Genomic DNA, 57,671 nt, shown 5'->3' on the forward strand with positions numbered 1-57,671 from the left:
CAGCGTGAGGTGTGTATAAGAGACAGACATCGGCCACGAGCCCCGACCCCCACGTCCCATGGACCTAGGACCTCCGGTCAACCCCCACCAAGACGGACCAGTACGTCACGAACTGCCGCCAGCATCCGGTGGTCGGGGCCGTGCAGACGTTCCAGGTCGGAGGCAAGGTCCTCCAGAACAGTGACAGCGGCGGTGGTACGTCCTGCCCCGTGCAGGAGGAGGCCCTGCTGGCGGCGCAGCTCCAGGACCCTGTCGTCGTCCTTGCCGAACAGGCGTGCCTCGTCCCCGATGAGGTCCTTGATCTGGGCGAGCGCCCGGTCGATCTCACCGGCGAGCGCACGGCTGTTGGCTTCCTTGAGACGGAGCCCCAGGACGGTCTCGCTGTCCTGGCCGTCGCGTCCGGCCGCGTCCTGCGCGAGTGCGTGGTAGGCGGAGGCCGATGCGGGATAGTCACCGGCCTTGAACAGGACGTCCGCGAGGTCCATCCGGAGCGCGACCGCCTCCGGGTGGGCGTCTCCGAGGACGCTCTCGGCACGGGCGGATGTCCGGCTCAGCGTGCGCACCGCTTCGTCGAAGCGGGACTCGCGCATAAGGCGTTCGGCGCGACGGCGGGCCCGGGCCACGTCGCCGAGACTGAAGGAGTCGGAGGGTGGCGGCGGAGCCTCGGGAGGCGGGGACGCTACCGGGGCGTCGTAGGCGGCGAGGGGCCGACCGGCGATGTCGGCGTACATGCGCAGGGCGCTGCGGCCCGCGCGGACGGCTCCCGGGAGCTCCCGCAGGCCGGCGGTGTGCGGATGCAGGGCGTCGAAGACCTCGTCGGCGGATGCGGGACGGGACTCGGGGGCTTTCGCCAGAAGCCGCTGTACGAGGGCTTCCAGGTCGGCCGGGACATCGGGGCGGAGCCGTCCCAGCGGTTCGGGCTTCTCGTAGATGTGGGCGTGCATGAGGGAGACGTGGTCGGGGCCTTGGAATGGGCTCCGGCCGCTGAGCATCTGGTAGAGCACGCAGCCGAGGGCGTACAGGTCACTGGCGGGGCTGTACTGCCCGCGGAACTGCTCGGGCGCCATGTAGGCGAGCGTGCCGAGCAACTGGTCCGTGCTGGTGAGCCGGGAGCGCTCATCGGCGTCCAGTGCGACGGCGAGACCGAAGTCCAGGACCTTGACGGCGCCGTCCTTGTCGACCATCAGGTTGCTGGGTTTCAGATCCCGGTGGATGAAGGATTTGGCGTGCGCGTAGCTGAGGACGGCGCAGACCTGCGCGGCGATCGCCGCGGCCCAGCCGACCGGGAGCGGATCGTGCTCGGCGACCAGGTCGTCGACGTTGACGCCGTCGACGAGCTCCATGACGAGGTAGAGGCGCCCGTCGAACGGGCCGCCCGCGACCTTGTCGGCGTCGTGGAGGACCGGCACACCCGGGTGGCCCATGCGCGCGGTCAGCTGCGACTCCCGGACGAACCGCCTGACCAGCTCGGGCTCGTCCCCGAACCGGACGAACTTGACCGCGACGCGGCGGCGCAGCCGGGTGTCCGTGGCGCCCCAGACCTCGCCCATCCCGCCCTTGCCGATGTGGACGGGGTCCAACGCGTAGCGGCCGGCGATGGTCGTCACGCTGACATTTAACCGTCCGGGCGGAGGCCGCCACCACCCAGTCCCTCGATCCCGAGGGCGGCCGTGTCCTCCCCGGCATCGGCGAGTTCCCCCAACGCCCGGGACAGTTCCGCGAGACGACGGTAAGCGGCGCCGTAGGAGTGCTGTGCCTCGATCGGGAGGTTCGGGATGGGAGTCCGGCGGATGTCGCTGCGAGAGGAGGCGGACGCGGCGCGGACCAGCGCGGCGGCGTCCAGTGCGCAGGCCAGGAAGTGCGGGGCGTACCGGCTCCGGTCTGCGCGGAACACCTGCACCTGCGGCCCGGCGGCGACGCCTTCGGCGTCGATCACCTGCGGGCGGGACCGCCGGTCGGCCTGGGTGACGGCAACATCACCGGGGCGGAGCATCAGCAAGCCGGGGGCGCGGACCGTCCGGGCGGAGGGGCCGCGCCCCAGGGCGATGTCCTTGCTGGTCAGGACGGGGACGTCACCGGTGCCGAGTTCCATGTCGAGGGGCGGGTTCAGTATGTCGATCGCTCCGTTCTGGATGAGTTCGGCGACCGTCACCTTGCCGTGGTCCGCCGCTTCGGCCAGCGGCCCCAACTCGTCGGCAAGGGCGTTGACGGCGGCCAGCCGGTCGCGGAACCGGGCGCGGGCCTTCTCGAACCCGGCCCTGATGTCGGCGCCGGCGCGCAGGTGGCGGGCCGGGGTGAGGTCGACCGTGTCGTCCAGCAGGTCGATCAGCGGGACGGTGCGGCCGGCGTCCGGGTGTGCGTCTCCGCGGAGGTAGCGCGCCGTTTCGGCGACCACCGCCTCGGCCTGAAGGTGAGCGGCGTCCAGCATCAGCACGTGCTTGGGCGGCGGGTCGCCATCCGCTGGCCGGCGCAGCAGCCACAGATGCGGCGCGGCAGCCGACCCGCCCGCCGCACCGGCGGGCATTGCCAGCACCGCGCGGAGCGAGCCGGTCCGCAGGAGGGCGGCGCGGATGCGGCGGCCCGGGCGGCGGTCGGCGGCGGCCGCCGGTATCAGGACCGCCGCCTCCCCGCCGGGTCGCAGATGCCACAGGACGTGCTGCACCCACGCCAGTTCCGGTTCGCCGCGCGGTGGGAGCCCGTGCATCCAGCGGGCGTCGTCGGCCAGGTCGTCATAGCCCCATGCCCGGTCGCCGAAAGGCGGGTCGCACAGCGCGGCGTCGAACCGGTCGCCGGTGAAGCCGTCGGCGGTGAGGCTATCGCCCTGGACGATCCGCACGTCGCCACCGCCGTTCAGCCGGAGGCGGGTTCGGGCGATGTCGGTGCCGTACGGCTCCCGGTCCTGCCCGGCGAGTGCGGACGCGCCGCGCTCCCGGGCCGCCATGAGAAGGTTTCCGATCCCGCACGCCGGGTCGTACACCCTCCCGCGGTCCGTCCGGACGAGGCGTGCCATGAGCGATGCCGTGTCCGGCGGTGTGGGGACGACGCGCCGCGCATGCGCCTCGACGAGACGACGCACGAGGTACTCGAACGTCTCTGCGCCGCGGTATTCGCGGAGCTCCCGTGCCGCTGAGGCGAGGTGTTCGGGCAAGGCGGCGGCGCCGCCTTCCCGCATGAAGACGCCGCTGCCGAGCTCACCGACGACCTCACCCAGCCGGAGGTCGTCGGTCGTGGCGCGCAGCAGCTGCCACAGTCGTTCCTCAGGGGTCAGCGTCAGGGGCCTGCCCTGGTCGGCCAGCCATTTCTCCACGTCCGGCAGTGCGAACAACGGGCTGTTGGCAGTGCCGCCGGCGGGCTGCGGAAAGTCGTCGTGGCGACGCCGCCAGTTCGACACGGCCGCCCGCCCGAGCCCCGTGAGCCGCGCTATGTCGGCCGCACTGACGAGTGCCGCACCCTCTTCCGGGCCGGTATCGGGGCGGGTCACAGGCGTTCCAGGTGGCCCACCGAGCGGAGGGCGTCGAAGTGCTCGGCCGCGCGTTCGGGGGCGGTACCGCCGTGGACGAGAAGCCCGGCCTCGATGTTGTCCCGCACGCCGGACTGGGTGAGGTTCGCACTCGACACGAGGAGTTCCCTGCGGTCCGCCACGGCGATCTTCGCGTGCATGAGGCCCTTGTCGTCGGGACGGCGGTTCACTGGCCAGTGCCACAGTTCCACGCCGAGCCCGCGGAACGCGGCGGCGGGCTCCTCGCCGGAGATCGCGCTCCCCGCGCCCTGCAGCGTCTCCACGACGACCCTGACCACCACCTTGCGGGCGGTGGCGGCGGCGAGCACGTCCCGCAGGGGCCGGTGGGGCTTCGCGGAGTACGTCATCAAGAGCAGCTCGTGCCGGGCGCGCCCGATGAGCTGGGACAGCACCTGGGCAGTGGACCGCACCGGCACCGCGTGGCTGGTCGGCCCGCTCCAGACCGACTCCACCCGCGCCGACGCCTCCTCCTTCGCTGCCGCGACACCGCGCAGGTACGCCGCGACCGCCCCGTAGGTGAGATCTTCCTGCTGAGAGGCGGCCATGAGCGCGTCCGCCTGGTCCTCGAAGCCGGGCACGCACGCCCGGACGGCGTAGGACGACGGATGCCAGTCGAACTTCCTGGCCAGGGCGCGGAGACCGTCCGGGTCGATCCGCATGGCGGCCTCGCGGGCGTCCCGCTCGAACCGGTCGAGGGGCGTCAGGTCCGCGTCGTCGTCATCGTCGACCCCGGTCATGCGCGCACCGCCGTGGCGCCGTTGATCGGCCCGCGAGGCCGGGTCCGCTGCCCCGCCCCCGGCCGCGCCTTCACGGCAGCTCCGGGCAGAGAGCGAGGTCGCCGTCGTCGACGGGCACGACGAAGCGCCGGTCGAGGAACTTGTTGCCGCGTTCGCAGGTCGTCTCCGACACGAACAGGCAGACGTGGCAGGCGGCGCCGTGCAGGAAGTCGGCGGGCACCTGCGGGAGGCGCTCGGCGCACAGCGGGTCGGACGAGCAGTGCCGCGCGTCGGCGAGGGCACGCCGTGTCAGCCGGACAAGCTGTTCGGGTTCGGCGAGGGAGACGAGACCGCCGAGCGTGCCCTCCGCGTCGGGGACGGCGGTGTAGATGAGGATGCCGCTGCGGTGCGGATCGTCGTCGGTGCCGGAGTAGATGCGTTCCGACAGGCTCGCCGAGCTGTAGCCGCATTCGAGGGAGATCGTGCGGATCAGCAGGTGGGACAGGGTGTGCAGCGCGATGAAGCGGGCTCCGGGCCAGTGCGCCATCTCGTCGAAGTCCGACATGGAGGCGATGCGGTCGGAGTAGCGGTTCCTGCGGTGCCGCGCATACGCCTCGCGGTGCAGGCGCAGCGCCTCCGATTTCGCGACGCGCTCCTCCCAGTCCTGGAGCAGTCCTTCCGGTACCCGGAGGAAGATCCCTTCCCCGCGGACCTCGCTCGCCGGCACCCAGGACGGCCTGGAGCGGGAGAGCCCGACGAGCTTGACGAGGTCGGGATCCTCGGGGTCGGGGGCGTCGAGGCGGGTGAAGCCGATCAGCGCCCGGACCTCCCGGAGCCGCTCGGCCTGGACGACGTCGTCGTAGATTTCGGTCAGCTCGTCCGGCACCGCCTGGAAGGCGCGGCGGAGGGTGAAGTCGGAGGTCGGGTCGGGCAGCTTGGCGGCGGAGAACACCTCCCATTCGGCGGTGCGCAGGTCGGGGTTCCGGCCGCTGGAGGCGTCGGCGTCGCTGGCTCCCGCGAGCTTGGCGCGGTGCCTGCCGACGGCTTCGGCGATCTCGTCGTCGCTCCATTCGTCGAGTTCCTTGAAGGCGGGCGCGTTCTCCCGCGCCCACGCGTACATCGCCGTAGGAAGCCCCTCGATGGCTCCCCAGTGCTGCTCGACCTTTGCGTCCAGCGCGCTCGCGCCCGACTGCGGAACCGCCAGCGCCGCCAGGGTCTTGGCGAACCACTGGTTGGACGCACCGACGACCAGCAGTTTCGGTGGCACATCGCACTTCCCGTCGAACACGGCAAGGTGGGGGTGGCGGCCTCGACAGCCGGGAAGGTTCTCCTCCCCCCGTTTGCCCTGCGCGTCACGGATATTGCGGCGCTCCCCGCAGTTGACGCACTTGATCTCGACGTTGGCACCGAGGTTGCCGCCCCTGTCGTCCATGCGCAGCCGGGGATGGCTAGCCTTCGCGCAGGTCCCGCCGCGGTGCACGAAGTGGCTGTAGGGGAACTCGTCCAGGTGTCCGTTCGTGCAGGTCAGCACGAATCTCGCCGCGACCGCCAGCGGTTTGCGCTTCTTGCACTTGTCGTGGAAGAAACGGGCCTCGTGCGGCTTGCGGGGCTTGGAGTTCTCGAACCCGAAGATGCCCGAGTCGAGGCCGCCCAGCTCGTTGCACGCGGTGCAGCGGAACCAGCTCGGAAACGGCGCCACAGGCACGCCGACCCTGGATGCGGGACCGACCGGGTCCTTGTCGAGGCCCTCCATCCAGGGGGCGGGCATGAGCTTCTGGACGCTCTTGCCAATGCTCTGCTGGACGGCGGCGAGCAGCCGCGGCTCGGCGATCGGCAGCGCCTCGGGGAGTCCCTGATGGCTCCAGTCGTCCACGCCTTTGACCAGGACCGAGAAGTTCGGCAGGTCGACCAGGGCTCCGACGCCGCCGGTGAACATCAGGTGGCTCGGGCGGACGCTGCCCACGCGGCGGCGGTAGTACGCCTGCTCTGTCATCGTGCCTCCCTGGCGGTCGGGGCGGTGGCGGAGGCGCCCGCGTTGTCGAGCGTGGACTGGCCGAGTTCGTCGCCTTCGGGTGCGTCGTCGTCCGCCTCCGCGGGCGCGCCGAACGACCACTCGGGCTCGTTGTAGGTGGGGTGGAAGATGCCTTCGTTGCCCGGGAAGAGCAGGTTGATCTCGTTCTCGGTCTCCCGCATGGACATGCCGACGGTCATCGTCTCCCACCGGCCGTTCCCGGCCCGCTGGAGGAGCCCCTTGATCGTCTGCTTGTTCCAGGTGCCGTCGTCGTAGCCGAGTCTCGCCGAGCCGCTGTCCTTCGCCCTCTCCCATGCGTCCAGGACGACCTGGATGCGTTCGTCGAGGTACTGGCGTCCGCGGGTGCCCGCGACGGCTTCGGCGCGGGCGAGCATCCGGTCGACGATGCCCTGGACGCGCGGATCGGACCGGTCGACTTCGATCGCGTCGGGGTTGTTCGAGAAGTCGCCGGCCGCGTGCCGCACCGCGGCGACGAGCGCGCCCGCGGTGCCGCGGTCGAGGGACCTGCGCGTGTAGGGCGTGACGGACAGCGCCTCCACCTGCCGGTAGAAGGTGGAGTGGTAGTGCTCGAAGTCCTCGTAGTGGGCGAGGTCGCGGGGACGGGACCAGTTGTAGAGGGTGAGGACGAGACCGGGCCGCTCGGCGTCACGGCCGACGCGCGACGATGCCTGGATGTACTCCGCGGTGTTCTTCGGCTGGCCGACCATCACCATCAGGCCGAAACGGGACACGTCCACGCCCACCTGGAGCATCGACGTCGCGAGCACCACGTCCACCGGCTGGAGATCGGCCTTCCGGCGTTCGTAGAAGCGGTCGGCCAGCGGATGCGGACGCGCGGCCTTGCCCTTGTTCTTCGACTCCCGCTGCTCCTTCAGGTGCCGGGCCATTTCGGCGGCCGCCTCGACGCGGCGGTGCGAGGTGTCGAGGTCCGGCTCGAAGCCGTGCTCAAGCCGTTTGAGCACGTCGCTGATGTCGCCGGACGAGATGCGGGACGTCAGTTCCTGGATGGTGAGCATCCCTCCGCGCTGGACGATGCGGTCCGACAGGCCCTTGGCCGTGCCGTGGCGGCGCACGCGAGTCGTGACGTCGTCGTCCAGGTAGCGGCGCATGCCGGCGAGTTCGCGGGTGGCGTTGAAGTAGCCGACCATCGTCATGTACGGGTCGGCGGGCTCGCCGTACTTGTCGAAGAGCGTCTGCCCGGCCAGCAGCAGGATCTCGGACAGCCGGATCTCCGCGGACTTGATGCGGACGCCGTGCGCGCAGATGCCCATGTACCGGCGCCCGGGCGTCTCGGGGGTGACGGGCTCCTGGCGGGAGAAGAACGTGTCGGCGACATCGATGACCTGCGGCGGGAACACCGCCAGGTCCCTGCCGAACACCCCGCAGACCTGCTCGCGGGCCCGCTTGGTGGTCGCGGTCGAAGCGACGATCTTGGGCCCGGTGCGCTGCCCCCGGTAGAGCCAGGACGACAACTCGGCCACGGCCGCCTCGAACAGCCCGACCGTCGTACCGAGCGCGCCGGAGATGAGGTGCAGCTCGTCCTGGATGACGAGGTCGGGCGGACGCAGGCGGACGACCGGTCTCGCGGTGACGGCCGGAAGGCGGCCCTTCTCGTTGTGCTTGTTCCTGCAGCCCGTCTTCTCGTCCAGGTCGTCGTGGCGGAAGCCGTGCCTGTCGCAGCGGCTGCGCGCGCGTCCGAAGAGGATGCCGGCGAAGCCTCTCCAGGGGAGCTGGGCGAGCTTGTCGACCGTGGCGATGACGAGGCTCGGCGCGTACCGGTAGATCTCCTCGTCGACCGTCAGGATCGGCAGTCCATCGTCCCTGCTGACCTTGCGGGAGAACGGGCACGCGTCGCCTTCACCGCGCGGGCAGTAGAGCAGGATGCGACGCCGCTCCTCGTCGATGTGCAGGTCGCGTTCGGCCTTCAGCTCCTCGCCGCACCACGGGCAGGCGAGGGTCTGCAGGACGTTGGCGCGGTGACCGCTCCCCTGGTCACGCGCCTCGATGACCTGGTTCTTGGCGTCCTCGAACCAGTTGGGCGACACGCCCGCGCCGACCCACAGGCCGATGCGGAATCGCTCGTCCCCCCAGGTGGTGGGATCCTCTCGGCGGATGATCTCGGCGGCGCACACCAGCGCGGCGGCACGCTGGAACTGCTGGGCGGTGAGCAGCCTGAGCGTGTAGCGCATGAGGACCGCGACGCCCGCCATCCCGTCGCGGGCCTCCTCGGCGGTGCCGAACGTGCCCTGCAGCCTGCGGATCGCGAACGTGTAGGCGGTCAGGCCGAGGTACGCCTCCGTCTTGCCGCCGCCGGTCGGGAAGAACAGCAGGTCGGCGAGGGCGGTGTGGTCGGCGGACCGCTCGGGGTGCGCCGGGTCGGTCAGCGACGGCAGGTTGAGCAGGACGAACGCGAGCTGGAAGGGCCGCCAGCTGGCGGCCTTCGGGCCTTGGCCGTTGATGCTCTGCAGCGCCTCGTCGTAGGTGAGGCCTTCTTCCCGCTTCGGCGTGATCGCGGTGTGGCGGCGCTGCAGGGCCATGGCCTTGTTGGCGAAGTGGAACGCGTCCAGGGCCTCGCGGTGCCGGGGGCTGTTCTCGTCGGAGAGCAGCCGCACCCCGGCGGCGATGCGGTTCGCCGCTCTTCGGGCCTCGTGGACGGCCTTGCGGGCGGCGCCCTTCAGCGCCTCCGGGAGCGCCGGGATCTCCGTCTCCCGTGCCTTTAGCCAGGCGTTGTAGCCGTCGACCAGCGGTCGCAGGCCCTGCTGGAGCTGCGCGGGGGTCGCCTCGGCCAGGGCGTCCATCGACAACTCGACATGCTCCAGCGCGGTGCCGGGCCCGGTCGGGGCGATCGTCGCGGGCACCTCGTGGACGGGCAGCCACGTCGTGGTCAGCCGGTGCGCTACCCGCGCGTCGGGCGCCACGTCCGCGTGGACGGCGACGTTGCGTCCGGCGGCGTAGCGGCGCTCGCTCCGGTAGAGCAGCCGGAGATGCGTCTCCTCGGCGTCGTCTCCGACCGCCGCGAGATCATCGGCGGGATCGTCCACCGGGAGGAAGACGGCCTTCGCTCCGTCGAGCGCCGTCACGATCAGCTCCGGCTGGAACAGCCAGGCGGTGTCCTTGTTACTGGTCGGCTCGATCTGCTGGTTGACGAGGGCGATCTCCACGACGCGCATGCCGTCCCGCGGCCGGACGTTCACGCTCAGCAGCACACCGGGCGCCTCGTCATGCTCCCCCGTCAGCGGGATCTTGTAGGACTCCTCCGCGTCGAGCCGCACCTCCTTCTCGCGCGTGACCGGCTTGCGGGCCCAGATCCGGTGCTTCTTGCCGTCCTCGCCTTCCTGCTCGTGCTGGTCGTAGCTGCCCCAGGACGCCGTGACGACGACGGCGTCCACATCGGCGGGGACGCAGAACGACAGGCCCATCGAGGAGGCCCAGATCTTGCCGAGCGTCTGCGGGCTGACGACCTCGGGCATCGTCCCTTCGGTCGCGTCTCCGGCGACCCCGGCCTCGGTGTCGGGCATCTCGCCGGCGCTCTCGATCGCGGACGCCGGCGAGTGCTTCGGCCCCAGCATCCCGACGAGGTACCGCTCGCGCGGGCCCATCGCCTTGGGCTTGAACTCCTCCGTCGGGCCGTCCCAGGGGCCTAGCAGGTCACGCCGGACGAGTTCCTCCAACTCGTCCCGCACCTCGAACGACCCGCCGTCGGAGAACGTCTGCGGAACGTCCAGCGGCGGCCTGGCCACGGCGTCCTTCCCCTTCAGCAGCGTGAGTTGCACGTCCCCCGGCTGCGGGAACAGCCCGCCGTCATCCTCATCCACTCCGCGCCTCCGACCGCTCAAATGCCGTGTACACGCTACACAAGCACACCCCGCCGACACTCTCGCCGCGTCCGGCCCCCAGAGGCATCCGCGCGACCGATGTCGGCCACCCCGAGGCTCTCTGCGAGAGAATCACCGAAAAGCCGATTCTTTGAGAATTCCCGGGCCGTGATCTGCGTCTCTGCCGGGAACGTGACACACCTGCGAGTCCTCGTATTTATGGACAGAACTCCGAAAGCAGACGGGTCTGCACCCGCCCGTTTCGGCAGGCACGGCAAGCACAACGCGAACACGTTCGGGTTACGGTCTGTGCGATACATCCGAAACCTTGCTATTTATGACCGAAATGAAGTTGCGTGTTCCCTGCCCGCGACCTTCCCGGTACGCGATAACCCTGGAAGATCCGCGATTACCGTCCCATAATGAGGCCTGAATAAGGGACACGGGCGACCGCAACAGATCGGCAAGGTACAGCGACATGGATCCCGCGCTGGCAGGGCTCGCCGGGGCGGTTGCGGCGGCCCTCGTGGATGCCATGACGACCGACTTCTGGGCCACCGCGAGGACCCGGCTCGCACGGATCGTCGGGCGCGGCGCGCATACCGCCGAGGCGGACCTGACCCGGGAACTCGAGGAGTCCGCGGGCAGGGTCAGCCGGAGTTCCCCGCCGGAACAGGCGGCCATGGCGGCCGAGCAGGCGAGATGGGCGGCGCTGCTGACGGCATTCCTCGCCGAGCACCTGGATGCCTCGGCCGAACTCCAGGACTTCGTCCTGCACATCCGAGAGGCATTGCCGGACGCGGACACGGTCCACGTCGTGCAGAACATCACCGCCGGGCGGAACACCTTCATCGCGGGCCGTGACCAGCACATCTCCCTGACCTTGGACGACGATGGGTGAAGAGCTGGAACGTCCGGCTCCCAGCCAGCAGGTGTGGGCTAGACGCGACGCGTTCGTCGCGGCCCGGGACATCTACGTCACCGCGGTGCTGGGAAGCACATCGCAGTCGCCCCTTGCCGCAGCAACGGCCTTCAAGCGCGAACGACCCTTATTCGTTCAATACACGAATCCGGAAATCCTGGCGTGTCACGGCATAGACGTCGGCGAAAGGCACGCGGCGCTCACGCTGGCCCGGGCATTGGACGCCACACGGCTGGCCCTGCTCCTGACCGAACGTCACCTCCTCATCCCCGCGTCCTACATCTTCGAGATCCCCTGGTATCCGATTTTCCTTGGCTGCGTGGAGCCGCTGGTACGGGCGGGCGCCCTACGCTATGTGGCCCCGGTCTCCGACCTCGCCGACTACCGGGAGATGAAAGTCCACGAGTACCGCCGGGACCGGCACAACCCCTACCGTCACGCCGGATTGCGGGGAATCTGCGCCGATCCCGATTTCCGCTGGGCTCCTCGCCATGGCGGCGGAACGGCGGCCGGAATCGGCGAATTGTGGCGGGCGGCTCTGCAGCCCGGCGGCGAGCTGCACCGCATCGCGCGTGGAACCGCACGCAGATGGCCCCGGCCGGGGGGACGCGCCGAACGGCTCCTCGCGCGGACCCCCGAACGGCTGGAGGGCCAAGCGTTCATCGCGCGGTTCGTAGAACGGACCCTGCCCGTGCCTCTATCACCCGCCGAAAGCACCTCCCTCGCCTTCTTCCTTTCCCGCGCCTACCTGCGCAGCTATCTCCTCGACCTAGATGCCGCCGTCCTTGCGGACCTCCCCGCAGGCGAACTGACCTGCGGGCTGAGCCGCAGGTCACCGGACATGGACGGCAGGCTCCTCTCGGCACGGCGGCTCGACATGGTGTTGCACTGGCTCGGTATCGCGGATTTCGTCCACCGCATCGCCGAGTGGGACGAACTGCTGCGGCTGCGCTCCCTGCCCGCGTTCGGACTCGTCATCGACCGGGCTTACGACGAAACCTCCTTCGACGCGCTGCGGATCGCCGTTCTTGCGGTACGCGGATCACGCGGATCACGCGGATTCAGGCTCGCCGGCACCTATGCCGAGGCGAAGTCGAACGTGCAGGCCGTGGCCGGCACCATGGCCGATTTCACGTTCAATGGCAGGACGACATGGAGAGACGATCGATGACCATATCCATATACTGCTCCGGCTCCATCATGAAGGGCGCGGCGGACGAGAAGAAACTCTGCTGGTCCGACATCGAGCGGCTGGAGGTCGCGAAAGGCGCCGCACCTCACGAGGTCGTGTTCCTGAACCCGGACGACCCCATCACCGACCCGTCCAACACGCTCGGGCAGTTCGGCCGCGACATGTACCAGGTGATGGTCGCGACGACGGTCGTCGTGGACGCCCGGGAGCGGCGCGGTATCGGCATCGGGGTGGAGATGTCCGCCGCAGCCCTCCTCGGCACACCGATCATCGTCGTCGCCCCGCGCAACTCCAAGTACCGGACAGACGAGCTCGAATACCGCGGCGTCCTCGTCCGCGACTACGTGCACCCGCACGTGGCCGCGCTGGCCTCCGCAGTCGTCGACGACTTCGTCCGCGCCGGGGAACTGCTCCCAGAGCTGGCATCGCAGAAGGCTCGCGATGTTCACCACATGCCCCACTGGCTCGACGAAGCCATCACGGAGTACCGCGACAACGTCCTGCCCGGTGACCCGCCCATGCTGGCCGCCCTGGAGCGCCTACATGAGCCTTCGTCGGCCAGAGGACGCTGACCGTTGATCACCGAGCTGGAACGGAGCAGCGCGGAACTCGTCAGGGACGACCTACGGCTCTATCTCGTCCACAACGACGCCCTTGAGGACCTGCTCTTCGATCGCAACCTCATGGGCACCGGGTTCCGCGCGGCCTGCCTCCGTTCCAGCCGGTGGTTCATCGCCCATCTGGCCGACGAGTACCGGCCCGAGGAGGCGGCCGAACTGGTGATACTGAGCAAGGGCCTCACCTACCAGCTCGCGGAGGCCGTCTCCGCGGAGACGGGCCATAACCTGCCCACCAACCTGATCGCCACGTCGCGAACGGCGGTCGCCCACGACACCGCCCGCATCGAGGTGCCGTACTGCTGCTTCGAGGCGCCGGCAGAAACCCTGCTCATCGGCGACACCGTCGCGTCCGGCGAGACGATCATCACCGCGCTGCGCCGCTTCCTGGACGTCCACCCGCTCCGACGCGTCTTCGTCATCTCCTACGCGGGGACCCTCGTGGGCGCCACAAGAATCGCCGAGTTCTGCAGTAACCGGGACATCGAGGCGACGTTCCTGTACGGCCTCGCAGCTTTCGGCCTGGGAGACAACGGCTTCGACCTGTCGTTCCTCCATCCCGACACGGTCACGCGGACCCGCTACGCCGAGCGGGCCCGCGAGCAGTTCTCGGGACGGCCGGTGTCGGCGGTCGGCTGGGACTTTGGCTCCCAGTCCATGGCCCCGCGCAAGTACCGGCATCTGACCTGGGTGGAGTCGGAGGTCTGGGATCTCACCGGCGAGGACTGCTTCAAAGTCGCCGAAGCTCCGGGCGACTGGTCAGAACTCGCACACGAACGCGCCGCCTACGAGAACGCCCTGCACCAGCGCCGCATCCGGACGGACACCTGAGCGCCACGCCCCGCCTCACCGGCAGGCGCCAAGACGTGACTTCTCCGCCCTTCACAACCCGTTGACTCTTCGCTGCCTTTCGGACTGGTCCTGCTGGATGCGGCGCACGATCCGCCTCTTCACCTGGCGCCGTTCACGGCTGTTGCTCGTTGGAACCTTCGCGAGCTCATTGGCCAGGAACCGATTCCACTCCACCTCCGCGACCTCTTTCCGAGAGTCGCGATCGCTCTCCCCGCCACCGGCTCCGTTGACCCTCACGGCCCGCTTGCGCCGACCGTCGACCCAGTACTCACTCGACCCCATACCGACCTCACCAGGGCGAACGTCACTTGGCAGGCACCCTAAGCGTTGTGAACTCGATCATCAAGAGTTCTTTTGCCTTTCCGAGTTGTCACTAGGTGCCGTGCGACGCCTAGAAGAGGTCGCCTTGCTCCGCAGGCTGACTCCGGCGGGCCTTGCTCAACTTCTTGTCGTGCAGCCCTGCAGCGACCTCGGCCGCGTAGCGCTCATGGTTGAGTTCAAGAAGGCGATCCACCAGTTCTCGCTGAACAGCCCGGGGCACGGTGTAGCGCATCTCTCGCCCGGTGCCGTGGTGCCCGTGGTCGAGTTGCGGGATCAGGTCGTCCCACCCGTACGCCCGACACACCGCCTCATCGATCATCTCGTGGATCTGCCGAAGCTCCACGATGTCCATATCCATGCACTTCGGGTCGTGCACCATGTTGTACGTCTTGGTGAGCCCGGCCTGCCTTGCCAGCATGAGACCCCGCCGGAACCGGTCCAGCCGGTCCCCCAGCACCCGCATCTCGGACGTCATCTCCGGCAACGGCAACGTCTCGAACACATCCGACGGCGTGTACCGAAGATCCGCCTTCATCGAGGACGCTCGCGACACCGCCCACAAGTAGTGCGGCGCACTGCTCAGCAACGCCAGCATCGCCGTATCGTCCGACGCGAACACACCAAGCGCATGAGAGAACACCTGACCTGTCGGCACCATTACCGGCATGACTGTTTTGCTAACCAACGTCAACACAATTGCTTTATCCAGCCTATTGAGGATAGTATAGAATTCGCTCCTCGGACGCTGGAAGCACCACCATTTATCACGCGCACGCTTCTCTTTGTGTGCCACCCTCTTCGGCTTCACCAGCCGCCGGACATGAGCATATGGAGCACCGTACGCTGCAGCTTGCCCCTCCCCCCACTCTCTAAAATACACAACCCATCGACTTGCAGACAAATCGCATCTATGGTTCAAATCCTCACCGTTCAAGTAGGGAAACAATACGTCGATATTCTTGGAATCCTCCTCGATCAACACCTCGGCCTGCCGTCGCTCCATTGTGAATCCAATGCCATCCAACTTGGACCCCTGAGATATCAGGCCGACATTGGAAGCCAGTCGACAAGCTGGAGTCGCAACTCGATAACACGGAACCAGAGAAGACGTTATTCCATTGACTCGTATTCCATCTGAATATCGGCCCGCAGCGCCGTCAAGCTCTCGCTTGCTTGCCCATATTACACAATACTCCAGAGCCGCACTCTTGGAAGGCCACGACTCAGACTTGATCGAAGCGCGAATGATTGTCCCACTGGCAATGATCTGATCGAGTCCCACCTCCCGGGTATCCCCTTGAGCCAGTGAGTTGGTTGCAATCAGACCCAATTGGCCACCATCGTTGCATAGAGAGTGGCCACGCAAGGCAAAGTAGGCCACGAGGTCACAACGACCGCCAGCCCGTAGACCGCTCGCAACATCAGCCACCAACCGCTCTCGATAAGCCACCCCCAATACACCTGTGATCTTCGTACCGCCAAGGTATGGTGGATTTCCTATGACAGCGTCGAAGCCACCTTTTTCAAAAACCTCCGGGAAAACGAGGGGCCAGTGGACCGGGCGACGGTCGAAGGCTCCGTCCAGTTGGTCCGTGCGAAGCCAGTGTTCGAGTTGATCGCGGACGGCGAGAAGAGCGGTCCCGTCGCCGGACATGGCTTTGTGCGCGGCCTCCACGGCCAGGTTGGAGGCGGTGTCGAGGCCGGTCGCGCCCCTGGCCGCATGCGCCAGGGCGGCGCCGGTGGTGAGGTCGGCGAGGAGGCGGGCGAGTTCAGTGTCATGTTCGACCTCACTGAGAACCTTCCGCTTGTCCTCAAGCTTTTCAAGGTCGGTGCCCTTGATCTCGACCAGTCGGCGGCGCTTCGCGGCGACGCGGCCGACGAGTTCACGAATTCCCGTGGTCAGATCGAAGAGGGCGCTTTCGTCCTGGTGCAGACTCCGGCCGCGTGCCGCGTCCATGTGCAGGACTTCGAGCTGGTCGAGGGATGTGATGCCCAGCAGGGAATCGCCGACGACGAGCCGGTCGTCCAGGAAGGCGAACGGACGGTCCGGGCAAACGAGCCAGAGGGAGAATTTGGCGATGTCCACCGCCATATCGTTGATGTCCGCACCGTAGAGGCAGTGTTCGATGATCTGGCGGCGGGCCTCGACGACGACCGGGTCGGCATCGGCGTCGAAAGTGGGGACCGCGTCCACGGTTTCGTGGTCGCGGACGCGTTGGTCACCTTCCCGCATCCATGCACTGACCAGATGATTGGCGAGGTAACGGCAGGCCGCCACCAGGAACGCGCCGGATCCCATCGCAATGTCGGCGACTCTCAACGAGAGGATCTCGTTCGAGGAGATTGCCTTCCATTCCCGGTCATTTGCGGTCTGCAACGGCCCCGGAGAGTGGACGAGCGGTTCTAGAGCGCCTTCAACGACCTCCTTGGCGAGCGAACTCGGTGTGTAGTGAGCACCCGTCCTCCGACGCAGGGACGACTCGGTCACGTACAAGGCATCCGTCAGGAAGACCATCGGCAGATCGCGTAGGTCCCGCCGAATAATGCCGAAGAAGGGCAGGAGCCGTTCGGTCAGTTCATAATCACCCCAGGTAACCGCCAGTAGCTTGCGCTGCGCCTCCCTATTTTCAGCCTGCGGGAGAGGGGAAAGTCGCTTTTCGAGCGCCCTCGCGGACCCGATACGAGAGTCTTTGTATTCATCGGCAAGTCTCGCCGCCAGGGACGGGACGTCCGGGCATGACCTTGCGAGATCTTCGAGAGTGGTGAGGGCCACCTCTTCCTCGTGGCCCGGTTTTCCAGTTAGCCCGACATACGTTTCGTCGGCGTAATAGGCGTCGTGAGATAGGAGGCCCTCGTACACGTAGCCGATTTCTTCCACGGCCAGTGTCCGGAAGGAAAGCCTGCGCCGCTCGCGCATCTTCCCCGTGCCGATCTGCACGTACTGCACCGACTGCAGGATATGCAGGACAGTGCGGTCGTCAATGGTCTCCGGAAGCCACGGGTAGCGGTCCGCATCGAAGATCGAGCCGTCATGAGCCGGTATCGGCATGTCCGGGTGGTCGATGCCGTGGTAGACCGCGCGGAACAGCGCAAGAAGCCGGGACCAGCCGGCGTGGGTGTGCTCCAGGTCCTCCTCGCTACCGTCCCGGGCACGTTCTTCGAGCTCGTCGCACAGGTGCCCCGCCGAGTAGGACGCCCTGTAGAGCGGCCTGTCCGCTGGAAGAAGCCCGCACTCCTCGGCGCAGAGAAGAAAGATGATGCGCATCATCACGGCGACGGCGCCGCGGTACACATCACGGGCAGGGATGTCACCGATCCCGATACCGCCCCGGGCGATGTCCGAGGTGTGGGCGCGGCCGATGGCCGCGACGAGCAATTCCACGGCCCGGCGCACCTGAACGCCAAGGGCTTCGGTAATCTCCTCCTGGCTGTCCTTGCTCGCCTCTAGGAGATCAGGCAGCGTCTCGCCGTCCGGGACGGCGAAGAACCGCGTCCGGTTGAGAATGGAGACGAATGCGCGGACGACATCGCGCTCCGCCGCCTCCTGCCAGTTGACCGCGTCGAAGACGGCCGTTGTGGTGACGCCGCCGCGCGGAGCCCAGATCAGAGCCCACCAGCGCCCGTCAGTGGCGAGCCCGAGCGGTACGTCGTGGTGGCGGCAGAGCTGCGCGAGCCGATCCGCCGGTGTCGCCGGCCAGTCCGATCCCATGACGCGCTGGTTCGGATGCCCGTCGCATATGAGGCCGAGTATGCGCACGGATTTCGCGTCCGTCCGCGGCTTGGCACCTGGCTCGCGCAGCGCGAAGGACGGCGCCACCGTCGTGTCATACGTGGGGACGCCCATGGCGAGGTCGGCGACTTCGTCCTCGAACTGGACGAGTTCGCCCCAACCGAGAAGCTCGGTCAGGACGTAGTCGATCCACGGCCGTCCGGGAAGGGTCTTGTGCTCCAACCGGAGACGTTCACGATCAGCTTTGCCCAATGCGTCGAGTGCGGGCCAGGTCCGGCGAAGGACCGGAAGGCTGAGGAACGGTCCGGTGACATTAATGAGACCGAGCCAGCCCGTGTGGTCGAAGTCTTCCTGACGTCTGGCGTACCGCGCCATTCATCGGCCCTCCCACCTCGGCCCCTCTACCATTTCTAGGACCGTGGCCGGTTCGGTTTCCTCCCCTCCGGAAACGAGGCGGACCTACGCTTTTTGCATGAGAGCGGCCGCTGCAGGGATGGTTCCGCCGATCGAGTCGACGCTCGCACGGCAGGCTCCGGTCGTGTCGATCAAGCTGTTCCGCCGTGCTGCTGCGGTCGCCGAGCCACTCGAAGGTACTGTCCGGTACGGCACGTACTCCGCAAGCATCGGGTCCTCGGGATGGGACCGGATGATCAAGCGTGTCGTCACGTCTTCCGGTCGTGGGCGCCTCAAAGCACGGGCTCTGCGGGCAGCCGGCCACCGGCTGCCACGAATAGTCCCGCTCTGGAAATGGGCAGAACGTTCAGGCGCACCGACCCGGGGCGCGGGAGACCGCCGTTGGACTGCGCCGAGGGAAGGTTATGCCACTGCGTCGCTGGGGAGCGGCGACTCAAACCACTGGCGAACTGGCCGTTTCCGGTCGTGTCACTCAGCCTGGTAAAGCGGCATGCGGGCCTTGGCTGTTCGGATAATCGACATATGGCCGTGCAACCGCCTGCCCCCGAAGAAGGGGACGTCCGAATTAACGATGACGTGCTGGAGTACTACGTCGACGGCGCTTGGGTCCCCCAGGAGGAGCTGCCGGACGTCGAGTCGCCTCCCGTCATGCGCGGTGAGGCGGGTCCGCAGATCTCGTGAGCACTCCTGTGCAGGACGAGACGGCCGACGCGACGATCGCCGATCTGAGGGCGTCGGTCACGGACATGCGGAGTACCGCCCGCTGGATCACCGGGGCTGCCGCCGCGGTCGGCGCGGTGGTGCTGGCAGGTGGTCCCCTGACCGTCGTGGACAAGCTGGACGACACGGGTGACGTGGTCGCGGCGATCTCCGGCCTGCTCTTGGCGTTGGCCGGGGTGGCGTGGACGGTCTGGCGGACCAGCGACGTGCTCACGCCCCGGGTCACGACCATTGAGGACCTGGGCCACCGGGATCTTTCCGGGCTCCGTGCGATGATCGATCGTTATCCCGCCGCCTTCTACGGTCCGTTCTCGCCCGATCCGGCCGAGTTGCGGCGGGAGCGTGTACTGCGCTTCCTCGTCAAGGCGAGGATCGCGAAGGCGCTGGCTCGGGAGAGCGACCCCAAGCGACGCCAGATTCTGGAGCAGGCCGCCGTGACAGCGGACGCCAACGCGCGGCTGGCACAGCGGACCCAGGAGCGGCTGCTGGCATGGATACATGCGTGGCAGGTCAGGCAGTCACTGCGACGGGCGAGGCGTGACACGGCTCTCGCCTCCCTGGTCGTTCTGGTCGGAGCCGCTCTGTACCTCACGGCCCCGCTGGACAAGAAGGACTCCCCTTCCATGCTGCGCGTCTGCTTGGTCACGCCTACCTCCCCGGGGACCGCCACGGCCGGGAAGGACGCCTGTGCCCGGTGATCTCCGCCTGACCGTCGGTGAGCGCGCCGTGTCGCTGCATGTGGGCGATGCTCCAACCACCCGGGGACCGGGGGTGAACGAGGTGCTCACGCTCCGGGAGATGCATCGAGCCGTCGAGAGGCTGCATGAGGATGTGCGGGCCGGCCGTGACCGGAAGGCCGCGCTGCGGGAGGTCGATCCGCTGCTGCGGCGCCTGGGCAGGGCTATGGCGGGCATCCTCGGGCCGGACGTGGGGCGCAGGCTCGTGTCCGCGGCCGCCGACGCGCGTCGGTCCGGCCGGCGGCTGCGGCTCGGGCTCGACATAGGGCCGGGCCTCCTCGGCACTCTCCCCTGGGAGGCCACGCTCCTGCCTGGTGAGGACATCCCCCTCGGTATCCATGACGTCCTTCTTCCGTTTCGGGTTTCGGGCGCCACGGAGGCCGCGTTCGAGGTGACGGGTGGCGAAGGCTCACCCTTGCGTGTCGTTGCGCTGCTCGCGAGCCCGCAGTCCGTCGTCGCCGGGTCCGTCCGGGAGCCGCTGCTCGATCTGGAGACCGAGGAGCTGCGGCTGGTCCGGGCGGCTTCGACCGCGGCCGGATCGCTGGATCTGCGGGTGCTGAGTTCCGGCACCCCGGAGGCGCTGTCGGAAGCGCTGGCCGCCGCGCCCGCCGACGTCGTCCACCTCGCTTGCCACGCCGAACCGGGCCTGCTGGTCCTTGAGGATCCGTCGGGTGCGCGGCTGCCGGTGGGGGCGGGTGAACTGGCGGCGGCGTGGGCCGGACGTCCCCCGGCGCTGGTGGTCCTGGCCGGCTGCTCCACCGGTGCGCTCGTCCGATCGTCGCGAGACGACGAGGGCGGGAGCCGATACCTGAGCGGTCTCGCCCAGACCTTGGCGGACCAGGGGGTCCAGACCGTCGTGGCCATGACCGCACCGGTCCGCGACGACTACGCGGGTGACCTGATGGCGGGTGTCTTCTCCGCGTTGACGGCGCACGGCGACGTGCTAGAGGCCCTGCACGAGGCTCGGTCCGCCCTGGATCAGACCAGACGGCACAGTGCGGACGGGCTTCCGGAATGGCACGTCCCCGTCCTGTTCGCGGGCTCGCCGGTCGTCCGGGCCGCAGATGCCGCCGGGGCGTCTGTGGCGGCGATCCCCCGGCCCAAAGTGCCGCTGGCCCTTCCTTCCGGCCGGTTCGTCGGGCGCCGTGCGCTGCTCCGCGCGGCGTTACGCAGCCTGGACACGCACGCGGGCCTGGTGGTGCACGGTACCGGTGGCGGTGGCAAGTCGGCTTTCCTCGGCGAGGTGCTGCGTCTGCGGAAGGACACCGGCGCGATCGTCGCATTTTCCGGCCCGGTCGATCCCGACAGAATCATGGACGAGGTCGCGGACGCGCTCCCCGGTACGGCCGGGGAGGCGCTCACCGGCACGGACCGCGATTGGCGAGACCGTCTGGACGCCCTGGTCAGGGCCGCCTCCGGGCACGGCGACAGCGCCCAGACGGCGGTGACCCTCGTGCTGGACGACTTCGAGGCGAACTTGCGGTACGACGCCCAGGGCACCACGGCCTTCACGAATCAGGAGCTGGGCGATTTTCTGACCCGCTGGGTGCAGGGGGTGGAGCGAGCCACGCTGCTCGCCACGTCCCGCCACCCGCTGCCATCTGGTCATCCGGGCGGCGACCGCCTGGCGCATCTGCCGCTTCCGCCGTTGACCGCGTCCGAGGCGGGGCTGCTGAGGCTGCGGCTGCCGGCGGTGCGGCGGCTGCCGCACCCCCATTGGCTGCGGCTGCACGAGTTGATCGGCGGTCATCCGCGCACGTACGGATATCTCGACGCGCTTCTCGGCACGGCGCGGGGACCGGCGGAGGACGTCGCCCGGCGGTTCGAGCGGCTGGTGGACGGCGGGCTCCCGGCCGCGCGGGCCCGAGCGGGCGGCATCCTGCGTACCGCCGCGAGCGATGCGGTGCGGTTGACGGTCCGGGACACGCTGCTCACCGAGCTGCTGGCCCTTCTCGATGAGCCGGTCCGCGGTCTGCTGGGCACGGCCGCAGTATTCCGGCTTCCCGTCCCCGTAGGGGCGCTCGTCTCGGACGATGCCGACACGGCCGGTGTCCAAGAGCCGCTGTCGCGGCTCGAACGGCTGGGGCTCATCTCGCCGGTGCAGGGGGATGCGGGTGACCTGTACTGGGTGGTGCACCGCTGGACGGCTGCGGAACTGGCGAGACTGCAGCCGCTGGAAGCCGAGAAAGGACACGTCCGAGCCGCCCGGCACTGGAGTGCGCGGTTCGCCCGGACCGACCTCCCCCGAAATCAGCGGATCATCGCAGCGCAGGAGGCGATCCACCATTTCGTCGAGGCCGGCCTGCCAGGGGACGCCTCGGCGGAGGCCAACCGTCTGTGCGGAATTCTGCACTCGGCCGGGCACTGGTCTGCCGAATGGACGCTGTGCGAGCGGATGTTGGCGTGGGTCCCGCAAGACGGTGAGCAGGCGGCACAGATCCACCGGCAAATCGGCTTGATCGCCCGAGATCGGGGGGACGCGGCGGAGGCGGTCGCGCACATGGAGAGAGCCCTCGAGGTGAGCACCGCGGCAGGCGATCGGCTGGGAGTCGCGTTCGCGGCGCATCAGCTCGGGTCGGTGCACCATAACCTCGGCAGGTTCGGCGACGCGGAGGCCGGGTACCGCCAGGCCGGCGAGATCTTCGCGGAACTCGGACGAGAGCGGGACTCCGCCGCCTCCGCCTTCCAGATCTCCCTGCTGGAGGAGGACCGGGGCCGTCTCGTCGCGGCGCAGGAGGGTCTGCGTGCGGCCATGGAGACGTTCGAGCGTGTAGACGACCTTGAGGCTCTCACCTCCTGCCACCGGCGAATGGCGGGCCTTGCTGAACGCGCCGGTGACCTGGAGGCTGCGATGGGACATTGCCGTGAAGCCCTCGCCCTGTGCGACGACACGGGCGACCGGCTCGCCGCCACCTCCGTGAGGAACCAGCTGGGGACTCTGTGGATCCTCGCCGGGGACTACGAGGCCGCCCACGGGGAGTTCGATGCGGCGCTCCGAGAAGCGGTGGACCGCGGGATGACCGAGGAGATCGCCCGTTCTCGCCAGCATCTCGGCGTCTGCGCCCGGCACACGGGCGCGCTGGACATCGCGGAAGAACACGTGCAGGCCGCCTTGGAGATCAACACTGAGCTCGGACGGATCACGGCGCAAGCGGCCTGCCGCGGGCTGCTCGCCAAGATCGCCAAAGAACGCGGCGATCCGCTGCTCGGCCTCCGGCACGCGCGCTGCGCGCTGATGCTGTTCTCACGCACGGACGAGACCCGGGATAGAGCGCAGACATATCTGGCGATCGGTGATTGCTTGCGTACCCTCGGACGGTACGCCGCTGCCAGGTCGTTCTACCGCAAGGGCATCGTCGAGGCCGAGAATGCCCACGACGTTCCCGTCGTATCCCAGATTCGGGATGCACTCGACACGCTTCCCCCTGGGTAACGTCCGGCACCGTGGCCTCCATGGCCCCGAAACCGACTCGCGGCGCACACTCGTCAGCCGAGGGAAGCCTGCTGGAATTCCCGTGCGAACGCCGCCTCGGAAACCGATCCCTCCCTGCCGATGTTGACGGCGCAGCCGAGGCTCGACAACGTCTTGACGCTATCAAGCACGTCCACTCGGAAATGACTGATCCAGTCGCGGTTGTCCTGCCCCTCGTACAACTGACTTGGTACCAGGATCGCCAGGCTTCCCGAAGGGGACGTGACGAGTCCCCAATACATAACGTACATGGGGAAGCGGCTAGTGATCAGGCCATCGTTCTCGCGGACATCATAATCCTGGAACAGCCTCGGCGCCGCTTGAACGATGGCCTGCATCGTCGTCCCCACGTCATTCGGGCTTCGTACCGTGATGAAGAGTCCGGCCCCATCGGCGAGCTTATGGAGAACTTCGATCACCGTGCCACGCCCCTGCGGGCCGAGGGTGAGATTATGCATGTCACCATCTCCCTTGAATTGAGATCTTCGTGAAGTGTCGCACCCTCACTTGTTCCAGTTTCTGAATGCTCTGATAACGTCCTTGTTCCGCAGATGCTGGTGATCTTCTCGCCACCCGTCCAAGAGTGCTCCCGCGAGATGGCTCGGGCTGAGACTGGGACGGGCTTCAGGGCGGGCAACGATCGCCCAGGTCGCAGCGGCGGCATGCCCCTGATCATGGAGTATCGAACTGAGAACGTCCGCAAGCGCCCTGTAGTCCTTACCGCGATTGGCGGAGGTGCCCCACACGGTGAGGGCAATAGTGCCGCGCATTCCCATGAAGAAGTTCAAGAAGGTCATCGGGGTCTGTTTACGACCGATTGGCGGGACGTCGGTCAGCTTGGCGGGAACTACCCAGCCGTTGGGGGCACGCCGCGAATCAACGTCCACCTTCAGACGGGCATACATCTGTTCGTTGCAGAAATCGCCGAGCAAGTTCAGGAGGTACTCACCCGCATCCGGGATGACGGACGCCACATGCTCGGCGATTGCCACCTCACCCGGGTCGGACAGATTGATCTGCTCCTTGTTACCGAAAATCCCCATCAGTGGCCCTCCTAGGGATATTGGCGATGCACCAAAACCGTGCCTGGCAGAAGGCACCCGGGGTGAGTGAGATCTTCGCGATCTTTCGCAGCGCCGCCATCCAGCTCTCCCCCGTCCCCGTTCCGCCCGCTCCCCTGGCCTCTCCGATACACCTGGCGACGCTGCGATATTAGGCTGTCTCCTCTCCATTGCGCTATAACGGCAGGCCAAAACCCGTGAAACCCCGGATTGTTTCGGACATCAGATCAGAAGAAATTCCAGTGCACAAAAAACGTGTCCGGCCCGAAAAGAGGCGCCCGTCCCGCCCGTGGGCCTCAGTGGTCGCCAGTGGACCGCAGATGTAGCGGGCCGGTTCGGCGAGGCGGGCATGCGGTTGCCGGATCTCGTCGTGGCGATGGGCATGGCCGTGGGGCATCGTGGGGGCGGGCGCCGGTTCTGACGGTCGTTCGCGGGTGGCCGGGGCAATGCCGATGTAGGTGGTGGCCGGGTGAGCGGGCGGCGAGCCGGCGGGGCTGTGATTGGCGGAGTCGATGATCGGCGGCGATGGTCTACCGTGATCGCCTGGCTTCGGGGAGTTCCCGGCCTCGGCAGAGCATGCGGACCGCAGGAGGAGAGGCCGTGAAACGCACCCTGCTGTGGGCCGTGCCTCTCGGGATTCTGCTGCTAGTGCTCGCGGAGTGGGTTCTGCTGGTGAACCCTGGGGGGCGGCTCGCCGGGTTGGTCCTGCTTTCCATCCTGCTGGGGTTCGCCGGGGTGTTCGTGCTGGCGCCGGTCACCGTCGCGGTCGGCGCCATGGCCGACCGGTGGGGCCTCGTGGCGGCGACGGTCCTGGTCGGGGCGTGCCTGTCGGTAGGGGTCCTGGCGATCATCGGCTCGATCGAGCGCGGCAAGCCCGGATACGTATGGAAGTACGGCGAACCGGCCCGCGTCGCCATCCCCTACCAGAGAACCTGCACGTTGTCCGGCTACACGTGCGGGGGGCAATGGACGCTGGACGGTAAGACGGTGCACGGCGGGGTCACCATGTCCCGGGCCGAGTACCACTCCCTCCGCCAGTCGCCGGGGACGCCCCCGGACAACGCGCACCACTTCGAGGCGCGCGTCCTGGGAAACCGCGCCAGCACCGCCGGGCTGCGTGTGCGGCCCGCGAGTTCCGTGGCCCTGGGCAGGGTCCCCGAATGGACGGGCTGGACGGCGTGCACGGTCGGGCTCGGCGCCGTCCTGATCGCGATCGTCTTGCCCCGCCGCACGTCCCGAACGCCTTCCGAAGCGCAGTAGGCGACCGGCCGCGGCCCCTGCAGAATGGTCGGCATGCGCAGGTCGGATCGATGGGCGTTCGCCGTCCTGGGAGTCGGCGTCGCGGCGACGTTGGGCGGCGTTCAGCTGGCGGCCATGCTGGACGACCCGCCAACGCCCCTGGCGGCCGAGTCCGAGTTCTGCCCCGAGCGTCCCGGCGGCGCAGCGCAGTCCGACACCGGTTACGCGGAGAGCGGCGAGCCCTATCGGGGCGGCGGCCCCCACCCGGTGGCGTTTAACCTGCGGTACGCCGAGGTGGGGAACGTGGACGTCCCTGACCGATGGAAACCGGGCCAGGACGGTTCGCCCCCCGGCCCCCAACTGGTCGCCTGCGTCTACCAGGACACCTCGGATTCACGGGACGAACTGCGCGAATGCCTGTACACACATTCCCTGGGCAGTCCGGTCGACCCTGACAAAGCGACGAAGGTCTCGCTGCTGAAGGCGTCGTACATCGTCCAGTTGTACGAGGCCGCGACCGCCAAGCCGGTCGCACGGATCAACGTGCCGGGCGCCGAGTCGTGCCCGGCGGTCCACGAGGCGAACGACTCCAGCGGCGTCATCTTCGAGGAACCCGATACCAAGAAGCTCCGGGCCGCCCTGCGCCCGCACATCGAGCGCTCCGTCGCGGTATGACCCCCTGGTCGATGGTCGGGCCGGACGGGACGATCAGCGGGCCGGGTGCCGCTTGACCTGCTCGATCATGCTCGCGAACTGAGCAACGGTAAGGGTGAGGTGTCCCCCGTCCGGGTCCTTGCTGTCCCGCACCCCGACCCCGGCCCCCGGCGCAAGTCGTCCCAGCTCAACGCACACGTCATCGTTCGCGGAGCCACTGTACGAACTCTTCCGCCACTGGACGCTCATGAGTAGCTCTCCAAGTACTGCTCGATCAGTTTGCGCGAGGCGCCCTGAGAGTCTGCCTTTGCGCCGATACGTTCGAAACTATCAACAACGTCCTTGATCTCGTTCGGCATTTCGATCAAGCGTCCACCGCCGCAAGCCCCCGCATAGGCGATGCTGCGGTCATGCAGGCCGATGAGCTGGAAGAACCCGTCCGACCCCTCATGCTCCCCGGCCGAGAAGGGAACGATCCGGAGGATGACGTTCCAGCGTTCGCCCATGTCGAGGAGGTGTTCGAGCTGCGGCTTCATGACCTCGGCTCCGCCGACGCGACGCGCCAGAACAGCCTCGTCTAGGAGTGCCCAGATGTAGGGCGGGTCCTCTCGTTCCAGGATGGCCCGCTTTCGCGCAATTCTTCCAGCGAGGACCGCTTCGCGGTCTTTCGCTGTGCTCAGCCGACCGTACCGCCGCGTGTATTCATCGGTCTGGAGGAGCAAAGGGATCAGCTGCCCGTGGAAGACCTTGATCTCGGCCGCCTGACGCTCGTGCTGGCTGTACTGCTTGAACCAGTTCGGGTCGTGCGCCATACGGGCGTACCACAGGAGCAATTCGAAGAGTCCACCGGTCTCGAATCTCACGTCGAGACGCCGCGCATAGTCGACCTGCAGCTTCGCACGCCCGGCTTCGATGTTCGAAACACTCGATCGAGCCATCCCGATGATCTTTCCCCACTGGGCGAGTGACAGACCCTCCTTCTCCCGCATGAACCGCAGGTAGTAGGCCAGGAAGTGCCACATCGAGATCTTGGGGTCGAGGGGTTCACGGACGATCTTCATCGGTCCTCCGTGTTTTAGATTTCAGTTGATACAGGCAAACCATAGGTCGCCGCGTGATGCTTGTCGCAGGAAATCGGAATCTCGGGCAAGGACAGGACGATGGCGATGACGGCGGCCGTAGAGCCAACAATGTCCCTTATGGGCACACCCGCCGCAGTGGGGCTGGCGCGCACTTTCGTGGACACACGAATCCGCAAATGGGACTACTCCCACATTCTCGACAGCGCGCTTCTCGTCGTCTCGGAGCTCGTGACCAATGCGGCCCGGCAGACGCCGGACGAGGAGATCCGCCTCCAGCTCAGCCGGGACGCCTATGGCGTCATCATCGCCGTCTGGGACGCGGACCACGAGCTGCCCAAAGCCAGGCCGATGACCGAACTCACCCTGGACGACCTCGACCTGTCCGAGGAGGCGTTCGACGACAACGGCGGCTGGGGCCTGCACATCGTCCAGGCCATGTCCGCCAAGTGCGGCGTCACCGCCGACCCGGCCGGCGGCAAGTGGGTCTGGTCGCGAATGCACCCGTAGCGGATCTCAGCACACCCCCTGGACGGCTCCACAGGACACGTCCGCATCTGCAGTCCAGGCATGACCTCGACGGGAGGTAGCACGAAGATGGCCACTGATCATCTGACGGCCATGAGCGGACGGCGTCCGTTCCTGTCCGCCCTCGATGAGGCCGTGCGCGAGCGCGGCGGGATGTCGTGCGGCATCGTCTCGCGCAGCGGCACGCCCGTCCTCTACGTGATCAACACCGATTCGCCCAGCAGGTTCACCGAGATCGGCGCCGACTTCATCGGCGGAATCTGGATGTTCACCTGGGCTCCAACCGGCGACAGGATCGGCGCGGCCAACTCCCCGGCCGAGGCCGCCGAGGCAATCGCGCGTGCGCTCAGTGTGGGCGCTGGGGTTCGGCCGTGATGGGCGACGAGTTCGCGGACCTGGCGCTTCGGCCCCATTGCCTGGTTCGGAGGCTGCACCGATGAGCCGGATCACGGCCGCCGAAGTGGCCGCCGCCCTGGAGATCGCCAAGGCCGCCTACCAAGAAGCCATGGCCCGCGCGGGGATGCTCGCGGGAAAGATCGCCGAGGTCCATGCCTACGCCGAGTCGCAACTGGCCGAGCTGGCGGACCAGGACGACGACGCCGACCCCGGCACCTAGACCCCTCCGGCGGGCGGTGTTCCGAGCACGGCACATGGCCGTCCGTCCGGAGGTTCCAGTGCGGTTCACCAGGCGCAACGTCACAACGAAGGAGAAGATGATGGGCGACCGCGACAAGGGCAACAGCGACGAGGAGACCACCACCGACGGGAACAAGCCGCAGGGCGGATCCCGCGGAACCGGCGACAGGACCAGCGGCAACCCCAACGACGGCAAGCGCGCGTGACCAACTGGCACGAGACCATCGGCTCGGTGCCCCGGCGTTCGTTCACGCCCGATGTGGTGTGGGCGGACCTGGGGCCCGGCCCTTGGGCACGGATCGACCGCACGACCGATCCTGCCGAGTGGGACGAGGTCGTGGCACTCGACCAGCCGTTGGTGACCCAGTTCGAGGACATATGGCTTTGGGTTGTCCAGGGATCGGGAGTCAGCTCCGTCAGCCGTCACGGTGGCACCCGGCCGCAGCAACTCGGAGCTCTCGGAAGCGCTCCTTGAGCGCTCTCAATAGGAGGCAGTCGTTTGGACACATCCGGCCAACTTCTAACCATGTTGCCCGGCCCAAGAATTGATCTTGAATGGTGCGCTAGTCTGCTCGCTCGTGACGGACGAGGAATCAGATTCTAGATCATTTTGGGCGCGGCATCGAAAGGTCATCATCGGTACGGCCATCACTTCGCTGGTTGCGCCGATCACAGTCGGTGTCATTTCCACCCAACTCAACGAGGGTGCCAAGAAGGTCAGCGAGAAGATTGGCGCGGGTCCGCCGGTCCAGGCGCGCGTGGTAAGCATCGGCCGCAGCAGCGGTCGTCAGGGCGATGACTGGGTATTCCCGGTTGGGCACCGTGTTGAGCGACCTCTGTTGAACGGTGCTTCCGATGCGAAGCGGATGCGTGCCGCCGGTGCCGTGGACCCCGTCGTGGTCATGCCGGTGCTGATCCTGCAAGGTCAATGGAAAGAAGGCGTCACCGTCACGGGAATCCAGGTGGTTCCAAAATGCGGTCGACCGTTGAGCGGCACACTGGTGTACAAACCGCCTGGCGCAGGCCCGATGAAGAATCCGCGGATGGTTTTCGACCTCGACGAACCACAGCCCAGAGCGCGGGTGCCGAAACGCGACGGATCGCCTGGCGCTGACTATTTTCAGCAAACCTCGATATCTCTTCGAAAAGACGAGCAGACGGTGGTCGTTGCAGAGATGAGAACCCGGGAGCACTATTGCACGTTCGACATCTTCGTCGAAGCCAGCACGGGCGGTGAAACAACTAAGACCAAGGTGGAGACGGGCGGGAACCGGCTTGCCGTCACTGCATACGTCGACGGTGCGCTGACCTCGAGCAGCGTGCGTGGATTCGCATCCTACCGCGATCTCTACGTTTTTGAGAACGGTGCGTTCGTTCAGAAGAACCCCGACGGCTATTCGGCAGGGGCGCAATGAGTGCTGCTGTCCGGCTGACTGTGGTCGCCCTGTTGCTTTGCGCAGCATGCGCCTGTTCGGGAGCCGGCACTTCCGGGGCCGGAGGATCGGAATCCCGTAGCACGAAACCCCCAGTGCGCATCGCCGACGCGTTGAACGACCTGCTCGCCAAACCTGCGACCCCCGTGGACCTGGAGGTCAATGGTCGTTGGGCGGCCGTCCGCTATGCGGATGGGGCGATCGGAGTTTGGAGCCTCCCTGACAAGCGCCGCGTGGCGACCATAGAGCCCGGAGGCAACGCTCAAACGAGCGCCCTGACAATGGCGCTTTCACCTGATGCCCGGACTCTCGCGCTGCTGGACGGTGAAGGGACCGCGACTCTCTGGGACGTGGGAACGGGCCGGCTGAAAGAGCGGTTCGGGACCGGATTCACCGAGATCTTCTTCAATCGCCGGGGAGATCGACTGCTCGCCGGGGCGTACGACCTCATGGTCATGGCCGACGCCGACGGCAAAGAATTGGGTACGCTGGCCGCAAAGTCGATCGAAACTTCCCTGCCGAGGACGGAGGTTGACGCCCCGGACCAGCCTCTGCCTCTGGGCTTCGCTCCGGACGACGTCACGGCCGTCGCTGCAGGTACGCTGAGCTGGCTTACCTGGAAGCCGGGCGCACCCGCAAAGATAACGACTCTCGACGAGGGCGGGAGTCTTTCCGGGCTTTCGCCGGGCGGTGACCGGCTCGCGTTCGCCGGGGGATTGGGGTCCGAAGGCGCAGTTTTCCTCTGGGACGTTGTCTCCAGGAAGCAGATCGGCGTGGCCTCGGTGACCGATGACTTCAACGCCCTCTCAGATGTGGGATTCGACCCGTCCGGCGCCTACATCCTTGTGGTCTCCGACGAGCCGAAGCTACTGCCGCCCCACTACACGCACAGCATGGCCAGTCGCCGGTTGACCGTCTTCACTGCTCCTGCCATACAGCGGGTCTGGTCGACTGCCGTGGAGGAGTTCAGTGGGACTGAATCTACAGGGCGGCAAATCAAGAGGGGAATGCATGACTTGATCCCATTCAACACGGGATCACAAGTCCTATTGATCCGCGAAGACGGTGGCCGATTCACGACACTGAACGGTCCGAACGGGGCCAGGTGCGACACCAAGTACATCAACCAAGCGGAGTTGCTTCCCCAAGGTGCAACGTTGAAGACGTTCGTCTGCCGCGGGCCCTACGCCTTCGCCGTCGTCTTGGGATCCAGCGTGGGTGTGCACGGACGTCAGAGCACCTTGGTCAGATGGTCCTTCGGTCGCTGGAGAACGTTCGTCGCAGGAACGGCCAGTCACGGTTCTGTCACAGCAGCCGACCTTGAAGACGGCGGGCTGGACGTGGGCCACTTCTCCCGGCTCTTTCCCGAAGCGGGCATCGCTCCACCCTGACCAGGCGGCATCGAGAACGACTGCCCGGCGCCGCCCTGCGCTTGGACGTCCTCAACGATGGGACGGCCGTGGGCAGGTTCGCCGGGTCGGCCGACTACATGGTGATGCGTGCGCAACGCCCCGCCTACGGCGAAGCCCGATCATGGGCGGACACCGCCACGAGGGGACGTCCGAGTAAGCCGCACTCGCCTGGCCCCCCGGTCATACCCCTACGGTCCGCCGAGCGTCGACCTTGCCGTAGCGGTCCTGGTGCCGGGCGTGGTCTCAAGGTTCTACTCCGACGCCGCCGGGGCAACCATGTGGGTCCTGGACCGCGAGTCCCATGAAGGCTCGTGGGCCTCGGTCGACTACGAGCCCGGCCAACCCGACTACGAGGTTCAGCAGGCAGGCGACCGCTCCCTGTGGGACGAGACCGAAGCCGCCTACCTGCAATGGATCAAGTGGGGACGGCCGGACATCACTCGCTTCGGAATCACCATCACACCTGACAAGCAAACGATTTGGCTGGACACCCCAGCGAACCCGCTCTGACCGGCAACACCCGGCTGCCAGCCCCGGCCCCTTAGGCCGGGGCTGGCAGCCCATTCACCAGTCGTAGGCGAGGCTCAAGCCTTCGCACACGTGCTCGGCTATCAGAAGACCCGTCCCCGCTCACCGGCTTGGGCGCTTCTTCCCCTCGTCATGCGAACCGCGTCGTCAGAGCGGGCGGCGTCATCACCCGCGCCGGGCTGTGCGCGAGATTGAGCGCCTCAGCAGCCGGCAGGCGTGGGAGGTTCGTCAGTTGCAGCGGCGGCGCGCTGGTCACGAAGGCGGCCCTGTGACCGGGGCCGATCAGCCATGTGTAGCGAGGTCGGACGGTCCATAGACGCCAGGCGAGCTGGCGATGCTCGTCGCCTCGCTTCTTCGTCTCCGGCCCTGGCGCCTTGTCGGCGAACCGACTCAGCACGCCCTCGCGAAGCGGTTCCAGTGCGCGGGTGTCTCGCTTCGCCTCACCAAGGACCACCACGTTCGACTCGTCGTCGAGGATGGCCAGGTCCAGTTGCAGGGCTGCGGAAGGCAGTTCGAAGAGCACCCTCTCGGCCGGGTAGCGAAGGTTGATGATCGCGTCCACGTAGGCCGCGATCTGGGGTAGGTACTCGGCGTTGTACCAACCGCCGTCACGTGACCGCGACAGCAGCGCCCAATGGCCGGTAGGCGTCGGGCGATCGAGCGTGTTGAACCGCGCCCCACGATGCAGAGTGATGAGTCCGTGCTCAAGCCCCGCGAAGAACAACGCCAGGTCGCCGTCGTCCACGATGTTGGCCGTGGGCTTCAGCTCCCCTGTGCGCATGAAGCCGGGGTTATCGACGTGCAGTTCGGCTGACCCTTGCTGGAGCAGCTCGATGAAGTTGTCCAGGAGGCTCAATCACGCTCGCCGCCTTCTGCACTGGGCACGTAATCGTGGCGTTCTCGCTCGTCGTCCTCATCGACGATCTCAGCGTCGACGATGTCGACGATGTCGACGTCTTCGTCGGTGTCCGCATCGGTCGCAACCGGGTCGGACTTCGCCTCGATCCCGTAGCGGTCGCGCAGGAACCGCTCGCGGTACAGGTGCTCCGCGTCGTCCGTGATGCGCTTCAGGAATCGCGTGTTCATCCCGGCCCCGATCGCAATGCCCATGACCGGTACCGCCTGCCCAAGCTTCGCCTTCGTGAGGCGGAACCCGAGGCGCGTGAACACCTTCTCGACCACCTTGGTGACGACGCTCTGGTTGAGCTGGTCCCATGTCGCGTTCCGGGCGAGTGCTTGGACGAGCTTGTTGATTTCCGCGTAGGCAACGACTTTCCCCGCCTCGGAGGCCGTGCCGAGGTTGAGTACGCCGAGCATGAAGAGCTGCTCGTCAGGATGCTCGGGGTCGTAGCCGTAGTACGCACCGATGTGCGCGATGGCCCGCTGCCCGGCGAGGAGGACCGCCGCTGAGTCGGCCACTAACGTGCCGATGACGAGTGCCGCACCGGGCGCGGCCCCGGCTCCGGCGCCGGCGACGGTGCCCCCAGTAGCGAGCAGTCCACCACCGGAGGCGGCGAAGCCCGCTCCCGCGCCTTCGGCACCGGCGAAGGCGGTGTATCGAAGGCCGAGCCGCGGCTTGACCTTGTCGATCAGCGCGAGGTCGAGTTGCCGGATGTCCTCAAGTTCCTCTACCTCGGCGTCCTGCTTGCGATACGCCTTGACAACGGTCTTCTTCGGGACGGTCGCGACTGCCGTCCGGCCGCCCAGCCCCACCAGTGCTTCGAGCGACTTGAGGAAGATGCTCTCGAAGTCGGGCAGGCCGGGCACGGCCTCGACACGGCTGCGGACCTTCTGGCCGGCATCACGGAGACGCTCACGTGCCCCTTCCGGTAGTGCGCGCCGCGTGCGCGCGGTCAGACGCTTCTCGCGCCATCCCTCGATTTGATCCCAAGCCTTGCGGTCGTACGGCGTCATCTCACCGAGCATCTGGTCCCCGTTCATCGTGCCCCCACGTCGTCTTGGGGACTCAGCCTTTTCGGACAGCTTCTTTAGTGGGTGACCTGCACACAGAAACTACGCTGCCTGTTACCGCTCAGGTACTCGGTGTGGGCTCCCGCGGATTGCGGTACCCGCTCACATAATGAAGCCAGGGCCGATTCTAGAAGCCTTCGATGCACTGCACAACGGTACGGCAAACTTCGGTCGCGACACATACCATACGTCTGAGTCACTCATTCTTCGACACATCGAAGAAGGTCTCTGCTCGTGCGTTGATACACGCACACGACTTAAGAACCCGCAGGTGTACGGCTCCAGCACCCCGCCAACGGATCTACGATTGCCTCCCGGCCGGCAGCGGGAATGAGATACGCCAAATTCATCTGGCCATACCTGGACAAGGGGAAGTGACTCGGCACCGGAGCCAAGACACCGAAGGCCCATGGCAGACGCCGGACTTTTTCGCCTCATCGCCACGGGACACCGTAAGTCACCGCTCAGACTTACCCAACCGGACGACTCCTACCCGGCACTCAAAATCGCCATCCCGCAAAAGGGCACCCATCGCCAGCAGGACGAGCAGTACGGCTGCAACATCGAGTGCGACGGCCCGCTGATCGAGCAGGGTTGGATCGTCATCGCATCAACAAAGATGGCCTGTCTAGACCCGAGGACAGTCCTCAGCCGCATCCGAAAAGCATCGCCGCCTCCCCACCGCCTTGATCCCATTGACTTGCGGCGTGTTTCCTTAGGAGGCGTGCCGCGAGGCAACACACTGCAAGTCAAAAATCAGAAGAGACCGTCCTGCTCACCAGCTCTTGGGCGCTTCTTCCCCTTCTTGTCGTGCAGGCCGGCCGCTACCTCGGCGGCGTAGCGCTCGTGGTTCAACTCCAGCAGCCGATCCACCAACTCCCGCTGGACGGCCGGGCCGACGGTGTACCGGGTCTCGCGCCCAACCGAATGATGACCATGGCCGAGTTGCGGGATCAGGTCGTCCCACCCATATGCCCGACACACGGCCTCATCGATCGCCTTGTGGATCTCCCGCAGCTTAACGATGTCCGCATCGCTGCACTCAGGGTCATGGACGAGGTTGTACGTCTTCGTCAGGCCAGCCTGTCGTGTCAGCATGAGGTTCCGCCTAAAACCATCCAGGCGTTCTCCTAGTTCCCGCATCTCCTCCGTCATACCGGGCGCTGGCAACGTCTCAAAAACATCCGATGGCGTGTAGAGGACTCTCGTTTCGAGAGTTGCACCCCTCGAAATGGTCCACCAATAGTGCGGGCCACTGCTCAGGAACGACAGCATAGCGGTATCGTCCGTGGCAAACACTCCCAACATGTGCGAAAAGACCTGCCCAGTTGGTACCAACATAGGCATTACGACCTTGCTGACCTTAGCAAGGACGATCACACGGCTGAGTTCTGCGGTAGCTTTCACCATCGCTGGACGCTTATCAGCGTATTGCCAGTATCGCTGAGGCAGAGGGTTGCGCAGAACAAAGTTGCCGTCAGATTTAAGCCTCTGGCGCTCGGGCTTGACCTTAGCTTCTACTATTTCAAAGACACTGCCATACTTTTTCGCCTCGCCTTCCGATCGATCATAAAAGTTGATGATCCATCGTCTAGCAGAAGCATTTGGTCGTGAATTGAGGTCTTCGCCGTTCAGAAACGGAAATATGACGTCAACGTTCTTAGCATCATTTTCTATGAGTCTTGCCGCATCCGAAGGCTCCAAGACAAACCCCATGCCAGTGACTTTCGAACCTTCGAATGAAATGTTTCGATTTGCTACAAGGCGATGAGCATTGCCGGAGACTCGCGACACTGGGTCGAGAGTTGCCGAAATCCCCGGAACGACCATTCCGTCCGCCACACAATGAGTTCCCTTATTCATGGCCGCTTTGGTCGTCCAGATCACGCAGTACTCAAGAGCGGCACTCTTAGAAGGCCACGGCCTCGACTTTATCGACTCACGAATGGTTATCTGTCCAGACACGAGACTTTCCAGGCCCACCTCGCGAGTATCCCCCTGCGAAAGAGTATTTGTTGCAACAAGGGCGGCCTGCCCCTTCGCATGCAAGAGCAAATGCGAACGCAGCACAAAATACGCCACCAAGTCACATCTGCCACCAGCGCGCACTCCGTTTGCGACATCGGCCACCAATACTTCTCTATAGGCCCCTCCAAGCAAGCCCGTGATTTTCGTCCCACCCAAAAAAGGGGGATTACCCACGATGGCGTCAAAGCCGCCTTTCTCGAAGACCTCCGAGAATGCAAGGGGCCAGTGGATGGGTTCCCGGTCGAAGGCTCCGTCCGGCAAATCGGTGCGGAGCCACATGTTGAGTTGGTCGCGGGCGGCAATCTCCGCTGCCTCTTCGCCGGACATGATTTTGAGCGCTTGGGCAACGGCCTGTTGGGAGGCTGCATCCAGGCCGGTCGCTCCTCTGCTGGCATACCCGAGCGACGCAGCGGTGGTGAGGTCGGCGAGGAGGCGGGCACGTTCAGTGTCTTTCTCGACTTCGGCGAGCATGGCGCGCTTGGTGGCCAACTTGTCCAGGTCGGTGCCTTCAATCTCGACCAGTTGGCGGCGCTTGTCGGCGACACGGCCGACCAGTTCGCGGATACCGGCAGTCAGGTCGAAGAGGGCGCCCTCGTCCTCATGCAGTTTCCGACCGCGCTTGGCGTCCAGGTGCATGACTTCGAGTTGGTCGAGGGACGTGATCCCAAGCAGGGAGTCGCCGACGATGAGGCGGTCGTCCAGGAACGTGAAGGGCTTGTGCGGGTCCATGGAGACGAGCCATAGGGACAGCTTGGCCATCTCCACTGCCATCTCGTTGATGTCCGCGCCGTAGAGGCAGTGCTCGATGATCTGGCGCCTGGCGTCGATGATGACCGGATCCGCTTCGGCGTCGGTGGCCGTGAGGGTCGACGTGCCCTGGTAGTCGCGGACTCGCTCATCGCCCTCGCGGACCCACGCCTCCACGAGCTTGTCGGCGAGGTAGCGGCACGCGGCCACCAGGAACGCAGCCGAACCCATGGCGATGTCGGCGACCTTGAGCGACAGGATCTCGTCCGAGGTCTTGAGCTTCCACTCGTTCTTGTCCGCCGTCTGCAAGGGACCGGGCGAGTAGACGAGCGGCTCCAGGGCGCCTTCGACGACCTGCCTCGCGAGGAAGCTGGGCGTGTAGTGGGTGCCGGTGTTCTTCCGCAGCGCGGACTCGGTGACGTACAAGGCGTCCGTCAGGATCACCACGGGCAGGTCGCGGAGGTCCGTCCGGATGAGGTTGTAGAACGGCAGCAGCCGTTCGGTCAGCGGGTAGTCGCCTCCCGTGACGGCCAGGAGCTTGCGCTGGGCGTCCTGCTTCTCGGCCTCGGGGAGGGGCGCGAGTCGCTTCTCCACGGCCTTGGCGGAGCCGATCCGGGAGTCCTTGTACTCGGTGGCCAGCTTCGCTGCCAACGACGGGACGTCCGGGCAGGCGGCGGCGAATTCCTCCAGGGTGCGGAGGGCGACCTCTTCTTCGAGCCCGGCCTTGCCGATCAGGCCGACGTAGGTCTCGTCCGCGTAGAAGCCCTCGAAGGACAGCAGGCCCTCGTAGACGTATCCGATCTGCTCCACGTCCAGGGCGGCGAAGGAGAGCCTGCGGCGTTCTCGGCTCTTCCCGGTGCCGATCTCGACGTACTGCACCGCCTTGAGCATGTGCAGGACGGTCCGGTCGTCGATGGTGTGCGGCAGCCACGCGTACGTGTCCGGTTTGAAGATGGAGCCGTCGTGGGCGTGCATCTTCATCTCGGGGTGGTCGACGCCGTAGTACACCGCGTTGAACAGGGCGAGGAGGCGGTGCCAGCCGGTGTAGGTGTGTTCGAGGTCCTCTTCGCTGCCGTCCAGGGCACGCTGTTCGAGCTCTGAGCAGAGGCGGCCGGCGGAGTAGGACGTCCGGTACAGCTCCTTGCCAGCGGGGAGGAGACCTCTTTCCTCGGCGAAGAGGAGGAACACGACGCGCATCATGACGGCGACGGCGCCCCGGTAGACCTCGTGGGCGGTGACGTCCCCGATGCCGCGTCCGCCCTGCGCGACGTCGGCGGTGTGGGCGCGTCCGATGGCGGCGACGAGCAGTTCCACGGCCTGGCGGACCTGGACGCCGAGGGCCTCGGTGATGTCCTCCTGGTTGTCCTTGCTGACGTCGAGGAGGTGGACGAGCGTCTCGTCGTCCGGGACAGCGAAGAAGCGGGCTCGGTTCAGAATGGACATGAAGGCGCGGAGGACGTCGCGTTCGGCCTTCTCGGGCCAGTCGGCCGCGTCGAAGACGGCCGTGGTCGTCACGCCGCCGCGCGGGGCCCAGACGAGGGCCCACCAGCGTCCGTCGGTGGCGAGGCCGAGCTGGACGTCGTGGTGGCGGCAGAGCTGGGCGAGCCGATCCACCGGCGTCGCGGCCCAGTCCGAGTCCTTGATCCGCTGGGTGGGGCGGTCGTCGCTGATGAGGCCGAGGAGCCGGACGTTCTTCGCGTCCGCGCCGGGGGTCGTGCCGGGTTCGAGGAGGGCGAACGACGGGGTGACGGCGGTGTCGTGCTCGGGGACGTCCATGGACAGGGCGTCCAGGCCGGTGAAGTGCACCGCGTCGTCCCAGCCGAGGAGTTCGGTCAGGACGTAGTCGATCCACGGGCGGCCGGGGAGGGCTGCGCGCTCCTGGCGGATGCGTTCGCGGGTGCCCTTGTCGAGTGCGTCGAGGGCGGGCCAGACGCGGCGGAGGACGGGGACGCTGAGGAACGGCCCGGACACGTCGATCATGCTGAGCCAGTCGGCGTGGTTGAAGTCGTCGGAGCGACGGGGGAAACGTGCCATGTCAGATCGCCTCTCGCTTCGGGACGACGAACACCACCGCGACGGGGAAGGAGTGCGGTTCGGGACTCGCGTAGCGGGCCTCGATCTGCTGGAGTTCGAGGGCCTTCTCGTCCTCTAGGCGTTGCAGGCGCTCCTCCCAGGATCTGCGGTCGTTCTGGTACTGGCGGATCTCGTCGCGGCTGCGCGTCTCGATCACCGAGAACAGCGTGTCCTCCTCGTCGCCCTTGGCGAGCTGGCCGCGGAGCGTGGCGGCGAACTGGTCGATGTTCGCGGTGATGCGGCGGGACTCGGCCTCGCGGCGCTGGTCGAGGCGCCGGTTCAGGGACTCGTGGCGGGTGTTCTTCCGCCACTCGATGGCGGCTTCGAGCCCGGGGCGCAGCGACTCGAACCGCTCGGCGAGCCGGCCCTGGATGCGCGGGGTCGCGGCCGTCCCGGCGGTGAGGGCGCGGTCGAGGATGCCGCCGAGGCGGGTGAGGTTTTCCAGGCGGCGGAACCGGCCCCCCTCCGGAGCCCAGCCGCCCGCGTACAGGACCTCCTCGTGGAGGCGGACGCCGTCCGCGCCGACGAGGAGGAAGCGGGAGAACGCGGCGACGAGCGTCGTCTCCAGTTCTGAGTCGTCGTTGATGACGGCGGTGACCCGGTTCAGGTCGATGCGGTCGTTGGACACGGCGGCGCGCAGCAGCCGCGTCGACATCGCGACGAGCGGGTGCCCGAGGTGGGCGAGGACGACGTCGTCGCGTCCCTTGGCGACCTGCTGGTCGAAGGTGACGGGGAGCTGGCGGGGCGGCTGGCCGTCCTTCGGCAGCTTCTCCAGGAGCCCGGCGGACGCGCGCTCCCACGAGCCGGTCAGGACGGGCACCTCGTAGACGCCGTCGTCGGGGTCGACGGCCTTCTTGAGCGGCTGCTGGCGGGCGAGTTCGAGTGCGGTGTCGACGACGCGCTTGATGCCGGGCGGGGTGATGCGCAGTTCGCGGACCGTCTCGTCCAGGTTCTCGCGGAGCTTGCGGACCTGGCCGCCGACGTCGGACTCGGACGGGACGTTGTCCTTCTTCGCGGCTCGCGCGGTCTCGGCGTCCACGTCGACCCGCTCACCGAGGAGCCGGCGCTGCACGGCGTCGGCGAGGACGGCGTTGACGGAGCCGAGGTCCTCCTGCATCTGCGCGACCTTCACGGCGACGCGGGACAGGAACTCCAGGTCGGCCTCGTAGGAGTCGACGGCCTTGTCCCAGCCGGTGCCGACGAAGTGGCGGATCTCAGGGACCTCGGTCTGGCCGTAGCGGTCGATGCGGCCGATGCGCTGTTCCAGCTTGTTCGGGTTGAAAGGGATGTCGTAGTTGACGAGCCGGTGGCAGTGGTTCTGCAGGTCGATGCCCTCGCTGGCGGCGTCGGTGGCGAGCAGGATCCGGACGGAATGCTCGTGCGGTGCCTTCTGGAACGCCAGGCGCAGCGTCTCCCGCTGCTTGGCGTCCATCGAGCCGTCGAGTTCGGCGAGGCGGTCGCCGCCCATGCCCTGCGCGCGGAGGAGGTCGCGGAGCCAGTCCTTGGTGTCGCGGTACTCGGTGAAGACGATGACGCGCTCGTTCGTGAAGTCGCTGCCGGGGCGGCAGACGGACTTCAGGTACTCGATGAGCTTGGTGGCCTTCGCGTCCGGCTGGGCCTCGTGCGCCGCCGCCCAGTCGTACATGCGCTGGAGGAGGGCGAGTTCCTCGTCGCGCGACTGGACGAGCGGGGTGGTGAGGGTGAGCGCGTCGGACTCGGCCTCGTCGAGGGACTCGTCGTCGAGGGCGGCGATGTCGTCGAAGAAGTCCTCCAGCCATTCGTCCTCCGGTTGGAGGACGTGCCGGGTCTTGGACCTGAGGGTCTCCATGTAGGCGGCGACGGTGTGCGCGAACGCGGCGGGGCTGGAGAACAGGCGCTTCTTCAGCAGGAGTGTCACCAGGTCGGCGGCCTTGCGTCCCCGAGTCTGGTTGAGGCGCTTGCGGCGGGCCTGCGCGAACTGCTGCAGGAGGTCGTGGATCTCGCGTTCGTCGTCGGGGTAGACGACGGGGATCTCGCGGGCGTCGCGCGCCTTGAAGCGCGGGTTGCCGTTGTCGATGATCTGGCGCTTGAGGCGGCGGACGACGGTGTCCTTCACCGCGGAGTCCTCCGGGGAGACGCCGCGGGCGAAGCGCTGGTCGTCGAGGATCTCCAGAAGGGCGGTGAAGCTCGCCTGGTAGCCGTTGTGCGGCGTCGCGGACAGGAACAGCCGGTGCGTGAAGTGCTGCGCGAGGCGGCGGATAAGCTTGGTCTGCTGCGAGTCGACCGCGTAGATCTGCTTGGGCGCCGCCGGGGCGACGTGGTGGGCCTCGTCCAGGATGAGCAGGTCGAACGTGCGGGGGTAGGTGGGGCCGTCGGCCGGCAGCACCTCGTCCAGGAGGCGCTGCGCCTTCGGGCCGCGCAGCCACGGAAGCGACACGATCGCCTGGGGGAAGACCTCGAACGGGTTGGCGGCGCTGCCGTGCGTGCGGCGGACCTCCGCGCAGCGCTCCGAGTCGATGACGGTGAACTCCAGGCCGAACTTCTCGGCCATCTCGTCCCGCCACTTCACCGTCAGGCCGGCCGGGCAGACGATGAGGATCTTGCGTCCGCGCTGGCGGAGGAGGAGCTCCTGCGCGACGAGGCCCGCCTCGATCGTCTTCCCGAGGCCGACGTCGTCGGCGAGGAGCAGGTTGACGCGGGGTGCGTCGAGGGCGCGGGCGACTGGTTCGAGCTGGTAGTCCTCGATGGCGACGCCGGAGCGGAACGGGGCCTGGAGGGTCTTCACGTCGGCGGACGCGACGGCGCCCCAGCGGACGGCGTCCAGGAACGCGGCGAGGCGCTCCGGGGAGTCGAACCTGCCCTGGCCGACCTCGGGGAGCGAGCCGGACGGAAGGGTGCGGCGGCCGGGCTCCACCTCCCAGATGACCGAGAGCGTGTCGCCGTACCGGCCGTCCTCGACGGACTGGAGCGTGACGAGGGTGCTCGCCTGCTGGTCGTCCACCGTGCTCACGACCCAGCGCTGACCGCGCACCTGGACGATGGCACCGGGCACGGGACGCTCATCGGTCACTGTCGGCGACACCAGGTCTCCTCATCGAGAATCTAGCTGCGTTGAGCTGCGCACACTTCGTAGCACAGAGCCGATGTACCGCGCCGCCCGCAGTCCCCATCCGGCCGATGCGGTCGGCCACCATTGACAGCACCATACAAGCGATCAACGAGAGATCTTCTCGTGTACTTGATACACGAATGGCCGGAGTCGGCCAGAGAACAGTGGCTTCCACGGGTTGAACAACTCCGGTGATCAACCGCTACCAATTGATGATGGGCACTGGACTGAGCGTCACCACGAACGAAACCCCGGACGGGCGCCGCATCGTCCACTACGACGGACAGTTCTACGAACTGACACCCTCATCAGGCGAGGTGATCTGCCCGGCGAGCGACGGGATCGCGCTCCACCACAGCAGGGACTGCGGGCACATGGTCGGCTACGAGGCTGGATGGAAGACCTATCCGGACCCGCACGGGGACCTGTGGCAGCGTCTGCTGGAGGCCGCGCCGGCGGACGACATCAGAGGACGGCAGGCGTTCGCCGCGGACGCCGGCCTGCGGAACGGGCAGGGCGGCCCGGTCACCAAGGTCTGCCAGACGTGCACGCTCGTCCCCCTGACGTCCTTGAACGGCCGCCGGACCGCGGAGCAACCGCTGTCGACGGCCCTCGCCGCGTTTAATCGCGCCGATAAGGCCGAGCAGCTATCCAGAGTGAAGGCGGCGATCAACCAGGTGGTGCTCGACTTCCCGTTGGAAGCCTGGCCCTCCATGCCACTCGACCGATACGCCCTCGGTACGCCGGACTCCAAGACATCCTTCTGCTACCGGATGGAATTCGGAACCCCCGAGCTGGGCAGCCTGGGAGGCAGGCACTCCGGAAAGCACCTCATCTACTGGCGAAAGGCAGAAGGGAGCTGGTACTTCGGCTCCGCGTACGAAGACGAGCGGGACGCATGGCAGCACGTCCGAGACGGATTCCTGACGGCGTTCCGCTACGCCGCCGAGGGCCGCGTCACCGAGATCGACACCATCGACGCGCTGCGCGCCGGATCCGCGCTCACCGCCAAGGCGATCTCCTGCTACAGCCCCGACACGCTCATCCCCGTATACAGCCGGGACCACGTGCGTGCCTTCATCTTCCATCTGACCGGAGAAAACGCCTCGTCACTCGAGTCGTTCGCCGCCCATGAGCGGCTGAAGCAGGTGATCGACTCCGACGAGCGGTTCAAGAATTGGCACCCATATGAGGTGGGCACCTTTCTTTACGAGTGGGCCAATCCTCGCCAGAGTACGCCTACCATCCTCAAGGTCGCGCCAGGAACGGACGCGATGTATTGGGATGAGTGCCGGGCGGACGGATACATCTGCATCGGCTGGGAGGACGTCGGCGACCTGACGGCTTTCGCTTCGGAAGAGGACTACCGCGACGCGTTCGAAGCCGCCTTCACCGAAAGGTACAAGGGCAACAAGAGCAAGATCTCGGCAAAGGCGAACGAGTTGTGGAGGCTGTACCAGCTCGAACCCGGTGATCTCGTGGTGGCCAACAAGGGCACGACGGAGATCCTCGCGGTCGGCACCGTGACGCAGGACGGCTACAGGTGGCGCGAAGAGCGAACCGCTTATCAGCACACCGTCTCCGTCAGATGGGACACAAGCTATGCGAAGACGCTTCCGGAACCGCAGAAGGCATGGGCCACGGTCACCGTCCGGAAGGTCTCGGCGGACCTGTGGCGGATCATCCAGGCGCGGACCGACACGGTCACACCATCGATCGAACGCGTCGTTCCGGACGATGAACTGTCCGACGAGATCGCCAGACTTCTCACGCGAAAGGGCCAGGTCGTCCTGTACGGGCCGCCGGGAACCGGCAAGACCTATGCAAGCCTGCGGTTCGCACTGCGCTGGTTCGGCACGCAACTCGGCGACTCGGTCGAAGGCGTCGACCCTTTCGCCAAGCACGGGACACCCGACTTCCGGCGAGGTCTGGACGCCCTTCAGGAGACCGGGCATCTGACGCAGGTGACGTTCCATCCCGCGTACGGATATGAGGACTTCATCGAAGGATTCCGTCCGGTGGAGGGCGCCGACGGCGGGCTGCGGCTGGAGCTGCGCGACGGCATCTTCAAGAAGGTGTGCGAGACGGCCGCCGCGAACCCCGAGCGGCCGTACCTGCTGCTGATCGACGAGATCAACCGCGGCGACATCCCGAAGATCCTCGGCGAGCTGATCACTCTCCTGGAGCCGGACAAGCGCGGCATGCACGTCACGCTGCCGACCGGCAGGCGGTTCGCCGTCCCGTCCAACGTCCACATCCTCGGGACCATGAACACCGCCGACCGCAGCATCCGGCTCCTGGACTCCGCGCTGCGCCGCAGGTTCGCCTTCCACGAGTTGCTGCCCGACGCCGACGTCCTCGACGGGCAGAAGGTCGGCAACGTGGATCTCGGGCTGCTGCTGCGGGAGCTCAACAACCGGGTCGTCAAGGAGCTGGGGCGTGAACGGCAGATCGGGCACTCGTTCTTCCTGCCCAAAGGCAGACCGGTGGACAGCGAGGCCGAGCTGGCGGCCATCGTCCGCACCGAGGTGCTGCCGCTGCTTCAGGAGTACGCCTACGACGACTACTCGCTCCTCTCCCGGTTCCTCGGCGAGAAGATCGTGGACGTGCGGGCGCACACCGTCGCCGGGCTGAGCGATGAGGGGCTCGTCGAGGCCCTCGCCGCGGAACTGCGCGCGGACGAGAGCGGCTGATGGGGCTCATCGTCCTCGATGAGTACGAGACGAAGCGGGTTTCCGGTGTGCGGCCCTCGGGCGGAGACGTCGCCGTCGCGGAGTCGGAGGATCTCGCCAGGAGGATCACGCTGCGCTGGCTGCGCGGCGAGACACTCGATGTCACGGCCGGATCCCACATCGGCGTCGTCAACCTCGAATGCGCGTCGATCCACGTACGGCCGAAGCTGCTCGGCTCCGAACTCGCCGTGCTGGAGATGCTCGACTACGCCGCAGGGCTCCACGCACTGCGCGACCTGCCGCTCGTCCAGCAGCTCGGCAGCGGGCTCAACCTGCGGGACCTCGTCTGCCTGCTGCTGACCCGGGAGTGCGACCGGCTGCTCCGGCACGGGCTGCGGCGTGACTACCTGCGGCGTGAAGAGGCGCTGCCGGTCGTCCGGGGGCGGCTGCTGGCCGACCGGCAGGTCATGCGCCGGTTCGGGATGCTCGACCGGCTCGAATGCCGCTATGACGAGCGCAGCGCGGACATCATCGACAACCGGCTCTGCGGGGCGGCGTTGCAGGTCGCCGCGCGCGGTGCTCATGACGCGGGTGTCCGGGGACGTGCGCGTCGCCTCGCCGCCGACTTCACTGCCGTGTGCCGCCTCGACGGCTTCGATGTCCGTGCCGCGGCTGACCGCCTCACCTACGACCGCGCGAACGAGCACTACCGGAATGCGCACCGGTGGGCGCTGATGCTGCTGGGCGGTACGTCGTTCTCCAGCCTGTACGCGAGCAGTGGCGGTATGACGCACGCCTTCATGATCGATATGAACGGCCTGTTCGAGGACTTCGTCATACGGTTGCTGCGGGACGCGTTCGCCGGGTCCGGCGTCGCCGTGCGAGCACAGGAGTCCTTGACCAGGGCCGTCCGAGGCGGGGTGGACTCCTACACGTCGATCCAGCCGGACGTTCAGCTTGTTGGGCAACGTGGTGCGGCGACACGGCGATTCTCCGTCGACGCCAAGTACAAGCTCTACGCGGACAAGAACGTTGCGGCTTCCGACCTCTACCAGAGCTTCGTTTACGCGCAGGCGGTCGGCGGCTCGTCCGAGACGCCGACCGCCTTCATCGCCTACGCCTCGGACCGCGACGTCCCGCCGAAGTCCGTAAGCCTGCACCGCCGTGACGGGAAGGTCGCCGCTCACGTCACGTACGTGGCGATCAACGTGCCGGAAGTACAGCGGTCTGTTTCGAGGCGGGAGGCGCTGTTCGCCGAGCTGCGCAAGCTCATGACGCCCTGACCTCGCGGCGGCCCGCGAGATGCGGTCATCGGGCCGGGCTTTGCCGGAGGTGGTCGGTGGTCAGTGGGTGGGGAGCAGGTGGGTGGCCATGGCGCGGGCTCGTTCGGCCAATTGGGAAGGTGGGATGTCGCGGGAGAGGGAGGCGATTCCGGTGACGGTTTCTTCGCCTAGGCGGGCGTGGAGGGTCTTCGTCAGGGCGGCGTAGCGGGCTATGTCGGTGCCCGTGGGCGGTGGTGCGGTGTCGGCCGCGTCGGCGCCGGTCAGAAGTAGAGCAGCCTCGTGGGGGTGGTCGCGGGCCGCGAGGAGTTCGGCGAAGATGCGCATGGTCGTCCACAACTGGGGCCAGGTACCGGCGCGGCGGGTGCCGTCCAGGAGTGGCGTGAGGAGGTCCACGGCCTCGTCGTGGCGGCCTGCGCGCACCAGGGCCGCCAGCCGTGCGACCCGGGCCACCTGGCCAACGTGGGCTGCGCCGACCAGCTCGGCTTTCTGCGCTGCGGCCGCGAGGAGTTCGGTCTTGCGATCGCCCGTCTCCGCCTCGCCCAGGGCGTAGAGGGCGAACGCGTGGACGGCCGTGGCGCCGGCGGTCTCGGCGCCCAGGACCCCGATCTCCGCTTCGCGCCTCGCCGCCGCGAGGTCACCGCGGTAGCAGGACGTGAGGGACAGCGAGCTGTGCGCCGACGCCCGGTAGGCCGGGGCGATGTCGTTCATGCCGGTGATCGCCCGCCAGCAGCGGGCGGACTCGTCGTGGTCTCCGCGGTACATGGCGGCGATGCCCAGGGCGAGGTGGGCGAGATAGCGCTCGTGAGGGGTGGTCGCGGAAGTGAGGGCCGCCTCGGCGAGTGCGCGTCCGCGGGCGGTGTCGCCCGCGTGGGTCACGGCGCAGGCGCCCGCCGCGACGGCCAGCGCCGATTCCGGGCACCGTTCCGCCAGCCGGGCCGTCAGGTCGAAGGTCTCCGAACCGGGCTGCCAGTGCTGGCACAGTTGGACGGCGGCGGCCAGGCGCGCCGCGTCGGTGGTGTCCGCCGCGTCCACGGCCCAGCGGAGTGCCTGCTGGATGTCGGCGCGGCGGTGCCGGAGCCGGGCGAACGCCTCGACGCTGGCCGGGCCGGCGCAGTCGGCGGCCGCGCGCTCCGTCCACCGGCGCACCCACCGCACGTACGCGCGTTTGGCGGCCGTTTCGCCGCCGGTGTCGCGGAGGCGGGCGGCGGCGAACGCGCGGACGACGGCGAGCATCCGGTAGCGCACGTCCCGGTCCGCCGGGTGGGTCGCGAGCAGGGAGGACTCGACGAGCGCGCCGAGGTCCCCGGTCACCGGCCGTTCCCACCGCGGGCAGGCGGCGGTGAGGCCCGCCACGGCGTCGGGGTCGAAGTCGGCCGGGAAGACCGCCAGCAGCGCGAGCAGATCGCGCTGGGCCGGGGTGAGCAGGCGGTACGACCAGTCGATCACGGCGTGCAGGTTTCCGGGGCCGTGGCCGTCGAGGAGGGTGAGGTCCTCGGCGGCGAGGCGGTCGCGGACGGGCTCCAGGCCGAGGACGGCGATGCGGGACGCGGCCAGTTCCAGCGCCAGCGGGAGGCCGTCCAGGCGGCGGCAGATGTCGGCGGCCACGGCCACGTTGTCGCGGGTCACCCCGAAGGACGAGCGCAGCCGCCGGACCCGGTCGGTGAGGACGCGGACGCTCGCCGCCAGGTCCATGCGGTCCGGGTCCGCGAGGGCGTCGGGGGTCGGCAGCGGTTCGAGGGGCACCAGCCGTTCAGACGGCGTGCCCAGCCGGTGCCGGCTCGTCGCCAGCACCCGCGCGGACGGGCACCGCGTCGCCACGGCCCCGGCCAGCGCCGCCGCCTCGGCGCGGACGTGCTCGCAGTTGTCGAGGACGAGCACGCCGGGCGAGACGCGGAGATGCTCTATCACCGCCGTGCGGGCCGATCCGGGGGAACGGTGCAGGCCCAGCGCCTCCGCCGCGGCGGCGTCGACCCTGTCGGCGGGGACCGGCGCGAGCTGGACGACGGTGACCGGCGTCCCGAGGCGTTCGGCGAGCAGCGGGACGGCCTCCGCGACCGCCCTGGTCTTGCCGACCCCTCCGACGCCCGTCACGGTGACCAGGCGGCAGTCCGCGACGGCGTCCACCAGCTCCGCCAGCGTGGAGTCCCTGCCGACGAAGGCGGTCGAGGTGTCCACCCATGGCGGCGTGTCCGGGGCCGGCCGGTGCCGCCGGGGCGGGCGGGCGAGATCGTGGGCGAGGATGCGCGACTCCAGCTCGCGCAGCGCCGGGGCCGGGTCGAGGCCCAGCTCGGCGGCCAGCCGGGCGCGGTACTCGCGGAACCGGGCGAGGGCGCCGGTGTGGTCGCCCATGGCGTAGAGCGCGGTGAGCAGCAACTCCACCGCATACTCCCGGAAGGGCTGCTCGGCGAGGAGGGACTCCAGGCGCGCGGCGGCGGCGCGGGGGTCGCCCGCGGCCAGGGCGGCGGACGCCCTCGCCTCCAGCGCGTCCCGGCGCATCCGGTCGAGGGACTGCGCCTCGAACTCGGCGAACCCGCGGTCCGCGAACTCCGCGTAGGCGGGGCCGCGCCAGAGCGCGAGCGCATCGTCCAGGAGGCGCGCCGCGTCCTGCGGGGTCTGCTCGGCGCGGCGCGACAGGCACTCGAACCGGTGCGCGTCGACCGTCTCCGCCGGGACGTCGAGGATGTACCCGGTCGCGTCGGCGCGGATCACCCCGGTACCGAGGACGGCGCGCAGCCGCGACAGGACGGTGCGCAGCGCGGACCTGGGGTCGGCGGGCAGCTCGCCCGCCCAGGCGGCCTCCACCAGCGCGTCGGCGGGGACGGGCCGGCCCACCCGCGTCAGAAGGCAGGCCAGGACCGCGCGCCTGCGCCCGGACGGCACGTCCACCGGCGTCCCGTCCCGCCGGACCTCAAGGGGTCCGAGGACGCCGAAGCGCAGGTCGACCATGTGATCCATCTTCGGTGATACGGCGGTGAATGTCTCGTGAAACGGGCCCGCGCGACGGTTGGAGCGCAACCACGAGAAGGAGGGTCACATGACCATCGAAACCGAACTCGACATGGCCGCGGTCGGCGCGTTCGCCGAGCGGATCGCGGGGCTGCTGACCGGCGGCGCCACCGCCGCGCTGATGGTGGTGGGCGACCGGCTCGGCCTCTACCGGGCGCTCGCCGAGGCCGGCCCGGCGACCCCGGCCCGGCTCGCCGGACTGACCGGCACCTCGGACCGGTACGTCCGGGAATGGCTGGCCCAGCAGGCCGCCGTCGGCATCGTGCGCCACGACGCGGCGGACGGCACGTTCACGCTGCCCGCCGAGCACGCCGCCGTCGTCGCCACCGACGACTCACCGGCGTCCATGATCGGGGCCGCCCCGATGATCACCGGGCTGCACCGGCGCGTCGACGAGATGGCCGACGCGTTCCGCACCGGCCGGGGCATCGCCTGGGACGCGCAGGACCCGGTGATCTTCGAGTCGACCGAGCGGTTCTTCCGGGTCGGCTACCGCAACAGCCTCGTCGCCGAGTGGATCCCGGCGCTGGACGGCGTCCGCGAACGGCTGGAGGCGGGCGCGTCCGTCGCCGACATCGGATGCGGGCACGGGGCGCCGCTGCTGCTGCTGGCGGACGCCTTCCCGAACTCGCGGTTCGTGGGGTACGACGTCCACAAGCCGTCCGTCGAGACCGCGCGTGCCCGTGCCGCGGAGGCCGGCGTCGCCGACCGGGTCACCTTCGAGGTGCACCACTCCCAGGACTATCCGCGGGAGAAGTACGACCTGGTGACGTTCTTCGATTCGTTCCACGACCTCGGCGACCCCGTCGGCGCCGCCGCCTACGCCCGTGCGGCGCTCGCGCCCGGCGGGACGCTGATGCTCGTGGAGCCCGTCGCAGGCGACGATCTGGCGTCGACCCTGGCCCGGGTGCCTACCGCGGGCCTCAACTACGCCGCCTCGACGTTCCTGTGCACGGCCAACTCGCTGTCACAGCCGGTGGGCCTGGCCCTGGGCGCACTGGCCGGGGAGGCGCGGCTGCGCCAGGTCCTCCACGAGGCCGGCTACGGAACCGTCCGGCGTGCGGCGGAGAACATGTTCAACATGGTTCTGGAAGCCAGGCCCGGAGGATGATGCCGGACGGGGTTCAGCGCATCTGCTCGTAGGCTGCGTAGGCGGCGGCGCCGTAGATCATGTGGGGGACGATGTCGGAGACCCAGCCGGCGACGGACCACTCGCGCGGGTCGGTGATGCCCAGTGCGGTCATCGGGACGTTCGAGCCGAGGAGGGCGAGCGTTCCGAGGGTGAGGATGCCGACCGGCCATGAGGCGCCGCGACGGCGGGTGATCGCCCCGTAGGCGAGGGCCGCGCCGATGCCCGTTCCGTAGCCCATCAGGGCGCCGAGGCCCTGCTTGCGGTTCTCCGCCGCTTCTTCTTCGTCGCCGAGGCTGATGTTGGCCTCGTCCGCCAGCTTCTGGACGGTGTCCTCCGGGGTGCTGCTGCCCCCGCGGGCGCGGATGGCCATGTCGAGGTAGGTGGTCGCGTTGAGGGCGGTGGTCCCCGCGGCCCCCGCGACCAATCCGTTGATGAGAGTACGCATGTCGGCTCCGCTACCCCGATTCGCGAACATCACCCGGTTCGAGCTTCGCCGCGATCGCGTAGTCGATGTGGACGTCGCGGTAGGTGACGTTCTCCCGGACCTCGGCCGGGAGGTTGGTTCGGTCGCTGCCGGATGCGGATTCTTCGTCGGCGTCGCCGGTGAACACCACGGAGTTCTCGGGGACGGTTTCGAAGCGCAGTTCGTCGGCCTTGACGCGGGCGGTGAAGAGGATGTCCGCCGATCGCCGGACATCCTCGCCCGGGCGTTGCTCGTGGGAGCTCATGATCCGTCGTCTCTTCCGCCGTTCGGTGAACGGGTCTGCGGGGCGACCATCCGGACCAGCGCCCGGCCCAGCTCACGCACGGACTGCTCGGTCTCCTGCAGCGCGGACTGCAGCGCGGTGATCTCCTGCTCGCCGTTGCGGGGCTCCGGGTCACCGCCGTCGTCGTCCGGGCCGGATTCGCGGCCCGTGTCGTCTTCGCCGGAGTCGCCGGAACTCTTGCTTTCCGGCTTGCTCTCCGCGCCGCCGCCGGTGGCGCCTTCCGCCGTTTCGCCCGCGCCTTCGCCGACGTTCTCGGCCGCTTCGCCCGCGCCCTCGCCGACCTCCTTGGCTGCTTCGCCCGCGCCTTCGCCGACGCCCTTGGTGGCTTCGCTCGCGCCCTCTCCCGCCTTCTCGGCCGCAGCACCGGCGCCCTCGCCTACGCCCTTGGCGGCTCCGCCGGCGCCCTCGCCGACCTCCTTGGCCGCTCCGCCGACCTCCTTGGTGGCTTCGCCCGCGCCCTCGCCCACCTTCTCGGCCGCGCCGCCCGCGCCCTGGCCGACCTCCTTGACCGCGCCGCCCGTTCCTTCGCCGACGTCCTTCACGGCACCGCCGGCGCCTTCACCGACGTCCTTCACCGCGCCGCCGGCGCCCTCCCCGACGTCCTTCACCGCGCCGCCAGCGCCCTCCCCGACGTCCTTCACGGCACCGCCCGTGCCCTCGCCTATGTCCTTCACCGCGCCGCCAGCGCCCTCGCCGACGTCCTTGACGGCACCGCCGGCGCCTTCGCCAACGTCCTTCACCGCGCTGCCGGCGCCCTCGCCTACCTCGCCTACGGCCTTGCCTGCGCCGGCGCCGACATCGCTCACGGCCGCCTCCACGCCGCGTCCGATGTGCTGGAGGAGCTCCGGGTTGCGGTCGAGCGTGGTCAGCACGCGGTCGACGATGATGGCGACGTTGTCGAGCCGGACGTCGAGCCGCGCCTCGGCCTCGACGCCCTTGATCTCCAGTTTCACCCGGCCGAGGAAGACGTCCGCGCCGACGTTGAGCCTGAGCATGTCGAGGACCTGGGCGACGAGCGAGACATGCGCCTCCAGGTTCTCCACCTCAAGGGATATCTCGTCCACCTTGAGGAGCGGGACGTCGAGATGGACGTCCGGTCCCTCGCTCGGCTGCGCCCGAGTTTCCGGCGAGACGATCCTGCCTTCGGCGCCTTCCGGCTCACCGGCGTCCCCGTTAGTACCCATAGCTCCCCCTCAGGCCGCCGCTACCCTGGGGCGACCAGCGAAAACGTCGGTGCGAGGTCAGGCGGTGCTCTCGGCCTTCTCCTTGGGCCGCTCCTCGGACTCCTGCTCGTCCCCCTCGGATTCCGGCTTGTCCTCCGCGGACTCCGCGCGGTCCTCCTCGGGCTGCGCCTTGTCCTCCTCTTCGGACTCGGCCTCGTCCTTCTCTTCGGACTCTGCCTCGTCCTTCTCCTCGGACTCCGCCTTGCCCTCCTCCGGCGCCTGCTCCTTCTCTTCGGACTCCTCCGCCTTGTCCTCCTCGGAGCCGGCCGCCTCCTGCTCCTCCTTGAGGGCGTCCTCGTGGGTCTTGACCACCTCGCCGTCGCGGATCTCGCCGCGCCAGCCCTCGACCTCCTCCTGATCCAGGATCGTGCGCGTCATCATGTGGCGCTTGATGTGCTTGAAGTCCAGGCGGAGGCGGCGTCCCTGCGCCCGCCAGAGGTTCGCGGTCTTCTCGAAGAAGCCGTCCGGGTGGTACTCCGCGACGAGCATGACGCGGGTCATGGTCGGTCCCAGCTCGTGGAACGTCACGGCCCCGTCCACGTATCCCTTGGGGCCCTTGGACTTCCAGACGATCCGCTCGTCCGGCACCTGCTCGATGATCGTGGAGTCCCAGGTCCGGTGGGAGAGGAAGACCTGGGCCCGCCAGTGGAGCTTCTCGTCCGACTCCTGCTCGACGCTCTCGACCTTCTTGGTGAAGCTCGGGTAGTCGGCGAACTGCGTCCACTGGTCGTAGGCGACGCGGCGGGGAAGGCCCACATCGAACTGCTCGATGATGTTGGTGACCTTCATCTTGCCGCCACCGCCGCCACCATCGCCACCGCCGCCCTTGCCTCCGCCGATGGAGCCGACGGCGTCCTTCACCTTCTCCTTCGCGCCGGTCGCGCCCGCGCTGAGGCCCGCCTTGAGCGGGGACTCGCCCTCGGCGAGCTTCTTCACCCCGGCCGCGGCCATCTTCGACCCGGTGCCCCCGTCCGCGGCGTCGGTCAGCCGCTGGGTCATGTCCTGGATCTTGTCGCTGGCCCCGCTGAGCGTCCGCACCATCAGCGCCTGGACGAGCTCGCGTCCGGCGTCCTTGAGCTGGTCGACGGGCAGATCATCCGTCAGGGAGCGGCCGTTGCCCTCGGTACCCTTTTCCGCCATGGTCATCACTTCGCTTCACAGACGATGTTCCGTGTGGGCCATAGCCGAACGAAGTGATACAAAACGCTCGACAGGCCGCTGACCAGCGATAATTGAAGATCTACCCGCCCTTGGCGGCTGCCCGGCGCGGACATTGCCGCCGAGAGCAAATTACACGTAGATAACAATTCGGGCTGATGAGGCAGATCGCCCGAGTGTCTCACGAGCATGTAGTAGCGTCCTGGGCTGGCGAGTGACCTGGATCACAGCAGCACGGAGGTCCTCATGAGCGTTGGCCATCGCCGGGGACCCAGAGCATGAGGCGCCGTCCCGGGAGAAGACGGCACGGGGTGCTCGGGGGCAGGGCCAGGTCCGTCAGATCGAGGATCGTGCTGCTGCTGGTCCCGCCCGTCACGGCGCTCGTCGTGCTCTGGGGCGTGGCCGCGACCACCTCGCTGCAGGACAGCCTGCGGCAGGCCAGGGCGCAGACGTTCACCACGAAGGTCCTCGAACCCACCGACGAGGTCATCGCCGCGCTGCAGGACGAGCGGCGCATGTCGCTGTCCGCCCTGGGCGACGACGCGACCATCGGCCGCGCCGGGTTCGAGGCCCAGCGGGAGGCCACCGACCGGGCCCACGCGGCGTTCCGCGCGTCGGCGGAGGACGAGGAGATCAGGGGCGCGACCCGTCCCGTGACGCGGCAGCGGATGACCCGCCTCGCGGACTCGCTCGGCGGGCTGGAGCCGCTGCGCGCCGAGGTCGACGACCGCGACCTCGGACGAGCCGAGGCGATGGCGCGCTACACCGAGTACATCGAGATGGCCGCCGAGATCTACGACGAGGTCCACTCGATGGACCCGGAGTTCGTGCGGCAGAACCGCGTCCTCCGCACGCTCGAGAACGCCAGGGAGAACCTCTCCCGGGAGGACGCGCTCGTCACCGGCGCGCTGGCGGCCGGGCGGCTGAGCGAGGACGAGCGTCTGCAGTTGGTGGAGTTCGCCGGGGCGCACCGGTTCCTGTACGGGGACGCGGCACGCGAGCTCCAGGGCTCCTACCGGGTGCGGTACGAGCAGATCGTGTCCGGGCCGGACTTCCGCCGGTTCGAGGGCCTGCAGAACCGGCTCATGCAGGGCGGCCCGGCCGGCGGGCGGCCCGGCGTGGACGTCGGCGCCTGGCACACCGCCACCGAGGCGGTGGACGCCCAGCTGGCGGCGCTGTCGTCCGAGATCCGCGCGGAGAACACCCGGCGCGCCGGTGACGAGGCGAACGCGGTCCTGCTGCGGCTGGGACTGACCGGCGGGCTGGGGCTGCTCGCGGTGATCGCCGCGATCCTGATCGCGATCCGGGCCGGCCGCCGGCTGATCGTGGAGAGCCGCGCCATGGCCGCGGCCGTCGACGAGTTCGCGCAGCACCGGCTGCCGCTGATCAACGAGCGGGCGCGGCGGGGCGAGGAGCCGCTGGAGGAGCTTCCGGCGGGCGGTGCCGGGGACGACGGCCGGGACGGCGGGCGCGACAGCGGGCGGTTCCGGGTGACCGAGGTCGACCAGATCGACCGGGCGTTCGCGCAGACCCGGCGGGCGGTCGTGCGCGCCGCCGAGAACGAGGCCCGCGCGAACCGGCGGCTGAACGAGATCTTCGTGACGCTCGCCCGCCGAAACCAGTCCCTCCTCCAGCGGCTGCTGCGGATGCTGGAGACCATGCAGCGCGACACCGAGGACCCCGACGAGCTGGAGCGGCTCTTCGAGCTGGACGCGCTCGCGACCCGGATGCGGCGGCACGCCGAGGGCCTGGTGATCCTGTCGGGCCGCCCGTCCGGGCGGACCTGGGCCGACCCGGTCCGGATGGTGGACGTGGCGCGCGCCGCGGCGTCCGAGGTCGAGGACTACACCCGCGTCGAGGTGGTGCCGATGGGCCGGGCGGCGCTGCTCGGGCCCGCGGTCGCCGACACCATCCACCTCATCGCCGAGCTGATCGAGAACGCGGCGGTGTTCTCGCCGCCCAACACCACGGTCCGGGTGACCGGGCAGGAGGTCGCGCACGGGTTCGTGATGGAGGTGGAGGACCGCGGCCTCGGCATCGCGCCCGACATGCTGGCGGAGCTCAACCGGCTGCTGGCCACCGCCCCCGAGCTCGACCTGGACGACAGCGCCCGGCTCGGCCTGTTCGTCGTGGCCAGGCTCTCGGCTCGGCACGGCATCAAGGTGACGCTGCGTCCCTCGCCGTACGGGGGGATCACCGCCATCGCGCTGATCCCGCGGGAGCTGGTGGCGCAGCCGCCCGAGCGTCCCGGCGGCCACGCGGTCACCGAGAGCGGCGAGTGGGCCATGCCCGGTTCCGCCCCGCCCGCGCCGCAGCCGTCGTCGTCGTCGAACGAGCATCTCGCGCTGGTCACTCCCCCGGTCGCGGAACTGCCCGTCCGGCGCCGGCAGACCCACCTTGCGCCGCAGCTGCGGCGCACCGCCGAGACCCGGGAGGAGCCGTCCGGCGGGCCGGTCCAAGAGGAGCGGTCACCGGAGGCCGCCCGCGACTTCATGTCCACGGTGCAGCGCGGCTGGCGGCGGGGCCGCGCCGCCGATGCGGGGGACGGCGGTCCGTGATGTCCCGCGATCTGCCGGGCGGGTCCGCGGATCCGGGCCGGGGCCGCGGGTCGCGGCCGGACGATCTCTGGGCGGACGAGGCGGCCGGGCCCGTCGTCCGTCCCTTCGCGGTGACCCGGGGCCGCACCAGGTCCCGCCGCCGCGGCCGCGAGCTCGACCTGATCGCGGTCGTCGTGACCGCCGAGGTGCCGATGCCCGACCCGGCCACGCTCGGCCCCGAGGACGAGCGGATCCTGGAGTTCTCCATCAACCCGGTGTCGGTGGCCGAGCTGTCGGCCGCCCTGCGGCTCCCGGTGGGCGTGATCCGCGTGCTGGTGAGCGACCTGCTGGACCGCGGGCTGATGGTCGTGCAGAGCGCCGCCGCGCCGCGCGGACGCCCGGACGCGCGCATCCTCAAGGAAGTGATCGATGGTCTCCGTGCGCTCTGACAAGCCCAGGATCAGGTCCCTGATCGCCGGGGCCGCGCTGCTGGCGGGGCTGGCGGGCTGCGCCGCCGGAACGGACGACGGCGGCCCCGCGGCGGCCGTCCCCGGGATCACCGCCGAGCCCTGCCCCAAGGCCGTGAACCGCGACCACGGCTGCATCTACCTGGGCATCATCTCCGACCTGACCACGGGACCGTTCACGGCACTGGGCGTGCCGATGGTGACGGCGCAGAAGGCGTTCTGGGACCGTGTCAACCGGCAGGGCGGCATCGGCGGCTACGACGTCGACGTGCACACCTACATCCGGGACAACAAGTACGACCCCGCCACGCACCGCCGTGCGTACACCGAGATCAAGGACAAGGTGCTCGCGCTGGCGCAGAGCCTGGGCACGCCGACCACCGAGGCGATCCTGGACGACCTGCGCGCCGCCCGGATGATCGCGGTGCCCGCGTCGTACCCGTCCCGGTGGGAGTTCGAGGACGTGATCCTGGAGTCGGGCGCCTCGTACTGCTTCGAGTCCATGAACGCGATCGACTACGCCGTGGACAACTTCGGGGCCGAGAGCGTGCTGGCCGTCTACTACCCGGGCGACTACGGCGGCGAGGGCGCGGCGGGCGCCAGGCTCGCCGCGACGGCGCGCGGCCTGCGCTACGCCGAGCTGGAGACCGGTCAGGGCGCGGCGAAGCAGGCCGAGACCGTCCGGGCCATCGTCGCGCAGCGGCCGGACGTGGTCATGCTCACGGTCGGCCCCGCGGAGACCGTCGCGATCGTCGGCAAGAGCGTGGAGGCGGGCTTCCAGGGCCGGTTCATGGGCAACAACCCGACCTGGGTCGAGTCCCTGCTGGAGACTCCGGCGGCCGACGTGCTCAAGGCCCGCTTCATGGTGGTGGCGCCGTGGAAGACGTTCCCCGCCGACTCCCCCGGGCACACCGCGATGCGGCTGGCGCTGGGCCGGGTGCAGCCGGACAACGCGCTCACCTCGGGCTGGGCCTTCTCGTACCCGCTGAAGGCGGTGCTGGAGAGGGCCGCGGCGAACGGCGACCTGACCCGCGAGGGCGTGTACGAGGCGCTCGGGCAGGTCACCACCGTCGACTACGAGGGGATGCTGCCCAGGAAGGCGGGCAACTTCTCGGGCAGCCCGAACGCGGCGGCCTTCCGGGAGTCGGTGGTCGGGCGTCCCGACGAGCGGGAGTTCACCGGGGTGAAAATGGTCACGGACTTCACCGCGGGCCCGACCGCCATCGGCCACAACCTCAACGCCCCCTGCCACACCACCGGCTGAGGCCGGTCACCGCCGGTTGCGGCCGGTGCTTTCCCACGTCAACGATTTCCGCGCGAAAATGCCCCGGGAGTGTCTTGAACAGGGTTTGACTTTCCGCCGCTTGTAGATTGATCCTGGATTCGGTCCACTTAGGGCATTGCTCGGCAGTCCCATCAGCGCGGCACACTCCGTTATCGACCTTGAGCGAGGCGACCATGGAGTTCAGCACTTCGGGCGGCGCGACCGTCCGACGCACGGGCCAGGACGCGACCCTCCTCTTCCCGGTGGAGGCGGATGTCCGAAACTGTGCCGACCTGCACGCATTGTCACGGCAACTCCTCGACGAGGGCATCAGATCTTTGATCCTCGATCTCACCGACTGCCAATTCTGCGATTCCAGCGGCCTGAACGTCATTCTCCGCACTTATGTGCAGGCCAAGACGGCCGGCGTCCGGCTGTCGATACGGCTGCCGGAGCACGGCATGGTCAGGCGCACGTGCTCGATCGCCGGGGTGACGCGGATGATCCCGGTGGAACTCGCGGGCACCCCGCCGGAGGGGGACCCGGTCGTCCGCAGGCTCAGCCGGTGACCTTCAGGATCCCGTGGGCCCCGGCCTCGCCGTGCCGCATGTCGTGGTCGACGAAC

Annotated in this window: 43 protein-coding genes (1 of these 43 running past the window's edge); 23 read left to right on the plus strand and 20 right to left on the minus strand. The window is 68.2% G+C overall.

Features of this window, described 5'->3' with window-relative positions; translation table 11 throughout:
* Nucleotides 1-77 precede the first annotated feature (77 nt).
* From E1289_RS05900 to drmA, 5 genes are all read right to left on the minus strand, one after another.
* The gene (locus E1289_RS05900) at nt 78-1,607 is read right to left on the minus strand and encodes a serine/threonine-protein kinase (protein WP_243712637.1); all 1,530 of its coding nucleotides are present in this window, start codon (nt 1,605-1,607) and stop codon (nt 78-80) included.
* 8 nt (nt 1,608-1,615) lie between these two features.
* A complete protein-coding gene (locus E1289_RS05905; RefSeq protein WP_131976104.1) occupies nt 1,616-3,481 on the minus strand; it encodes an N-6 DNA methylase in 1,866 nt (621 codons plus the stop codon).
* On the minus strand, nt 3,478-4,257 hold the full coding sequence (gene drmC / locus E1289_RS05910) for a DISARM system phospholipase D-like protein DrmC (RefSeq protein ID WP_243712638.1): 780 nt from the start codon (nt 4,255-4,257) through the stop codon (nt 3,478-3,480). Before drmC ends, E1289_RS05905 begins: the two co-directional genes overlap by 4 nt.
* A 70-nt stretch (nt 4,258-4,327) precedes the next feature.
* Entirely contained in the window at nt 4,328-6,229 is a 1,902-nt protein-coding gene (locus E1289_RS05915) for a DUF1998 domain-containing protein (RefSeq protein WP_131976106.1), read from the minus strand.
* On the minus strand, nt 6,226-10,083 hold the full coding sequence (gene drmA / locus E1289_RS05920; protein WP_347813566.1) for a DISARM system helicase DrmA: 3,858 nt from the start codon (nt 10,081-10,083) through the stop codon (nt 6,226-6,228). Before drmA ends, E1289_RS05915 begins: the two co-directional genes overlap by 4 nt.
* A gap of 478 nt (nt 10,084-10,561) precedes the next feature.
* On the opposite strand from drmA, the gene E1289_RS05925 reads away from it, so the two are divergent.
* Genes E1289_RS05925 through E1289_RS05940 form a run of 4 tightly spaced genes read left to right on the plus strand, consistent with a single transcriptional unit; the run spans nt 10,562 to nt 13,645 of the window.
* Entirely contained in the window at nt 10,562-10,984 is a 423-nt protein-coding gene (locus E1289_RS05925; protein WP_131976110.1) for a hypothetical protein, read from the plus strand.
* Nucleotides 10,977-12,176 (plus strand): hypothetical protein, encoded by a 1,200-nt coding sequence (locus tag E1289_RS05930; protein WP_131976112.1) that lies wholly within the window; start codon nt 10,977-10,979, stop codon nt 12,174-12,176. The genes E1289_RS05925 and E1289_RS05930 overlap by 8 nt, the downstream gene beginning before the upstream one ends.
* Nucleotides 12,173-12,769, plus strand: a complete 597-nt coding sequence (locus E1289_RS05935) for a hypothetical protein (RefSeq protein ID WP_131976114.1) — start codon at nt 12,173-12,175, stop codon at nt 12,767-12,769. Before E1289_RS05930 ends, E1289_RS05935 begins: the two co-directional genes overlap by 4 nt.
* Before the next feature lie 3 nt (nt 12,770-12,772).
* Entirely contained in the window at nt 12,773-13,645 is an 873-nt protein-coding gene (locus E1289_RS05940; protein ID WP_131976116.1) for a hypothetical protein, read from the plus strand.
* Between the two features lie 412 nt (nt 13,646-14,057).
* Here E1289_RS05940 and E1289_RS05945 read toward each other — a convergent pair whose 3' ends face one another.
* Nucleotides 14,058-18,092: a DNA methyltransferase gene (locus E1289_RS05945; RefSeq protein WP_131976118.1), complete on the minus strand. Its 4,035-nt coding sequence runs from the start codon at nt 18,090-18,092 to the stop codon at nt 14,058-14,060.
* Nucleotides 18,093-18,653: 561 nt separating this feature from the next.
* On the opposite strand from E1289_RS05945, the gene E1289_RS38005 reads away from it, so the two are divergent.
* The 3 genes from E1289_RS38005 (at nt 18,654) to E1289_RS05950 (ending at nt 23,021) form a co-directional block, all read left to right on the plus strand.
* On the plus strand, nt 18,654-18,812 hold the full coding sequence (locus E1289_RS38005) for a hypothetical protein (RefSeq protein WP_165970362.1): 159 nt from the start codon (nt 18,654-18,656) through the stop codon (nt 18,810-18,812).
* An 8-nt stretch (nt 18,813-18,820) separates the two neighbouring features.
* Nucleotides 18,821-19,549, plus strand: coding sequence for a hypothetical protein (locus E1289_RS38010; protein WP_165970363.1), 729 nt, complete (start codon nt 18,821-18,823; stop codon nt 19,547-19,549).
* A 73-nt stretch (nt 19,550-19,622) separates the two neighbouring features.
* Nucleotides 19,623-23,021, plus strand: a complete 3,399-nt coding sequence (locus E1289_RS05950; RefSeq protein WP_165970364.1) for a CHAT domain-containing protein — start codon at nt 19,623-19,625, stop codon at nt 23,019-23,021.
* 53 nt (nt 23,022-23,074) lie between these two features.
* Here E1289_RS05950 and E1289_RS05955 read toward each other — a convergent pair whose 3' ends face one another.
* Together E1289_RS05955 and E1289_RS05960 are read right to left on the minus strand one after the other, a co-directional pair.
* The gene (locus tag E1289_RS05955; RefSeq protein WP_131976122.1) at nt 23,075-23,518 is read right to left on the minus strand and encodes a hypothetical protein; all 444 of its coding nucleotides are present in this window, start codon (nt 23,516-23,518) and stop codon (nt 23,075-23,077) included.
* Between the two features lie 45 nt (nt 23,519-23,563).
* Nucleotides 23,564-24,103, minus strand: a complete 540-nt coding sequence (locus tag E1289_RS05960; RefSeq protein ID WP_131976124.1) for a hypothetical protein — start codon at nt 24,101-24,103, stop codon at nt 23,564-23,566.
* A gap of 618 nt (nt 24,104-24,721) precedes the next feature.
* On the opposite strand from E1289_RS05960, the gene E1289_RS05965 reads away from it, so the two are divergent.
* Complete coding sequence (locus E1289_RS05965; protein ID WP_131976126.1) at nt 24,722-25,381, plus strand: hypothetical protein; 660 nt, start codon at nt 24,722-24,724, stop codon at nt 25,379-25,381.
* Between the two features lie 33 nt (nt 25,382-25,414).
* Entirely contained in the window at nt 25,415-26,035 is a 621-nt protein-coding gene (locus E1289_RS05970) for a hypothetical protein (protein ID WP_131976128.1), read from the plus strand.
* A gap of 33 nt (nt 26,036-26,068) precedes the next feature.
* On the opposite strand, the gene E1289_RS05975 is transcribed toward E1289_RS05970, so the two are convergent.
* Together E1289_RS05975 and E1289_RS05980 are read right to left on the minus strand one after the other, a co-directional pair.
* Nucleotides 26,069-26,263 (minus strand): DUF397 domain-containing protein, encoded by a 195-nt coding sequence (locus E1289_RS05975; RefSeq protein ID WP_131976130.1) that lies wholly within the window; start codon nt 26,261-26,263, stop codon nt 26,069-26,071.
* Nucleotides 26,260-27,075 carry a helix-turn-helix transcriptional regulator gene (locus tag E1289_RS05980; RefSeq protein ID WP_131976132.1) on the minus strand — a complete coding sequence of 272 codons (816 nt, stop codon included), beginning with the start codon at nt 27,073-27,075 and terminating at the stop codon, nt 26,260-26,262. Before E1289_RS05980 ends, E1289_RS05975 begins: the two co-directional genes overlap by 4 nt.
* Nucleotides 27,076-27,213: 138 nt before the next feature.
* Between E1289_RS05980 and E1289_RS05985 the strand changes: the two genes are divergently transcribed.
* The 7 genes from E1289_RS05985 (at nt 27,214) to E1289_RS06010 (ending at nt 31,612) form a co-directional block, all read left to right on the plus strand.
* Nucleotides 27,214-27,603 carry an ATP-binding protein gene (locus tag E1289_RS05985; protein ID WP_131976134.1) on the plus strand — a complete coding sequence of 130 codons (390 nt, stop codon included), beginning with the start codon at nt 27,214-27,216 and terminating at the stop codon, nt 27,601-27,603.
* A 60-nt stretch (nt 27,604-27,663) separates the two neighbouring features.
* On the plus strand, nt 27,664-27,996 hold the full coding sequence (locus tag E1289_RS05990; RefSeq protein WP_131976136.1) for a hypothetical protein: 333 nt from the start codon (nt 27,664-27,666) through the stop codon (nt 27,994-27,996).
* A 61-nt stretch (nt 27,997-28,057) separates the two neighbouring features.
* Nucleotides 28,058-28,237, plus strand: a complete 180-nt coding sequence (locus E1289_RS05995) for a hypothetical protein (protein WP_131976138.1) — start codon at nt 28,058-28,060, stop codon at nt 28,235-28,237.
* Between the two features lie 58 nt (nt 28,238-28,295).
* The gene (locus E1289_RS38015; protein WP_165970365.1) at nt 28,296-28,463 is read left to right on the plus strand and encodes a hypothetical protein; all 168 of its coding nucleotides are present in this window, start codon (nt 28,296-28,298) and stop codon (nt 28,461-28,463) included.
* A 372-nt stretch (nt 28,464-28,835) separates the two neighbouring features.
* A complete protein-coding gene (locus tag E1289_RS06000) occupies nt 28,836-29,672 on the plus strand; it encodes a hypothetical protein (RefSeq protein WP_131976140.1) in 837 nt (278 codons plus the stop codon).
* Nucleotides 29,673-29,785: 113 nt separating this feature from the next.
* Nucleotides 29,786-31,081 carry a WD40 repeat domain-containing protein gene (locus E1289_RS06005; protein ID WP_131976142.1) on the plus strand — a complete coding sequence of 432 codons (1,296 nt, stop codon included), beginning with the start codon at nt 29,786-29,788 and terminating at the stop codon, nt 31,079-31,081.
* Between the two features lie 258 nt (nt 31,082-31,339).
* Nucleotides 31,340-31,612 (plus strand): hypothetical protein, encoded by a 273-nt coding sequence (locus E1289_RS06010; protein WP_131976144.1) that lies wholly within the window; start codon nt 31,340-31,342, stop codon nt 31,610-31,612.
* Between the two features lie 148 nt (nt 31,613-31,760).
* Here the strand turns inward: E1289_RS06010 and E1289_RS06015 are convergent, their stop codons facing one another.
* From E1289_RS06015 to drmD, 4 genes are all read right to left on the minus strand, one after another.
* Nucleotides 31,761-32,486 carry a hypothetical protein gene (locus E1289_RS06015; protein WP_131976146.1) on the minus strand — a complete coding sequence of 242 codons (726 nt, stop codon included), beginning with the start codon at nt 32,484-32,486 and terminating at the stop codon, nt 31,761-31,763.
* Nucleotides 32,483-33,571 carry an EcsC family protein gene (locus E1289_RS06020; protein ID WP_131976148.1) on the minus strand — a complete coding sequence of 363 codons (1,089 nt, stop codon included), beginning with the start codon at nt 33,569-33,571 and terminating at the stop codon, nt 32,483-32,485. The genes E1289_RS06015 and E1289_RS06020 overlap by 4 nt, the downstream gene beginning before the upstream one ends.
* A 786-nt stretch (nt 33,572-34,357) precedes the next feature.
* Nucleotides 34,358-38,410, minus strand: a complete 4,053-nt coding sequence (locus E1289_RS06025) for a DNA methyltransferase (RefSeq protein ID WP_131976150.1) — start codon at nt 38,408-38,410, stop codon at nt 34,358-34,360.
* A 1-nt stretch (nt 38,411) separates the two neighbouring features.
* Nucleotides 38,412-41,510 carry a DISARM system SNF2-like helicase DrmD gene (gene drmD, locus E1289_RS06030; RefSeq protein ID WP_131976152.1) on the minus strand — a complete coding sequence of 1,033 codons (3,099 nt, stop codon included), beginning with the start codon at nt 41,508-41,510 and terminating at the stop codon, nt 38,412-38,414.
* Between the two features lie 242 nt (nt 41,511-41,752).
* Here drmD and E1289_RS06035 point away from each other — a divergent pair, with 242 nt between their 5' ends.
* Entirely contained in the window at nt 41,753-44,230 is a 2,478-nt protein-coding gene (locus E1289_RS06035; RefSeq protein WP_131976154.1) for an AAA family ATPase, read from the plus strand.
* Nucleotides 44,230-45,492 (plus strand): hypothetical protein, encoded by a 1,263-nt coding sequence (locus tag E1289_RS06040; RefSeq protein ID WP_131976156.1) that lies wholly within the window; start codon nt 44,230-44,232, stop codon nt 45,490-45,492. Before E1289_RS06035 ends, E1289_RS06040 begins: the two co-directional genes overlap by 1 nt.
* Nucleotides 45,493-45,552: 60 nt before the next feature.
* Here E1289_RS06040 and E1289_RS06045 read toward each other — a convergent pair whose 3' ends face one another.
* Nucleotides 45,553-48,438: a BTAD domain-containing putative transcriptional regulator gene (locus E1289_RS06045; RefSeq protein WP_165970366.1), complete on the minus strand. Its 2,886-nt coding sequence runs from the start codon at nt 48,436-48,438 to the stop codon at nt 45,553-45,555.
* 88 nt (nt 48,439-48,526) lie between these two features.
* Here E1289_RS06045 and E1289_RS06050 point away from each other — a divergent pair, with 88 nt between their 5' ends.
* A complete protein-coding gene (locus tag E1289_RS06050) occupies nt 48,527-49,609 on the plus strand; it encodes a class I SAM-dependent methyltransferase (RefSeq protein ID WP_131976160.1) in 1,083 nt (360 codons plus the stop codon).
* Between the two features lie 13 nt (nt 49,610-49,622).
* Here the strand turns inward: E1289_RS06050 and E1289_RS06055 are convergent, their stop codons facing one another.
* The 4 genes from E1289_RS06055 to E1289_RS06075 are packed head-to-tail and all read right to left on the minus strand — an operon-like array spanning nt 49,623 to nt 52,760.
* On the minus strand, nt 49,623-50,075 hold the full coding sequence (locus E1289_RS06055) for a hypothetical protein (RefSeq protein ID WP_131976162.1): 453 nt from the start codon (nt 50,073-50,075) through the stop codon (nt 49,623-49,625).
* Between the two features lie 10 nt (nt 50,076-50,085).
* Nucleotides 50,086-50,358: a hypothetical protein gene (locus E1289_RS06060; protein ID WP_131976164.1), complete on the minus strand. Its 273-nt coding sequence runs from the start codon at nt 50,356-50,358 to the stop codon at nt 50,086-50,088.
* Nucleotides 50,355-51,581, minus strand: a complete 1,227-nt coding sequence (locus tag E1289_RS38885) for a hypothetical protein (RefSeq protein ID WP_207928816.1) — start codon at nt 51,579-51,581, stop codon at nt 50,355-50,357. The genes E1289_RS06060 and E1289_RS38885 overlap by 4 nt, the downstream gene beginning before the upstream one ends.
* A gap of 57 nt (nt 51,582-51,638) precedes the next feature.
* Nucleotides 51,639-52,760: an SRPBCC family protein gene (locus E1289_RS06075; protein ID WP_207928817.1), complete on the minus strand. Its 1,122-nt coding sequence runs from the start codon at nt 52,758-52,760 to the stop codon at nt 51,639-51,641.
* Between the two features lie 368 nt (nt 52,761-53,128).
* Here E1289_RS06075 and E1289_RS06080 point away from each other — a divergent pair, with 368 nt between their 5' ends.
* The 4 genes from E1289_RS06080 to E1289_RS06095 all read left to right on the plus strand — a co-directional run bounded on the left by E1289_RS06080 (nt 53,129) and on the right by E1289_RS06095 (nt 57,615).
* Nucleotides 53,129-55,336: a nitrate- and nitrite sensing domain-containing protein gene (locus E1289_RS06080; protein ID WP_165970367.1), complete on the plus strand. Its 2,208-nt coding sequence runs from the start codon at nt 53,129-53,131 to the stop codon at nt 55,334-55,336.
* The gene (locus tag E1289_RS06085; protein ID WP_131976170.1) at nt 55,336-55,764 is read left to right on the plus strand and encodes a DUF742 domain-containing protein; all 429 of its coding nucleotides are present in this window, start codon (nt 55,336-55,338) and stop codon (nt 55,762-55,764) included. The genes E1289_RS06080 and E1289_RS06085 overlap by 1 nt, the downstream gene beginning before the upstream one ends.
* Nucleotides 55,745-57,046 (plus strand): ABC transporter substrate-binding protein, encoded by a 1,302-nt coding sequence (locus tag E1289_RS06090; protein WP_131976172.1) that lies wholly within the window; start codon nt 55,745-55,747, stop codon nt 57,044-57,046. The genes E1289_RS06085 and E1289_RS06090 overlap by 20 nt, the downstream gene beginning before the upstream one ends.
* A gap of 179 nt (nt 57,047-57,225) precedes the next feature.
* Complete coding sequence (locus tag E1289_RS06095; RefSeq protein ID WP_131976174.1) at nt 57,226-57,615, plus strand: STAS domain-containing protein; 390 nt, start codon at nt 57,226-57,228, stop codon at nt 57,613-57,615.
* On the opposite strand, the gene E1289_RS06100 is transcribed toward E1289_RS06095, so the two are convergent.
* Nucleotides 57,605-57,671, minus strand: partial view of a multicopper oxidase domain-containing protein gene (locus E1289_RS06100; RefSeq protein WP_131976176.1) — the final stretch only. 2,474 nt of this gene lie beyond the right edge of the window; 67 of the gene's 2,541 nt are visible here — the last part of the coding sequence; its start codon lies off the right edge, out of view; its stop codon occupies nt 57,605-57,607. The genes E1289_RS06095 and E1289_RS06100 overlap by 11 nt on opposite strands.

It is taken from the genome of Actinomadura sp. 6K520 (assembly GCF_004349245.1).
Lineage (GTDB): Bacteria > Actinomycetota > Actinomycetes > Streptosporangiales > Streptosporangiaceae > Spirillospora.

What these genes read in the sequence shown, in the direction of transcription:
- E1289_RS05970 (WP_131976128.1), top strand. Translation starts at nt 25,415, where the DNA reads ATGCGCAGGTCGGATCGATGGGCGTTCGCCGTCCTGGGAGTCGGCGTC.
- E1289_RS05925 (WP_131976110.1), top strand. Translation starts at nt 10,562, where the DNA reads ATGGATCCCGCGCTGGCAGGGCTCGCCGGGGCGGTTGCGGCGGCCCTC.
- E1289_RS06075 (WP_207928817.1), bottom strand. Translation starts at nt 52,760, where the DNA reads ATGGCGGAAAAGGGTACCGAGGGCAACGGCCGCTCCCTGACGGATGAT.
- E1289_RS06040 (WP_131976156.1), top strand. Translation starts at nt 44,230, where the DNA reads ATGGGGCTCATCGTCCTCGATGAGTACGAGACGAAGCGGGTTTCCGGT.
- E1289_RS05935 (WP_131976114.1), top strand. Translation starts at nt 12,173, where the DNA reads ATGACCATATCCATATACTGCTCCGGCTCCATCATGAAGGGCGCGGCG.
- E1289_RS06060 (WP_131976164.1), bottom strand. Translation starts at nt 50,358, where the DNA reads ATGAGCTCCCACGAGCAACGCCCGGGCGAGGATGTCCGGCGATCGGCG.
- E1289_RS05930 (WP_131976112.1), top strand. Translation starts at nt 10,977, where the DNA reads ATGGGTGAAGAGCTGGAACGTCCGGCTCCCAGCCAGCAGGTGTGGGCT.
- E1289_RS05960 (WP_131976124.1), bottom strand. Translation starts at nt 24,103, where the DNA reads ATGGGGATTTTCGGTAACAAGGAGCAGATCAATCTGTCCGACCCGGGT.
- E1289_RS05955 (WP_131976122.1), bottom strand. Translation starts at nt 23,518, where the DNA reads ATGCATAATCTCACCCTCGGCCCGCAGGGGCGTGGCACGGTGATCGAA.
- E1289_RS05980 (WP_131976132.1), bottom strand. Translation starts at nt 27,075, where the DNA reads ATGAAGATCGTCCGTGAACCCCTCGACCCCAAGATCTCGATGTGGCAC.
- E1289_RS06020 (WP_131976148.1), bottom strand. Translation starts at nt 33,571, where the DNA reads ATGAACGGGGACCAGATGCTCGGTGAGATGACGCCGTACGACCGCAAG.
- drmC (WP_243712638.1), bottom strand. Translation starts at nt 4,257, where the DNA reads ATGACCGGGGTCGACGATGACGACGACGCGGACCTGACGCCCCTCGAC.
- E1289_RS05945 (WP_131976118.1), bottom strand. Translation starts at nt 18,092, where the DNA reads ATGGCGCGGTACGCCAGACGTCAGGAAGACTTCGACCACACGGGCTGG.
- E1289_RS06050 (WP_131976160.1), top strand. Translation starts at nt 48,527, where the DNA reads ATGACCATCGAAACCGAACTCGACATGGCCGCGGTCGGCGCGTTCGCC.
- E1289_RS06045 (WP_165970366.1), bottom strand. Translation starts at nt 48,438, where the DNA reads ATGGTCGACCTGCGCTTCGGCGTCCTCGGACCCCTTGAGGTCCGGCGG.
- E1289_RS38005 (WP_165970362.1), top strand. Translation starts at nt 18,654, where the DNA reads ATGGCCGTGCAACCGCCTGCCCCCGAAGAAGGGGACGTCCGAATTAAC.
- E1289_RS06055 (WP_131976162.1), bottom strand. Translation starts at nt 50,075, where the DNA reads ATGCGTACTCTCATCAACGGATTGGTCGCGGGGGCCGCGGGGACCACC.
- E1289_RS38885 (WP_207928816.1), bottom strand. Translation starts at nt 51,581, where the DNA reads ATGGGTACTAACGGGGACGCCGGTGAGCCGGAAGGCGCCGAAGGCAGG.
- E1289_RS05995 (WP_131976138.1), top strand. Translation starts at nt 28,058, where the DNA reads ATGAGCCGGATCACGGCCGCCGAAGTGGCCGCCGCCCTGGAGATCGCC.
- E1289_RS05975 (WP_131976130.1), bottom strand. Translation starts at nt 26,263, where the DNA reads ATGAGCGTCCAGTGGCGGAAGAGTTCGTACAGTGGCTCCGCGAACGAT.
- E1289_RS06025 (WP_131976150.1), bottom strand. Translation starts at nt 38,410, where the DNA reads ATGGCACGTTTCCCCCGTCGCTCCGACGACTTCAACCACGCCGACTGG.
- E1289_RS06090 (WP_131976172.1), top strand. Translation starts at nt 55,745, where the DNA reads ATGGTCTCCGTGCGCTCTGACAAGCCCAGGATCAGGTCCCTGATCGCC.
- E1289_RS05985 (WP_131976134.1), top strand. Translation starts at nt 27,214, where the DNA reads ATGGGCACACCCGCCGCAGTGGGGCTGGCGCGCACTTTCGTGGACACA.
- E1289_RS06085 (WP_131976170.1), top strand. Translation starts at nt 55,336, where the DNA reads ATGTCCCGCGATCTGCCGGGCGGGTCCGCGGATCCGGGCCGGGGCCGC.
- E1289_RS05915 (WP_131976106.1), bottom strand. Translation starts at nt 6,229, where the DNA reads ATGACAGAGCAGGCGTACTACCGCCGCCGCGTGGGCAGCGTCCGCCCG.
- E1289_RS05990 (WP_131976136.1), top strand. Translation starts at nt 27,664, where the DNA reads ATGACCTCGACGGGAGGTAGCACGAAGATGGCCACTGATCATCTGACG.
- E1289_RS06035 (WP_131976154.1), top strand. Translation starts at nt 41,753, where the DNA reads ATGGGCACTGGACTGAGCGTCACCACGAACGAAACCCCGGACGGGCGC.